At 39.6% G+C, this 57,029-nt stretch carries 59 protein-coding genes and 1 other RNA gene (1 of these 60 running past the window's edge); 21 read left to right on the top strand and 39 right to left on the bottom strand.

Features of this window, described 5'->3' with window-relative positions:
* A protein-coding gene (locus ACHFIY_RS07700; RefSeq protein ID WP_410845496.1) for a T9SS type A sorting domain-containing protein crosses the window boundary here: on the top strand, window positions 1-248 show its end. 1,384 nt of this gene lie to the left of the window's left edge; the window shows 248 of its 1,632 coding nt (coding positions 1,385-1,632); its start codon lies beyond the left edge, outside the window; the stop codon is at window positions 246-248.
* Window positions 249-388: 140 nt separating this feature from the next.
* On the opposite strand, the gene ACHFIY_RS07695 is transcribed toward ACHFIY_RS07700, so the two are convergent.
* From ACHFIY_RS07695 to ACHFIY_RS07660, 8 genes are all read right to left on the bottom strand, one after another.
* The gene (locus ACHFIY_RS07695; RefSeq protein WP_410845495.1) at window positions 389-1,678 is read right to left on the bottom strand and encodes a bifunctional folylpolyglutamate synthase/dihydrofolate synthase; all 1,290 of its coding nucleotides are present in this window, start codon (window positions 1,676-1,678) and stop codon (window positions 389-391) included.
* An 81-nt stretch (window positions 1,679-1,759) separates the two neighbouring features.
* A complete protein-coding gene (locus ACHFIY_RS07690; protein WP_410845494.1) occupies window positions 1,760-2,632 on the bottom strand; it encodes a hypothetical protein in 873 nt (290 codons plus the stop codon).
* Between the two features lie 143 nt (window positions 2,633-2,775).
* On the bottom strand, window positions 2,776-3,408 hold the full coding sequence (locus ACHFIY_RS07685) for an ATPase (RefSeq protein ID WP_410845493.1): 633 nt from the start codon (window positions 3,406-3,408) through the stop codon (window positions 2,776-2,778).
* Between the two features lie 7 nt (window positions 3,409-3,415).
* The gene (locus ACHFIY_RS07680) at window positions 3,416-3,670 is read right to left on the bottom strand and encodes a hypothetical protein (protein WP_410845492.1); all 255 of its coding nucleotides are present in this window, start codon (window positions 3,668-3,670) and stop codon (window positions 3,416-3,418) included.
* 31 nt (window positions 3,671-3,701) lie between these two features.
* Window positions 3,702-4,475: a sulfite exporter TauE/SafE family protein gene (locus ACHFIY_RS07675; RefSeq protein WP_410845491.1), complete on the bottom strand. Its 774-nt coding sequence runs from the start codon at window positions 4,473-4,475 to the stop codon at window positions 3,702-3,704.
* Between the two features lie 95 nt (window positions 4,476-4,570).
* Complete coding sequence (locus ACHFIY_RS07670; protein WP_410845490.1) at window positions 4,571-5,251, bottom strand: GNAT family N-acetyltransferase; 681 nt, start codon at window positions 5,249-5,251, stop codon at window positions 4,571-4,573.
* Window positions 5,252-5,309: 58 nt separating this feature from the next.
* On the bottom strand, window positions 5,310-5,789 hold the full coding sequence (locus tag ACHFIY_RS07665; protein WP_410845489.1) for a DoxX family protein: 480 nt from the start codon (window positions 5,787-5,789) through the stop codon (window positions 5,310-5,312).
* 193 nt (window positions 5,790-5,982) lie between these two features.
* Window positions 5,983-7,872, bottom strand: a complete 1,890-nt coding sequence (locus ACHFIY_RS07660) for a leucine-rich repeat domain-containing protein (protein ID WP_410845488.1) — start codon at window positions 7,870-7,872, stop codon at window positions 5,983-5,985.
* Window positions 7,873-8,072: 200 nt separating this feature from the next.
* On the opposite strand from ACHFIY_RS07660, the gene ACHFIY_RS07655 reads away from it, so the two are divergent.
* From ACHFIY_RS07655 to ACHFIY_RS07645, 3 genes are all read left to right on the top strand, one after another.
* Entirely contained in the window at window positions 8,073-9,116 is a 1,044-nt protein-coding gene (locus tag ACHFIY_RS07655) for a sensor histidine kinase (protein ID WP_410845487.1), read from the top strand.
* Window positions 9,113-9,838, top strand: coding sequence for a LytR/AlgR family response regulator transcription factor (locus ACHFIY_RS07650; RefSeq protein ID WP_410845486.1), 726 nt, complete (start codon window positions 9,113-9,115; stop codon window positions 9,836-9,838). Before ACHFIY_RS07655 ends, ACHFIY_RS07650 begins: the two co-directional genes overlap by 4 nt.
* 88 nt (window positions 9,839-9,926) lie before the next feature.
* Window positions 9,927-10,817 (top strand): Fic family protein, encoded by an 891-nt coding sequence (locus ACHFIY_RS07645; RefSeq protein WP_410845485.1) that lies wholly within the window; start codon window positions 9,927-9,929, stop codon window positions 10,815-10,817.
* Between the two features lie 515 nt (window positions 10,818-11,332).
* Here the strand turns inward: ACHFIY_RS07645 and ACHFIY_RS07640 are convergent.
* Complete coding sequence (locus tag ACHFIY_RS07640) at window positions 11,333-11,887, bottom strand: hypothetical protein (protein WP_410845484.1); 555 nt, start codon at window positions 11,885-11,887, stop codon at window positions 11,333-11,335.
* Window positions 11,888-11,970: 83 nt separating this feature from the next.
* On the opposite strand from ACHFIY_RS07640, the gene ACHFIY_RS07635 reads away from it, so the two are divergent.
* Entirely contained in the window at window positions 11,971-12,363 is a 393-nt protein-coding gene (locus tag ACHFIY_RS07635) for an SET domain-containing protein (RefSeq protein ID WP_410845483.1), read from the top strand.
* A gap of 105 nt (window positions 12,364-12,468) precedes the next feature.
* On the opposite strand, the gene ACHFIY_RS07630 is transcribed toward ACHFIY_RS07635, so the two are convergent.
* Window positions 12,469-13,737: an NRAMP family divalent metal transporter gene (locus ACHFIY_RS07630; protein ID WP_410845482.1), complete on the bottom strand. Its 1,269-nt coding sequence runs from the start codon at window positions 13,735-13,737 to the stop codon at window positions 12,469-12,471.
* Window positions 13,738-13,927: 190 nt separating this feature from the next.
* On the bottom strand, window positions 13,928-15,100 hold the full coding sequence (gene mqnE / locus ACHFIY_RS07625) for an aminofutalosine synthase MqnE (protein ID WP_410845481.1): 1,173 nt from the start codon (window positions 15,098-15,100) through the stop codon (window positions 13,928-13,930).
* Window positions 15,101-15,295: 195 nt separating this feature from the next.
* On the opposite strand from mqnE, the gene ACHFIY_RS07620 reads away from it, so the two are divergent.
* The 8 genes from ACHFIY_RS07620 (at window position 15,296) to ACHFIY_RS07585 (ending at window position 22,753) form a co-directional block, all read left to right on the top strand.
* Entirely contained in the window at window positions 15,296-16,279 is a 984-nt protein-coding gene (locus ACHFIY_RS07620) for a sensor histidine kinase (RefSeq protein WP_410845480.1), read from the top strand.
* A 6-nt stretch (window positions 16,280-16,285) separates the two neighbouring features.
* Window positions 16,286-17,050, top strand: a complete 765-nt coding sequence (locus ACHFIY_RS07615) for a LytR/AlgR family response regulator transcription factor (protein WP_410845479.1) — start codon at window positions 16,286-16,288, stop codon at window positions 17,048-17,050.
* Between the two features lie 331 nt (window positions 17,051-17,381).
* Window positions 17,382-17,624 carry a hypothetical protein gene (locus ACHFIY_RS07610; RefSeq protein ID WP_410845478.1) on the top strand — a complete coding sequence of 81 codons (243 nt, stop codon included), beginning with the start codon at window positions 17,382-17,384 and terminating at the stop codon, window positions 17,622-17,624.
* Window positions 17,621-18,004, top strand: a complete 384-nt coding sequence (locus ACHFIY_RS07605; protein ID WP_410845477.1) for a DUF2147 domain-containing protein — start codon at window positions 17,621-17,623, stop codon at window positions 18,002-18,004. Before ACHFIY_RS07610 ends, ACHFIY_RS07605 begins: the two co-directional genes overlap by 4 nt.
* A 4-nt stretch (window positions 18,005-18,008) precedes the next feature.
* Window positions 18,009-19,316 (top strand): TolC family protein, encoded by a 1,308-nt coding sequence (locus tag ACHFIY_RS07600; RefSeq protein WP_410845476.1) that lies wholly within the window; start codon window positions 18,009-18,011, stop codon window positions 19,314-19,316.
* Window positions 19,316-20,458 carry an efflux RND transporter periplasmic adaptor subunit gene (locus ACHFIY_RS07595; protein WP_410845475.1) on the top strand — a complete coding sequence of 381 codons (1,143 nt, stop codon included), beginning with the start codon at window positions 19,316-19,318 and terminating at the stop codon, window positions 20,456-20,458. The genes ACHFIY_RS07600 and ACHFIY_RS07595 overlap by 1 nt, the downstream gene beginning before the upstream one ends.
* Before the next feature lie 24 nt (window positions 20,459-20,482).
* Entirely contained in the window at window positions 20,483-21,718 is a 1,236-nt protein-coding gene (locus tag ACHFIY_RS07590; protein WP_410845474.1) for an ABC transporter permease, read from the top strand.
* Window positions 21,719-22,045: 327 nt separating this feature from the next.
* The gene (locus tag ACHFIY_RS07585) at window positions 22,046-22,753 is read left to right on the top strand and encodes an ABC transporter ATP-binding protein (protein WP_410845473.1); all 708 of its coding nucleotides are present in this window, start codon (window positions 22,046-22,048) and stop codon (window positions 22,751-22,753) included.
* 321 nt (window positions 22,754-23,074) lie between these two features.
* Here the strand turns inward: ACHFIY_RS07585 and ACHFIY_RS07580 are convergent, their stop codons facing one another.
* From ACHFIY_RS07580 to ACHFIY_RS07565, 4 genes are read right to left on the bottom strand one after another with little or no spacing between them, the layout of a single operon-like run.
* Complete coding sequence (locus ACHFIY_RS07580) at window positions 23,075-23,248, bottom strand: DUF4295 family protein (protein ID WP_410845472.1); 174 nt, start codon at window positions 23,246-23,248, stop codon at window positions 23,075-23,077.
* A gap of 2 nt (window positions 23,249-23,250) precedes the next feature.
* Window positions 23,251-23,433, bottom strand: a complete 183-nt coding sequence (rpmG, locus tag ACHFIY_RS07575) for a 50S ribosomal protein L33 (RefSeq protein WP_410845471.1) — start codon at window positions 23,431-23,433, stop codon at window positions 23,251-23,253.
* A gap of 30 nt (window positions 23,434-23,463) precedes the next feature.
* A complete protein-coding gene (rpmB, locus tag ACHFIY_RS07570) occupies window positions 23,464-23,700 on the bottom strand; it encodes a 50S ribosomal protein L28 (protein ID WP_410845470.1) in 237 nt (78 codons plus the stop codon).
* Window positions 23,693-23,899, bottom strand: coding sequence for a hypothetical protein (locus tag ACHFIY_RS07565; RefSeq protein WP_410845469.1), 207 nt, complete (start codon window positions 23,897-23,899; stop codon window positions 23,693-23,695). Before ACHFIY_RS07565 ends, rpmB begins: the two co-directional genes overlap by 8 nt.
* On the opposite strand from ACHFIY_RS07565, the gene ACHFIY_RS07560 reads away from it, so the two are divergent.
* A complete protein-coding gene (locus tag ACHFIY_RS07560; RefSeq protein ID WP_410845468.1) occupies window positions 23,891-24,682 on the top strand; it encodes a DUF2452 domain-containing protein in 792 nt (263 codons plus the stop codon). The genes ACHFIY_RS07565 and ACHFIY_RS07560 overlap by 9 nt on opposite strands.
* A 215-nt stretch (window positions 24,683-24,897) precedes the next feature.
* Here the strand turns inward: ACHFIY_RS07560 and ACHFIY_RS07555 are convergent, their stop codons facing one another.
* From ACHFIY_RS07555 to ACHFIY_RS07510, 10 genes are all read right to left on the bottom strand, one after another.
* Window positions 24,898-25,641 carry a lysophospholipid acyltransferase family protein gene (locus ACHFIY_RS07555; RefSeq protein WP_410845467.1) on the bottom strand — a complete coding sequence of 248 codons (744 nt, stop codon included), beginning with the start codon at window positions 25,639-25,641 and terminating at the stop codon, window positions 24,898-24,900.
* Between the two features lie 60 nt (window positions 25,642-25,701).
* Window positions 25,702-26,766: an ACR3 family arsenite efflux transporter gene (gene arsB / locus ACHFIY_RS07550; protein ID WP_410845466.1), complete on the bottom strand. Its 1,065-nt coding sequence runs from the start codon at window positions 26,764-26,766 to the stop codon at window positions 25,702-25,704.
* Between the two features lie 4 nt (window positions 26,767-26,770).
* Entirely contained in the window at window positions 26,771-27,151 is a 381-nt protein-coding gene (gcvH, locus tag ACHFIY_RS07545; protein ID WP_410845465.1) for a glycine cleavage system protein GcvH, read from the bottom strand.
* 23 nt (window positions 27,152-27,174) lie between these two features.
* Window positions 27,175-27,669, bottom strand: coding sequence for a GNAT family N-acetyltransferase (locus ACHFIY_RS07540; RefSeq protein ID WP_410845464.1), 495 nt, complete (start codon window positions 27,667-27,669; stop codon window positions 27,175-27,177).
* 2 nt (window positions 27,670-27,671) lie between these two features.
* Complete coding sequence (locus ACHFIY_RS07535; protein ID WP_410845463.1) at window positions 27,672-28,445, bottom strand: metallophosphoesterase family protein; 774 nt, start codon at window positions 28,443-28,445, stop codon at window positions 27,672-27,674.
* A 114-nt stretch (window positions 28,446-28,559) separates the two neighbouring features.
* Window positions 28,560-28,910 carry a four helix bundle protein gene (locus ACHFIY_RS07530; protein WP_410845462.1) on the bottom strand — a complete coding sequence of 117 codons (351 nt, stop codon included), beginning with the start codon at window positions 28,908-28,910 and terminating at the stop codon, window positions 28,560-28,562.
* A gap of 107 nt (window positions 28,911-29,017) precedes the next feature.
* On the bottom strand, window positions 29,018-29,491 hold the full coding sequence (locus ACHFIY_RS07525) for a DUF6428 family protein (protein WP_410845461.1): 474 nt from the start codon (window positions 29,489-29,491) through the stop codon (window positions 29,018-29,020).
* Window positions 29,492-29,601: 110 nt separating this feature from the next.
* The gene (locus tag ACHFIY_RS07520; RefSeq protein WP_410845460.1) at window positions 29,602-29,934 is read right to left on the bottom strand and encodes an ArsR/SmtB family transcription factor; all 333 of its coding nucleotides are present in this window, start codon (window positions 29,932-29,934) and stop codon (window positions 29,602-29,604) included.
* Window positions 29,935-30,753: 819 nt separating this feature from the next.
* Window positions 30,754-31,581 carry a 4-(cytidine 5'-diphospho)-2-C-methyl-D-erythritol kinase gene (ispE, locus tag ACHFIY_RS07515; protein ID WP_410845459.1) on the bottom strand — a complete coding sequence of 276 codons (828 nt, stop codon included), beginning with the start codon at window positions 31,579-31,581 and terminating at the stop codon, window positions 30,754-30,756.
* A 155-nt stretch (window positions 31,582-31,736) separates the two neighbouring features.
* Window positions 31,737-32,324 (bottom strand): bifunctional nuclease family protein, encoded by a 588-nt coding sequence (locus tag ACHFIY_RS07510; protein WP_410845458.1) that lies wholly within the window; start codon window positions 32,322-32,324, stop codon window positions 31,737-31,739.
* A gap of 209 nt (window positions 32,325-32,533) precedes the next feature.
* On the opposite strand from ACHFIY_RS07510, the gene ACHFIY_RS07505 reads away from it, so the two are divergent.
* Window positions 32,534-33,559, top strand: a complete 1,026-nt coding sequence (locus ACHFIY_RS07505; protein WP_410845457.1) for a Smr/MutS family protein — start codon at window positions 32,534-32,536, stop codon at window positions 33,557-33,559.
* Window positions 33,560-33,590: 31 nt separating this feature from the next.
* On the opposite strand, the gene rluF is transcribed toward ACHFIY_RS07505, so the two are convergent.
* The 4 genes from rluF to ACHFIY_RS07485 form a co-directional block, all read right to left on the bottom strand.
* A complete protein-coding gene (rluF, locus tag ACHFIY_RS07500) occupies window positions 33,591-34,352 on the bottom strand; it encodes a 23S rRNA pseudouridine(2604) synthase RluF (RefSeq protein WP_410845456.1) in 762 nt (253 codons plus the stop codon).
* Between the two features lie 153 nt (window positions 34,353-34,505).
* On the bottom strand, window positions 34,506-34,871 hold the full coding sequence (locus ACHFIY_RS07495) for a SnoaL-like domain-containing protein (protein ID WP_410845455.1): 366 nt from the start codon (window positions 34,869-34,871) through the stop codon (window positions 34,506-34,508).
* Between the two features lie 135 nt (window positions 34,872-35,006).
* Window positions 35,007-35,423, bottom strand: coding sequence for a HepT-like ribonuclease domain-containing protein (locus tag ACHFIY_RS07490; RefSeq protein ID WP_410845454.1), 417 nt, complete (start codon window positions 35,421-35,423; stop codon window positions 35,007-35,009).
* Window positions 35,416-35,706, bottom strand: coding sequence for a nucleotidyltransferase family protein (locus ACHFIY_RS07485; RefSeq protein ID WP_410845453.1), 291 nt, complete (start codon window positions 35,704-35,706; stop codon window positions 35,416-35,418). The genes ACHFIY_RS07490 and ACHFIY_RS07485 overlap by 8 nt, the downstream gene beginning before the upstream one ends.
* A 996-nt stretch (window positions 35,707-36,702) precedes the next feature.
* Here ACHFIY_RS07485 and rnpB point away from each other — a divergent pair.
* Window positions 36,703-37,053, top strand: an RNA gene (rnpB, locus tag ACHFIY_RS07480) — RNase P RNA component class A.
* An 11-nt stretch (window positions 37,054-37,064) separates the two neighbouring features.
* Here the strand turns inward: rnpB and ACHFIY_RS07475 are convergent.
* Window positions 37,065-37,406 carry a hypothetical protein gene (locus tag ACHFIY_RS07475; protein WP_410845452.1) on the bottom strand — a complete coding sequence of 114 codons (342 nt, stop codon included), beginning with the start codon at window positions 37,404-37,406 and terminating at the stop codon, window positions 37,065-37,067.
* A gap of 111 nt (window positions 37,407-37,517) precedes the next feature.
* On the opposite strand from ACHFIY_RS07475, the gene ACHFIY_RS07470 reads away from it, so the two are divergent.
* The gene (locus ACHFIY_RS07470; RefSeq protein WP_410845451.1) at window positions 37,518-38,231 is read left to right on the top strand and encodes a lysoplasmalogenase family protein; all 714 of its coding nucleotides are present in this window, start codon (window positions 37,518-37,520) and stop codon (window positions 38,229-38,231) included.
* Window positions 38,232-38,303: 72 nt separating this feature from the next.
* On the opposite strand, the gene mtaB is transcribed toward ACHFIY_RS07470, so the two are convergent.
* On the bottom strand, window positions 38,304-39,578 hold the full coding sequence (mtaB, locus tag ACHFIY_RS07465) for a tRNA (N(6)-L-threonylcarbamoyladenosine(37)-C(2))-methylthiotransferase MtaB (protein WP_410845450.1): 1,275 nt from the start codon (window positions 39,576-39,578) through the stop codon (window positions 38,304-38,306).
* A gap of 28 nt (window positions 39,579-39,606) precedes the next feature.
* Window positions 39,607-40,533, bottom strand: a complete 927-nt coding sequence (locus ACHFIY_RS07460) for an alpha/beta hydrolase (RefSeq protein ID WP_410845449.1) — start codon at window positions 40,531-40,533, stop codon at window positions 39,607-39,609.
* A gap of 146 nt (window positions 40,534-40,679) precedes the next feature.
* Here ACHFIY_RS07460 and ACHFIY_RS07455 point away from each other — a divergent pair, with 146 nt between their 5' ends.
* The 4 genes from ACHFIY_RS07455 to panB all read left to right on the top strand — a co-directional run bounded on the left by ACHFIY_RS07455 (window position 40,680) and on the right by panB (window position 45,710).
* Window positions 40,680-40,910 (top strand): DUF3820 family protein, encoded by a 231-nt coding sequence (locus ACHFIY_RS07455; protein WP_410845448.1) that lies wholly within the window; start codon window positions 40,680-40,682, stop codon window positions 40,908-40,910.
* Between the two features lie 813 nt (window positions 40,911-41,723).
* Window positions 41,724-42,632, top strand: coding sequence for an N-formylglutamate amidohydrolase (locus ACHFIY_RS07450; protein WP_410845447.1), 909 nt, complete (start codon window positions 41,724-41,726; stop codon window positions 42,630-42,632).
* Between the two features lie 16 nt (window positions 42,633-42,648).
* Window positions 42,649-44,832, top strand: coding sequence for a dockerin type I domain-containing protein (locus ACHFIY_RS07445; RefSeq protein ID WP_410845446.1), 2,184 nt, complete (start codon window positions 42,649-42,651; stop codon window positions 44,830-44,832).
* A gap of 74 nt (window positions 44,833-44,906) precedes the next feature.
* The gene (gene panB, locus ACHFIY_RS07440) at window positions 44,907-45,710 is read left to right on the top strand and encodes a 3-methyl-2-oxobutanoate hydroxymethyltransferase (RefSeq protein WP_410845445.1); all 804 of its coding nucleotides are present in this window, start codon (window positions 44,907-44,909) and stop codon (window positions 45,708-45,710) included.
* 144 nt (window positions 45,711-45,854) lie between these two features.
* On the opposite strand, the gene ACHFIY_RS07435 is transcribed toward panB, so the two are convergent.
* The 7 genes from ACHFIY_RS07435 to ACHFIY_RS07405 form a co-directional block, all read right to left on the bottom strand.
* Window positions 45,855-48,245, bottom strand: coding sequence for a TonB-dependent receptor (locus ACHFIY_RS07435; RefSeq protein ID WP_410845444.1), 2,391 nt, complete (start codon window positions 48,243-48,245; stop codon window positions 45,855-45,857).
* A gap of 67 nt (window positions 48,246-48,312) precedes the next feature.
* A complete protein-coding gene (locus ACHFIY_RS07430) occupies window positions 48,313-48,933 on the bottom strand; it encodes a TetR/AcrR family transcriptional regulator (RefSeq protein ID WP_410845443.1) in 621 nt (206 codons plus the stop codon).
* A 322-nt stretch (window positions 48,934-49,255) separates the two neighbouring features.
* Complete coding sequence (locus tag ACHFIY_RS07425) at window positions 49,256-49,468, bottom strand: hypothetical protein (protein ID WP_410845442.1); 213 nt, start codon at window positions 49,466-49,468, stop codon at window positions 49,256-49,258.
* A gap of 737 nt (window positions 49,469-50,205) precedes the next feature.
* Window positions 50,206-51,078: an IS3 family transposase gene (locus tag ACHFIY_RS07420; RefSeq protein ID WP_410845441.1), complete on the bottom strand. Its 873-nt coding sequence runs from the start codon at window positions 51,076-51,078 to the stop codon at window positions 50,206-50,208.
* Between the two features lie 23 nt (window positions 51,079-51,101).
* Window positions 51,102-51,464 carry a hypothetical protein gene (locus ACHFIY_RS07415; RefSeq protein ID WP_410845440.1) on the bottom strand — a complete coding sequence of 121 codons (363 nt, stop codon included), beginning with the start codon at window positions 51,462-51,464 and terminating at the stop codon, window positions 51,102-51,104.
* A 330-nt stretch (window positions 51,465-51,794) separates the two neighbouring features.
* Window positions 51,795-52,067 (bottom strand): hypothetical protein, encoded by a 273-nt coding sequence (locus tag ACHFIY_RS07410; RefSeq protein ID WP_410845439.1) that lies wholly within the window; start codon window positions 52,065-52,067, stop codon window positions 51,795-51,797.
* Entirely contained in the window at window positions 52,060-56,439 is a 4,380-nt protein-coding gene (locus ACHFIY_RS07405) for a T9SS type A sorting domain-containing protein (RefSeq protein WP_410845438.1), read from the bottom strand. Before ACHFIY_RS07405 ends, ACHFIY_RS07410 begins: the two co-directional genes overlap by 8 nt.
* Between the last annotated feature and the right edge of the window lie 590 nt (window positions 56,440-57,029).

Here is a 57,029-nt window from a genome sequence, read left to right as displayed (position 1 = left end):
TTTCTACTAAATTGGAGATATTCCCTAACCCTGCCACGAATAGGAGCAATATTACCTTGTCTTTCCCTAAAGCAAGTGCTGGTGCTCTTATAAAAATAACCAGCCTTAGCGGCAAAACAATGGCTATTTATTCAGTACAGGCAGGTGCTACACAAACGAGTGTTGACGTAAGCCGTTATGCAAAATCTAGCTACATCGTTTCTTTTGAGAACAATGGTACAAGGAGCGTAAGCCAGTTTATTAAATAAGTTTTTGGGTTTGTAGATTAATTGATAAGTGTTTAAGAGAGAAGAAGCCGCCTCCAATTATTTGGGGGTGGCTTTTTTAGTTATGAATGATGAGTTATTAAGTTATGTCCCATTCATAACTTATAATTCATAACTCATAATTAAATCCTCACTTCCCCCACCACAAACACACTTCCGCAAACCAATACCAAATCATCTTCATGGGCATGGTTAATGGCGGTTTGTACAGCTTCATTAACTGTTGGATATGAATGGCCATGCAATTTAAAAGCGGTTGCCCTTTCTTGCAATTCCTTTTCATTTAATGCACGGGGTATCTGTGCTTTGGTAAAATAATAAGTGGCATGTTGCGGCAATAAGGCTAATACATCATCTATCGCTTTGTCTTTTGCCATGCCTATAACTATATGCAGGTGCAGGTGATTGCTCCATTCCAGTTGGGCTACTAATTGCTTGATACCGTCATCATTATGCGCAACATCTACTATCACATTCGGCTTTTCATGTACTAGCTCCCACCTGCCGTGCAGGCCGGTAAGTTTTTTTACTTGCGGCAATGCTTTTTTTATAACCTCTGTAGTTGTATTAAAACCCTGTAAATGCAATTGATGTGCTGTTTCCAAAACAGTCAATAAATTCTTGGTTTGGTAAATACCCGGTAAATCTAAATGGTAAGTTTCGTGGGTGTCATGTTCTTTGTCCGCCACTTCTACAATCAATTCATGCAATTGCGGCGTAAAGCTAGCCACATATTTTTTTTCTTGGGCAAAGATGATTGGGGCGTTAACTGATGTTGCTTTACTAATAAACACTGGCCTTGTTTCTTCTATTGCTTCGCCAATCACCACAGGGATTGATGGTTTTATTATGCCAGCCTTTTCTGATGCAATAGCTTGCAAGGTGTTACCAAGCATATTGGTATGGTCTAAGCCGATATTGGTGATTACGCTTAGCAGGGGGGTAATGATATTGGTGCTATCCAACCTGCCACCTAGCCCTACTTCTATAACCGCTATATCTACTCTTTGCTGCGCAAAATAGTCAAATGCCATTGCTACCGTTATCTCAAAAAAAGAAGGGGAAATTTCTTCGATCAAGGGCTTTATCCGCTGCGTGAAATCAACCACAAAAGCTTCGTCGCACCATATCCCATCTACCTTTATCCTTTCCCTGAAGTCAACCAAGTGCGGCGAGGTATATAGGCCTGTTTTATAGCCACCTGTTTGCAAAATAGCAGCAAGCATGTGGCTACTGCTGCCTTTGCCATTGGTGCCTGCAATGTGTACCGCCTTAAATTTGTTTTGTGGGTTGCCCAATGCCTCGCATAAATGAATGGTATTGGTAAGGTCTTTTTTAAAAGCCGCCGCCCCAATATGGCTGAACATAGGGAGCTTATGGAAAAGGTAGTCAATCGTTTGCTGATAGGTCATAATAATTAGGAATTAGGAATTAGGAATTAAGAATCGGGTGGGATAATTCCTAATTCTCAATTCCTAATTCCTAATTATTTTTTATTCTCTTATTTTGAAATTGAAAACAATAGTGCCGTCTTGTACATCGTCTGTAGTGGCATTTAGTTTTAATTCTTTGGCTTTCCGCAAGGCAATGCCCCTGATATTGGGGTTGGTGGTAGTAGTGCCTTTAGGGTTAATAACTGCATTGGTTACATTGCCAGCCATATCCACCGTAATATCCACGGCTACTTTTGCAGGCTCGTTAAAATCATCCTCAAAACTTGGGTATTTGTTTATTTTCCTGCCTTTCAACCCGCTCCTAATACTAATACCGCCACGCCCATTTGCCGAATTGTAAATCTGGCTGTTTGGGTTGCCATTAGGGCTTCCTTGGTCGCCCTTTCCGCCAGTAATGCCTTGGTTTGTAATATGGTTGTTTACCTCAGCATTGTTCCCGCCTGGGCCATTGCCCCCACTAAATTTACCCATCGTTGCTTTTGCTACAGGTACTGGTGGCGTAGGCACAGATACAGTTTTTTTTATTGTTGATGGCTTGGTATTTGGGGCAGTATTACTAACAGTTGATGTAGTTGGCTTATTTACAGGCACATCATTTTCATCGGGTACTGCATCAGCAGGCTTTGTAGTACTTGCTTCTGGCTGAGAAGCGGATGGTGGTGTATTGCCACCTGCTTCTTTAGAAGGTTCGCCGGGGGTTTGTGGTGCTACATCGCCACTGCCTGTTTCGCTGTTGCCAAGGTTTACTTCAATGCCCGTAGCAGAAATAGGAGGGGGTGGTGTTTGCGGCATGGCCCAGTGCACAAAAAAGAACACAAGGAACAGCAGCAAGCAAAACAATAGAGTAATGGCGGCTGCCTTTATGTTTTTGTCCCTTTCAAAGTTTCCCTGCATCGCGTGGCTATTTGTCATACAAACAAATTTAGTTTACAATATTCAAAACTATTAAGATGTTGAAAAGTACATCTTTCATAAAAGAATTAAATAAAGAATTGTGAAAATAAATATTTATAAAGCAATAGGTGCTGCTTTTAACAGATTATTGGAGTGAAGTGCTATTGAGTAACCAAGCCTGTAATTGTAGGCAAGTATTGTTTAAACCATTTGGGTAGCTGTAATAAAGATAGAGAATAGTTCAATTTGCCAAAATGTAAAACAGCAAGCACTTCATGCTGCACCGAAGAGGTATCTATTATTTGCACGGTATCAAATAAAGGGAAATATTTATTGAGCTTTTCCAGGTTGCCATAAAAATTGTCTGCAACTGTTTGTGGATTCACATAATGCCCGCCCTTTTTTAACCTAGTAAGTACACGTTGCTCAGACAAATCGGTATCTGCAAGCCCTAAAAAAATTAAGTGGATATGGTAGCCTTCTGCTTTAAATCGTTTAGGAATATCCCAAGTAGCCTCGTTTGTAAAATGGCCTTCATATACAAAATCAATTTTATTGGCAAGCACATTTTCTACAAGGTTGTCAAATGTATTTTCTACAAAGGTAAAAGCTAGTTTTTTAATCTCTTTGTGCGCTCTCATTCCTTCCGACCACAATTCCCTTTGTTTTTGCATGAATAATTTATCACCGTCAAAAACGGTACAGGAAGATTGGATAGTTTCTGGTAAATACGATGTGCCTACTGTAGATTTTCCTGCACCATTGGAACCTGTAATAATAAATAGAGATGGCATAATAAGGCTAGGCTAACTGATATTGTAAACGGACATCATCGCTTTCTTGTGTAGACAGACGGCGGACAACTGTAAAATCCTGCGAAGCATTATTTAGTTTAACTAATTCGATAAAGCCTTCTGGGTATTCCAAATAACATTCCCTTTGTGGCAAATCTTTTGCATTAATCATAAAAGGATGACCACTTTGCAATTCACTCAAACGCAATTTTTTTACTGCATCGCTCCCTTTTTTTTCAATAATAGCTATTTCATTTTCCATAGATGCAATTTAGTAATTTTTTCAATACCCTTCACTTAGCAATAAACACATCATAGGCAAATCGCAGCAGCGTTGCCGTAACAATGCAAAGGAAAAATACCCTGATAAAGCCATTCCCTTTCTTAATAGCAAACCTAGCACCCAAAATACCCCCACAAGAATTGCTAAATGCCATGGGCAAAGCAATGCCCCAAATGATTTTCCCTTTCAGGATAAACAAAACGATAGATCCAAAATTGGTGGCTACGTTTACCATCTTGGCCTTGGCAGAAGCGTGCAAAAAATCGTACCCAAGCAGGCTTACCAATGCCAGTATTAAAAAACTACCCGTGCCTGGGCCTACAAATCCATCGTACAAACCAATAATAAGGCTAATACAAATGGCATAGATAATTTTAGTTTGAAAAGGAAAGCCCTTGTCGGTATGCTGTCCAAAGTCTTTTTTAAAATAAGTATAGACGGCTACGAAAATTAAGATTACTAAAAGCAAAGGCTTCATAAAGGCATTGCTAACCACCGTCAACAGTTGCGACCCAGCAAAAGCAGCCACCAAGGCAATCGCCATCATCGGTGCTAAAATTTTCCATTCGGCTTTTTGTTTTTGCATGTATTGGTAGGCCGCAAAACTGGTACCGCTAAAAGCGGGGATTTTTATGGTGCCAATAATGGTTGCTATGGGCAATTGCGGCAACAACAAAATACTGGCTGGCAATTGAATAAGTCCGCCGCCGCCCACAATAGCATCTATAAAACCCGCAGAAAAAGAAACGACACATAAAAAAAGGAGCGTCCAGGTAAAAATCATGTTGTGCAAATTAGTTGATGCCTATAAGTGATGGATGGGAAGAATATGTAATAGGATTATTTCCAAAAATCATCGGTTAAAAAATATCCTATCCATTATTTTCCACTAATAATATTCCAAAAACTAATTTTCCGCCTTGTTTCAAAACCTAGTTTCTTGTATAGGTTTATTGCTGCGGTATTGGTTTCGGCAACATGCAGGTAAGCCATTCTGTTTTCTGTAAAAATAGTGTTGACGGTATGCGCCACAAGTTCTTTCGCATATCCATTACCAATATGGTCTGGATGTGTTACCACTGCGCTTACCTCTGTATAGGCATTCATTTTCATGCGTTCGCCAGTAACGGCTACCAATTCATTGTTTTTATAAATGCCAAAATATTTGCCAAGATGGAACGTTTTCTGTTTAAAATAGCCCGGCTGAACAAGGTTTACCAATGAATATAATGTTTGGGCATCAGCCGGGCATAGTTGCACAATTTTTTCTTTGTATTCTGTAGTAATTGGGTTTAGGCAAGCCATTTGCAAGCATACTAATTCCTTTACCACCTGTAATGGTTGTGGCACAGATGGTCTTTCTCCTACTATAAAAAAGTTATTGGCTATTTTCGAATATTCGATAATGTTATGCTGCGTATTTTCTATTTTTTCAAAACCTCCAAAAGGGCAAAAATCGTGATAATAAAATTTTATATTTCCTTCATACATGGCAAATGCCTGATGCGTTTCTGATAGTGAATACCAAACTGGATTATCTAATTTAAATGCTTCGTTCATGCGTTACAAAAATATCTCGCAAAGCTAAATTAGAATATTCTTTCAAAACCTATTCACCCTATCTTTTCCCTTCCTGCCACCACCTGTCCAAAGATTTCCTCCCGGCACCTTCTATCAATAAAAACAAACAGGTAAGCAGTTGCGCATAATCTGACCGTATTTCGTGCAGCACTGCCCAAATGCCCATTTTAGGCGGGGCTGGTGGAAGTGGCAAAGGGCTAGTGCCTAAATACAAAGATATTTTTGTAGAAAGGATCGCCACAATCATTTCCACAATAAACCAAAATGCAGTAAAACGGGTGAACAACCCAAACAATATAAACAACCCGCCAATAATTTCTGTAGCCCCCACAAAATTGGCAGTTAACTCCGGCATGGGGAAGCCCAGTTTGGTAAACCTGCCAACCCCTTGGTTTACGTATACAAATTTCAAGATGCCCTCCCAAAAAAATACGCCTCCTGCCATCAGGCGTAAAATTAAAATACTTGTTTGCCCATGCACGGGCGGGTTGCTGAACCAGTTGATTGCTTTTTTCATTTTTTGTGTTTATATGGTTGAATACATTTTTGAAACACAAAAGAAGAAAACCCAAACCCCGCAAAACAATCATTTACATTAACCACAGGAAATACTTGATTAAGTTAGTTTTTTAACCGTAGAGGACGCAAATATTTTCAGCAAAGTGTACAGGTTTTTTTGCCATATAGGCCCTCATATCATAACGCCGCACTTAATTCCTTCTAGTAATCATAAATATATCACTATGAAGTGTAAGTTTTTTAGCAACTACGTTTGTAACTTCCACACGATAAGTCCCATCGCTAATAAAGGAAAAGGTACTATCCCCCACTTTTGTTGCAACAAGTACATTTTCTTTGTACCATTTATATGTATTGTTCGTAGGTGTCCCTCCCGCAGAAACAGATAACGTATTTTTCTTGTTATTCAAATGGATTGCGTACTGTGGTGAGTAATAAGGAGAGTTTGGTTCTACATATTTATTGGCACGAACCATGCGTGCTACCTCCTCCATTCCGTTAAAAGTAAATTCATTGTCATTTATTGCAAACTTGTAGCAATTCGTTAGTTTCTTTAATGAAGCAGGGATAGCCCCACTTAATTTATTGAAACTCAAATCAAAATTAGAAAGGTTGGCTATGTTTCCTAATGAAGGTGGTATGCTACCTGACAATTGATTATAACTGAGATTTAAAGTATTGAGTTTAGTCAAACTGCCTAATGAAGGCGGAATTGTACCAGTAAAATTATTGCCGCCAAGATCCAACTCTGTTAAATGAACTAGATTACCCAATGCCGAAGGAATAGTATCAGTTAATTGGTTATTGTAGAGATTTAAATTTGCTAGATTAACTAACTTACCTAAAGAATAAATATTGCCGCTAAGCTTATTATTATTAATCCACAAAAGGCTAAGCTTAGTTAACTTACTTAATTCAGTAGGGATTGGGCCACTCAATTGGTTATTAGAAAGTTCCAAATCCCCAAGATTGTTCAAATTACTAATTTCAGGAGGTATTGAACCACTGAGTTTATTATTCTTAAGCACCAAGGAAACAAGTTGAGTTAAGTTACCCAATTCAGCAGGAATAGCTCCACTGAGTTGATTATCATAAAGAAACAAGGCTCTTAATTTATGTAAGTTTCCTAATGCTTCGGGGATAGATCCACTTAATTGATTATACTCAAGTTCTAATTGTAATAGGTTTATTAATTTACCAAACGACTCTGGAATTATACCACTTAATTGATTAGTGCTAAGGTTTAACCATTTCAAATTGTGTAAGTCTCCTAAAGATGGAGGGATGATGCCAACTAATTTATTACCAATAAGAACCAACGTATCTAAATGTTCTAAGTTGCCCAATGATGAAGGAATGTTTCCCGTTAATTTATTCACACCAATAGCCAAATACTTAAGGTTACTGAGGTTTCCCAATGATTGCGGAATGGCTCCACTCAATTCATTATAACTAAAATCCAAATAAATTAAGTTGTGTAAATTCCCCATTGAGGAAGGCAGAAGTCCACTTAATTTATTAGAACCTAAATCGAAATAATTAAGGTTTGGAAGATTCCCCAACGTTGATGGGATATTTCCATTTAAAATGTTAGTACTCAGATTCAAATAAGAAAGATTCGAAAGATTGCCAAGTTCGGAAGGTAATGTACCACTAAACCTATTGCGTGATAGATTCAAATATTCAAGTCTCGATAATTTGCCCAATGTAGCAGGGATTAAACTGTTTAAATTATTTAAGCCTAAGTTTAAATATACCAAATCAGTTAGGTTGCCAATTGATACAGGAATATTACCTGTTAAATTATTACCACTTTCTCCATCTCCTTCATCAATATTCATATATAAGTTTATCGAATCTACTCTATTATTCTTGTTGACCCTAATCCCGTACCAACTACTTACAGGAGCTTTAGTCAACCAATGGTCATGTTTTACCCAATGAGAACCTTTTGTACTTTTATATAAATCAACTAGTGCAAGGCTATCTTGGATATTTACTTGGGCTTTTAAAATTTGGGGGAAGTATAGAAAGGAAACAAAAGTTATTAATAAAATTAATTTAGGGGTTAAATGTTTCATAACGCAGCTTGTTTTGAGAATATTTCGTTTACAATAATAATCACTATTTCTTTAAATCATTTTTACAAATCAAATCTACCTTTCTTCCTTAATACTTCGTGCTCCTTTGTGTTTTCGTGCCTTCGTGGCAAATAAAAATAGATAATCAAGATTTAGCAATAGATAATATAAAACCCATAGCCGTAGCAAAATGCTTTGCTATGTTTGTACAAGCAATGGCAATACAAACAACAAGGCAGCAAAAATGGCTACAGCTACTCTGGTGGGTAGGGCTATATATTTTCTGGGTAATGGTTTTCCAGAAAAGGGAATTTGCTTTTTCTAGAACCGCTACGATTGAGTTCTGCTATCTGATATTTATTGCAGCCAATTTTTATTTCAATGTTTTTTATACCATCCCCCATTTCCTCTACACCAAAAAATATTTCTCTTTTGCAGGGTTAATGCTCGCAGGCATAATTGTAGCGGCTTTACTGCGTGTTCCCTTGGCTACTTACCTTAACCAGCACCATTTCCTTATCGGCAAGCCTCAGCCGGGACCGGCAGATTTATTTGTCCGATCTCTATTAAATATTTTTATCTGGGTCGTATGCTTGGTCGCTGGGAAAATAGCGATTGACCGCTTCCGTTTCCAACAATACCTGGATGAAATGGCAAAGGAAAAAGAACAGGCGGAACTCGATTTTTTAAATGCACAATTCAACCCGCACTTTTTGTTCAATTCCATCAATTCTATTTATGGGCATATCGACAAGCACAATACCGTTGCCCGGAATATGCTGCTCACTTTTTCGGATATGCTGCGCTACCAATTGTACGATTGCAACAGCGCAACCATCGGCATAGAAAAAGAAATGAACTACATAAAAAATTATGTGGCTTTGCAAACCGCCCGCAAAGATGAAAGCCTTATAGTAGAACTTTCCATCGACGACAATGTAAAAGGCTTTTCCATTGCACCGCTGTTGTTTATTGCTTTTATAGAGAATAGTTTTAAATATGTGGGCAATAGTGAGGACTCGGAAAATAAGGTAAGTATCAATTTGTGCAGAAAAGAAGACACCTTACATTTTAAATGCTACAACACAAAAGATCCAGACTTTATTAGCCCAATAGAACACAAGGGCATCGGTATGGCCAATGCAAAACGGAGATTGGCTTTGCTATATCCCCAACAACACGAGCTGGATATTTTGGATGAAAAAGATTCTTACGAAGTGAATTTAAAAATCCTACTCGCATGAAATTAAACTGCATGATTGTGGACGATGAACCAATGGCAAGAATAGTATTGGAGGAATACATAGAGGACGTAGATTTTTTGCAATTGGCGGGCAAGGCCGAAAACCCCGTAAAAGCAAAACAATTGCTGGAAAACCAGCGGATAGATCTATTGTTCCTAGACATTAATATGCCCCGCATGAGTGGCATAGATTTTCTGCGCAGCGGGCAGGAATTGCCATTGACCATCCTTACCACAGCCTACACGCAATATGCAGTGGAAGGTTTTGAATTGGATGTGGTAGATTATTTGGTAAAACCTTTCTCTTTCGAGCGGTTTGTAAAAGCTTGCGAAAGGGCAAAGGAATATGCCGAGCTAAAAAACAAACCCGCAGAAATGCTGAGCCACAACCCGGCAGACAATTATTTCTTTGTAAAATGCGATGGCAAAATAGAAAAAATTTTGTACGATGATTTGATTTATGTAGAAGCCATGCTAAACTATATCGTACTGCACACAGCCACCAGAAAATTGGTCGTGTACCTCACCATCAAAAGCATAACGGAACAATTGCCCAGCAATTTTTTCCTGAAAATTCATAAATCAACCATCATCAACACTTCCAAAATAAAAAGCATCGAAGGCAACGAAATAGATATGGGCAAAGCCAAAGTAACCATCAGCCAAAACAGCTACGATAGCGTGATGAAAGAAATTTTGAAAGGGAGGATGATAAAAAGATAAAAATTTTTTGCCGCTATCGGCAAAAAATTAAATTAAAATTATTTTTATGGTGCATCTTTGCCGATAACGACATGTTGTAAAAAAACCAATGAAATATATTTCTGTAAGTGATTTCGCAAAAAAATGGAACTTATCCGAAAGGACGGTGCGCCATTACTGTGCAACAGGAAAAATAAAAGCCGCTTTCCTTACTGGAAAAACATGGAATATCCCGGAAGATGCTTCTTTGCCTGACAAAGGGAGCAAGAAAAAAATCAGTCAAAATATATTGCTCAACCAATTGAAAGAGCAAAAAGAAATGAAGTTAAAGGGCGGTATTTATCACCGCACCCAAATTGATTTAACCTACAACTCTAATAAAATAGAGGGCAGCCGCCTTACCCACGACCAAACCCGTTATATTTTTGAGACCAACACCATTGGCATTTCTAAAGAAAGCATCAATATAGACGACATTATAGAAACCACCAACCACTTTCGTTGCATAGATTTAATTATTGACAAGGCAACAGCAAAACTAAACGAGCCGTTGATAAAAGAATTACATTATTTATTGAAATCAGGCACTTCAGATGGCCGAAAAGATTGGTTCAACATAGGCGATTATAAAAAATTGCCCAATGAAGTTGGGGGAAATGAAACTTGCCGACCCAAAGAAGTGCCCACCCAAATGAAAGCATTATTGGCTGAATACCATGCCATTGGAAATAAAACCATCCATGATATTATCGCCTTTCACCACCAATTCGAAATCATCCATCCGTTCCAGGATGGTAATGGGCGTGTAGGTCGGTTGATCATGTTTAAAGAATGCCTCGCCAATAATATTGTTCCCTTTATCATTAGCAATGAACTAAAGTTGTTCTATTACCGTGGCTTGCAAGAATGGGAGAATATAAAAGAATATTTATTAGATACTTGCCTTATTGCCCAAGATAATTTTAAAGCCATTCTACAATATTTCGAGATAGATTTTTGATTTGGGTTGCTAAAAGATGCTTTGCTAATTAGAAGGAAATTTACTCAGCAATAATTGTAATAATTATTTTGCAATATTTTATTTTATTTCAAATATTTTATTACAATGTTGCAATAATTATTTTGTGATATTTTAAATTATTGCAAAAATTTTATTACATCTAGACTTGCTAATAAAAAGTGCTGGATATTTACAATGATTTTTTAAAACTTGTTGACTAAAGCAATGTCTTCTATTTCATCCTTAGCACCTTTGCCTTTTATTATCATCTTCCTGACGTCAGGAAAATGGTTCAAAGTTCTCCCATTTGCTGTAGCCCAATAGGTTTTGCAGTTCCCTGGCACTCTAGCTTTCTACGCCTTCCACTTCCGCAGCAGCTGCTTAAAAGCGTTCAAACAATTGTTTTATTTCTTCTGTTTTCACAAAACATTATTAATGATTATTCAAATATTGATTCCTTGTTCAAAAATGCAGCTTCCATTTTACAAAACCCTCATAAACATCGCCTAAACGCTTTAGTGCATACACCCCAAGTACAAATCCCTTTTTATAGCAGTAGCCATCGGGAATTTTGGCGCAAGTATTTTTACAACGCTGTCTGCTTCTTGCTTGTTGTTGAAGATGTTTGCAAACACCGTCATTTTTAACTTGTCATTACTATCTTTTTCATAAGCGTATGACATCTCGATGCTCACAAAATTTTGGTCGCCAAATGGCCTTCTAGGGTAATATGCGCCACAATACATATCGTCCCCGCAACTGTCTGGTAGTATGATCCCTTTTTTACGCCTATAAATCCTTTCTTCCATATTTACTTTAGAGCCAAGCAATGCCGCAGCATTTTTTGCAATACGCATCAATGAATCGAAATTATATCCTGTACCTACCAGTACCAAATAGTAGGCTCCCGTTTCTGCATCGGGGCTATCGGGTTTAATTTCCTTGGTTTTATAAACAGTATCTCCAATAAGCACTGTGTCTGCCTTTTTAACTACAGTAACTTTTGTTTCAGGTTTTTGAGTGCAAGCTGCTAGAAAGATTAGCGTGTAATAAATTGGCAATTGTTTCATTTCAATTAAGGGTTCTATATTTTGTTCAAAGTAAAGGTAAAACTGATAGGGAAATATGTTGCAGAAGCATTTATTTTTACCCCATGATTTTACCGGATTTAATACTGGCACCTTCACCCAAAGGCGGTGATGGAGGGCTGGGGGTTTTTACTACCCGTTCTTTTGCTGTAGGCACGGTAATAGAAATTTCCCCTGTGCTAGTGCTGAACAAGGAAGAAAGGAAACTGGTGGAAGCCACCAAGCTGTACAATTATATTTTTGCAAGGGTCGCAAGCGAGGAGGGAGCGGCCATTGGGCTTGGCTACATTTCCATGTACAACCATAGCTATACATCAAACTGCGAATATGAAATGGACTATGAAGCTGGCACAATGACCATTAAAACAGTAAAGCCCATTAAAAAAGGGGAGGAGCTGTTTATTAATTACAATGGCAATGCAGATGATGCAAGCCCGCTTTGGTTTGAGGCGATATAGTTGGTCAGTAGTCAGTGGTGAGTTACAAATACACCATTAAATCTTTATCGTTCTTATTACTTATCCCTTACTACTAATGATTAACAACGGACTACTGACCACTGACTACTGACTACTAAGCTGCATATACACCAATACCACGGCTGCTGCGGTCATCAATATCAATGCGGCAAAGCCAAAAATATTGGATAGTTTGCCATTGGTAAATTCGCCCATTACTTTTTTGTTGTTGGAGATGTGCAGGATGATGGCAATAAGTACAGGGGCTGTTAGCCCGTATAAAATAGCAGAATAAATCAATTCCTGTATTGGGCTAATGCCTAGGTAGGTTAATGAAAGCCCCACCAACAGCGAAATAATAATGATGATGTAAAATGCCTTTGCCTCGTGGAATTTTTTATCCAGCCCTTCTTCCCAGCCAAATGCTTCTGTAACAATATACGAAAGCGAACCGCTCAATACAGGGATGGCCAAAAGCCCGGTTCCTATTACGCCTAATGAAAAAAGGAAGTATGCCCAATTGCCAGCCAATGGTTTTAAAGCCTGTGCAGCTTGTTCCACGGTGTCAATGGTATGGATGCCGCCTTTAAACAATACTGAACCTGCCGTGAGGATGAGGAAATACATGATGATGTTGGAGAACAACATGCCAAAGTCAACATCTTGTTTCATGTTGCTCATTATTTTTTTATTTACCACAAGGTGTTTTTTATGTTTCATTTCTTCTACTTCCATGGTTGCCTGCCAAAAGAAAAGGTAGGGGGAAATGGTTGTGCCAAGTATTGCTACAAGGATGCTGATAAAGTCCTTATTGAAGTGGATAGTAGGTACAAATGTGGATTTAAGGATGGCTGGCAGATCTTGCTTGCATAAAAAAGGCACTACCAGATAAACCAGCAGCACAATGCACAAATATTTTAAAACCCCTGCAATTTTTTGATAGGGCAGGTAGATAATCAATACCAATAATAAAATAGTAAAAGCTACACTAAAATAAGTTGGATGGACAGTGGGGATGAGCAAATTGCCTACTGCGCCCATTGCTGCAATATCTGCGCCTATATTCATTATTATGGCAGGGAAACTAAACAATACCATAAGGTATAAAATAGGCTTAGGGTAGTTTGTCTTGAGTGTTCCAGTAAGCCCTTGTGAGGTAACAATGCCTATCCTTGCACACATTTCTTGGATAGATGCCATTAAGGGGAACGTAATCAAAGCCGTCCACAGCGTGGAAAGCCCATAAGCAGCCCCTGCTTGCGAATAAGTAGCAATGCCCGAGGGGTCGTCGTCGCTGGCCCCCGTGATAAGGCCAGGGCCAAGTGTTTTCCAGAAAAGAAATAGGGTACTGCTTTTTTTCTTCTTGTTTCCCATAATCCTATATGCTTTATTGGGATTTATAGTTGGCAAGATACATTATAAGTCGTAAGTCAAAAGTTATAAGTCAAGTAACAAAAAGTGCTGGTTCAATTGAACCAGCACTTTTTGTTTGTAGTTTTTATTATTAGCGGCAAATTAGGTTTCCTTCCTACTCCGACCAACTCCCGTTTATCCCCCGGAAATCTCAATTCAACGAAAGCTCCACCTCTGCTACATCATTATTTGTATAATCATGTATTTCATTGTACAACGTGTCCCTTTCTATAGGTTGCCTTTTTACTTGCTTTATCAGCGTTACCAGTTGGGCGGTATTCATGGTAGGGCTTTGTTCCTCGCTGCCGGCCATAGAGTATATCTTGGTGCTATCGTCAATAGTGCCGTCAATATCGTTCACGCCAAAATTCAAGGTCAGCTGGGCACTTTTTCGCCCAAGCATTGGCCAGTAGGCTTTTACATGGGGAAAATTGTCTAGGTACAGCCTGCCCACGGCATATACTTTCATGTCTTCTATGGTGCTGCTTTCAGCTATATGGCTCATGTCGTTGCCTTTGTTCCTGAATTTTAGTGGGATAAATGTATTAAAACCACCTGTTTCATCCTGTAGTTTGCGTAGCCTGTCCATGTGGTCTATACGGTGGGCGTAAGATTCAATATGGCCATAAAGCATGGTGGCATTGCTGTGCATACCCAAGTCATGCGCTGCTTTGTGTATATGCAGCCAGCCTTCAGCATTTACTTTGTCGTCGCAAATCTGCGAGCGAATATCTGGGTGGAAAATTTCTGCACCGCCCCCAGGCAATGAATCCAAGCCCGCTTCGTGGGTAAGCCTCATGCCTTCTTCCACGCTCACTTTCGCCTTGCGGAACATATAATCCAGTTCCACCGGCGTAAATCCTTTGATGTGCAAATCGGGGCGGTGTGCCTTGATGGCTTTCAGCAAGTCGATAAAAAATGCAAGGTTCATTTTAGGGTGCACGCCACCCACAATATGCACTTCGGTTACGGGCTTGCCGTCATAGCTTTTCACGATGTCCAGCATTTGGTCAATGCTCAATTCCCATCCTTCTTCCTTATGTGCATATAAGCGGGAGTAGGAGCAAAATTTGCAGCTAAACACGCAAACATTGGTAGGTTCTATATGGAAATTGCGGTTGAAATAGGTTTTGTCGCCATGCTTTTGCTCACGCACATGGTTGGCCAATGCACCTAGGTAGGCAAGGGAGCCTTTCTCAAAAAGTATTACCCCATCGTTAAAGCTGATGCGCTGCTGGTTTAGTATTTTATGGCCTATACGTTTTAAATCCTCGTCTTTTGTACTTGCCACAATGGCTTCGGTACTATTGATTAATGCTGTCATAACTGCTATAGATAAAATGCAAATTTACTTTGTTTATAACAAGGAGGGGAAGAAAAAGTTGGGGGTAGGGTAAAGGCGGAGGTAATGGCGTTAAGAAATTAATAACTAACACCAAATAGATTTTTTTGGTTGCATTATAACTTGCCCGCCATTTCATGGCAAACTACTTAGCTTTGGATATAAAAAAATGAAGATTTGAAAAAACGGTTATATACAATTGCACTGATTACCTCGCCTATTATTGCAGTGTATGGCGTGAGCCCGATTTTTATATTTGATAAGGTAAACCAGCAGTATTTCCTTGAGTTTGCTGGTGTTTTGACCTTCCATATCTTCTTGTTTTGGGTAATGAACATTTACCTTATATCAAAGGATCACAAGTTGAAACATTGGCAGCTTTATCTAATAAGTTATCCTTTTTCATTCATCATACAGCTTATTGGCCCAGTTTTATTACGCAATACGCCTATCCCTCATCGTTTTGAGGTAGGAAATTTTCTGCTCTATCCTTTCATTACTACCATTGCTATTAATTCTATCGTTATTATTTTGTGCAGCTCCATTCAGTTGCAGTTTAAAAAACGGGATGCAGACATAGAAATAGAGCAACTGAAAGTAAAAAACTTAGAGGCACAAAAACAGGCTTTGATGCAGCAACTGCAGCCGCATTTCTTGTTCAATTCGTTGAGTGTACTAAAATCATTGATTAAGGAAAACCCAGAAGATGCGGAAGATTATACGGTGAAGCTGTCGGACTTTTTGCGGTATTCGGTCGAGTCGCACAAAAACCAAATAGTTACCCTGCAAGCGGAACTACAATTTACCAACGACTATATACTGCTTCAAAAAGTGCGTTTCGGTCATTCTTTTAGTTGTTTTATTGATATTCCAGAGCAGATTCTTTCGGATAAAATACCTGTTTATGCCTTGCAGACATTGGTAGAAAACGCCTTTAAACACAATTATTTTACTGAAAAAAAACCATTGGCTATCCGCATTTCTTATGAAAATGAATTGATAAAAATTTGGAACAATAAAGTGTCCATCCGTTTAACCGAAAGAAGTGCTACTGGACTGAACAACTTGAACATGCGGTATGAACTAATCAGTGGTAAAGGCATAGAAATAATAGAAACAGAGGATGATTTCTGTGTGATGATTCATCTAATAAAAGATTGACAAAGTATGAAAATAGTAATTATAGAAGATGAAAAACTTACCGCAAGGGACTTGCAAAACACTATTGTTTCCATTGAACCTGCCGTGCAAATATTGGCCATTTTGCCATCGGTTGAAGATGCCATCGCTTATTTGGAAAGGAACAAGGATATAGATTTGATTTTTTCAGACATACAATTGGGCGATGGGTTAAGCTTCGAGATATTTGAAAAGATAAATAACCATATCCCTATAATATTTTGCACCGCCTATAATGAATATGCCTTGGATGCTTTTAAAACACTGGGGATAGATTATTTATTGAAACCATTTACCAAAGAAACCGTTGGAAAGGCATTGGGCAAATACCATCAGCTACAAGAAAAATTGACACTGCTACAAACGGATTTTACGAGCCTGTTGAACCTCTTAAAAACGCAATTGGCACCCACTAAAACCCCTTCAGTCATCATTCAGCAGGGCGACAAAATAATACCCATGGATGGCAGCAACATTGCCTTCTTTTTTGTAGAGGACGATTATGTGTTTGCATACACTTTCGAACATAAGAAGCAGCTACTATCCCATAAATTGGATTATTTAGAAAAAACTTTTGCCCCTTACTTCTTTCGTGCCAACAGGCAATTTCTTGTTAACCGAAAAGCCGTTAAAGATGCTGCCTATTTTTTCAACCGAAAAATGGTTGCCAACCTTACCGTACCTTTTTCTGAAAAGATTATTGTGGGCAAACTAAAAACAACTGCTTTTATTGATTGGCTGGCTGCATATTAAGTGCTGATACTAACACGTTATTTTTGCCACGAAGACACAAAGGCTCAAAGTGGCACGTAGGAAAGAAGGTCGAAAAACAGTAAAAGGCCACTACTCAGGTTTTAGTTTCATCATTTAATAAGAAAGTAAGGTTTATTGTTTTACTATGTGGCGAGTAGTAACACTTCTTTTTCTTTGTGCTGCTTCGTGTTTTCGTGCCTTTGTGGCAAAAAAAATCTCTTCAAATCCTCACTTCGCTTTCTGTCCATTTCACACTCAATTTGTCCATTTCGGATGAAAAGTCCTTGCTATTGCATTTAGCTATGTCCAATTTTATGTCGTAAAGAAGGCAATGGACAATGTTTCAAGCAAGAAGGAATTAATTAAGGAAAGATTATCGACCATAGATAATGCTTCATTGATTGGCTACACCATTGGGCTTGCTATTGGAAACAGAAAAGAGGAAGACCAATTTGAATTGGTGATAAGGCATTTAAAAGATTATCTAAAAGACAACCCAGCAGTAATGCAACTGATTTTGGGAGAAGAATTGGTAGCCATGATTCATCAATATAAAACAACAGATAGTATATGAAAAAGTGGGTATTGATATGCTTTGGCTTGGCGATAAGCTTCAACAGTTATTCCCAGCAAATAAATGGTGCGAACAGCATTATTGGCAAATGGAAAAATGATGGTGGCGATAAGGAAATACAAATGCAGATATATGCTATGAAGGACAACAGCTACTATGGCAGCATCATAAACGACAAAAGCACCCCAACCAAAAATGGGACGATATTGTTGAAAGCCTTGAAATATGATGCTTTTACAAGAATGTATAAAGGCACAATGCAACCACCCGACGCCAAACTAGAGCTAACCGTTACGGTGGCTTTTGAAGCTGATAACAGGCTTAAACTAGTTGCCAAAAAGTTTTTTATGATAAAAACCTTGTACCTAACCAAACAATAATCAAATGAAGGATAGTATCGTTTTTTTAGTAAGCACAATGATTGGTATTGCTGCTTCTGCGCAACACACATTTAATAGTTTGGATACCTTTTTTAATTATGCTGCTCAAAAAAGCATCACGCTACAATCCAATGACATTAAATTGATGCAGGCAAAAAAGGCAAAACTGGCAGCAAAACTTAGCGTGATAGACCCCACGGAAAATGCTTCTTTGGCTTTTACGGACAATACCAAGCTTCCAGTTACACTTTTTCCATCAGATGCTTTTGGGGGTGCTCCTGGAACGTATAAAGAGATAAAAAGCGGCATACAATACAACACTTCCTTTAGCCAAAATGCAGATATAAAGTTGTTTAACCTAGGTGGGTGGGAGAATTTGAGACTAGCCAAATTGAATATAGACCTAACCAATGCTAGCAGTAAAGTGAGTGTAAAAAACTTGTATGACGATGTTGCAAGTAGCTATTATAACATCGTAACCTTACAGGAACAATTGAAAAGCACCCTACAAAACCTTGCAGTAGCTGATACACTGCATAAAATTGCTGAAAACAAATATGCGCTTGGGTTAGTGAAGCAACAGGACGTAAACGACACAAAAGCGAGCTATTTAAACACGAAGGAATCGTTGCACCAAATAGAATTTAGTATTCGGCAATATTATATCAGCCTAAAAATACTGTGCGATATACCAGAGAGCGAAGTGATTATGATTGATGTTAATAACCTGCAATCTAATTTACTTGATAAAAGCGCAATTGATTTGAACCTATTGAACCAAAACTATAGCTTATTGAAACAGAAATATGCCGAAAGCAATTACTTACAAATAAAAAAAGCAACCTTTTTGCCAACCCTTTCATTTACGGCTTCTAATGCTTACACGTTGTATAACCAAAGTTTCAAGGTATTTGATGGAAAGTGGTATAACAGCCAAAGCATAGGTCTTAAATTGGCGTTGCCTTTGCCGAATGCGAGTAGCCTTTCCAATGCCGTAAAAGCAAAATATGATTATCAATTGGCGAAAAAAACAGCAGAGCAAAGTACAATTACTGCCGAGTTGGACAGGCAACAATTAGGGAATGAGTATGACAAGGCATTATCGCAATACCAAACCAACATGGAAATATTTCAGTTAAGGAAAGACAGTTACCAAAGAAACAAAAACCTTTATACAGAGGGGTTATTTGGCATGGACCAAACGTTGAATAGCTTCAACGCAATGGTAAATGCACGCTATAGCCTTATTTCCTCACAAATAGCGGTGCTCTTGGCACAAGCAAAAATTGACATCAACAATAAAATTAAATAATGATGAAAGTAAACGTTTTTTTAGTAATAACAACCTTGGCAGCACTTATTTCCTGTGGAAAAAAGACACAAGAAACAAAACCCATACGAAAAGATGTAACAGAAATGGTGTTTGCTTCTGGCATTTTGGAGGCTAGAGGGAAATATAGCCTCACTGCACAAGCAGATGGGTATTTGGAAAACATAAGTTTTCTAGAAGGGGATATTATTAAAAAAGGGCAAGTGGTGGCAATAGTTGACAACAAGGAAAGTGGTTTCAACACCGTAAGTGCAGATGCTTTGTACAACATTGCAGCATACAATGCAATGCCTAATGCGCCATCGTTGATCAGTGCGAAAAGTGCCGAGGAAATAGCCCAACAAAAAATGGAACAAGATAACCTGCAAGTGCAACGTTATAAACGGCTTTGGGAAAGTAACAGTGTGGCAAAAAATGACTATGAGAATGCCGTGCTTACTTACGAGACATCGAAAAGTAATTATGAAACAGCGGTGGAAAACTACAAAAAGTTACAGACTGATGCCGAGCAACAACTGATTACTAACAAGGCAACCAAAGAGATTAACAAGGTATTGATGGCGAAAAATCAAATTTATGCGCCTGTGTCTGGCAAAGTGTATAAAAAATACAAAGAGCAAGGGGACTATGTGAAAAAGGGCGATGTGATTGCAGACATTGGCGATGCCAACTTTATATATGCCAAGGTAAATGCCGATGAGAGCAATATTGCAAAAGTAAAAGTGGGGCAGGGGGCGAGTATTCGGTTGAACACCATGTTGAACAAAATATATAACGGAACGGTTGCAGAAATATATCCCTTGTTTGACGATGCCACACAATCCTTCTTCGTAAAAATATTATTTAACGATACCCTTGATTTTAAATTGATCAATACGCAATTGCAAGCCAACATTATAGTTGGGGTACAGAAAAATGCACTGCTTATTCCCCGCAACTTTTTGGATTTAGGGGGCAACGTAACCATCAAGGGGCAAAAAGAACCAACAAAAGTGGTTACCAACTTTGTAAGCAGCGATTGGGTACAAGTGCTTGCTGGAATAGACGACAATAGCATTTTGGTTACGGATAACATTGCCGTCAATAAAACAAAGACCTCCGATTTGGGAAGTCAATTGAGATAGCGTTTCGTTACTTAAAAAAATAAAATGAAAACAAGTGTAAACTTAGAAATTGCGTTTACCCACATCTTTACCCGGCGTAAGCAAACGATGGTAGCGGCATTGGGCGTTACAGTGGGGGTGGCTATCTATTTATTTATGAATTCGCTAAGTGGGGGCTTTAGCCAATATTCCCGGAATGAAATGTTTAAAAGCAGTGCGCATATCAAGATTTATAAAAGCGACGAAATCAGCAAACCCCTTGGCAATAGCAGCGATACGAATACAGTAAACGTTATTGTAAACCCACAAATAACCACTTTGTCCAAAACCATCATCAACCCCAATGCCTTATTGGGTCTTGTAAAACAAGAACCATACATCACCAACGCAATTGCCCAAGTAGATTTTGCTGCGTTTTACAATCGTGGCCAGGCACAGGTGAAAGGAACAGGCAATGGCGTTGATATGGTTGCCTACAATGCCATGTTCAACACCCAAAAATATATGGTGGCAGGAAACATAAAAGCACTGCAAGGAAATGTAAACGGTATCATCATTGGTAAGGGCATTGCTGAAAAGCTATCCTTGGGCTTGAATGACAACATCAGTGTTTCTTCTTCTAAAGGCGTAAGTAAGGTGTTGCGGATAGTAGGCATTTTTAATACGGGCAGCAGTATCACAGACGATTCAAAGTCGTATGTAAATATCAGTACGGCACAACAATTCTTGAAAGAAGGCACTGCGTATTTGACTACCATTTATGCAAACACCCTAGATGCAGACAACAGTGAAACCTACGTAAGTCAGTTACAAACGCTAACCCCATACACCATTGAGGGTTGGAAAACCACTTATGCGGATGTATTGGCCGGCGATAAAGTTCGGGGAACGATGATGGGTGCCATCTCTTTATCCATTTTGCTGGTAGCAGGCTTTGGCATTTACAACATACTGAATATGACGGTTTCTCAAAAAATTGGGGACATAGCCATCTTAAAAGCGACAGGGTTTTTGGGTAGTGACGTGATAAAGATTTTTGTTTCGGAAGCCATCATGATGGGATTGTTGGGCACCACTATTGGCTTGTGTTTCGGGGCAATACTCATCAATATTATGGCACACATTTATGTTGGCGGCCCAGTCGGGTATTTCCCCATACATTTCCAATTGGACCTGTTCCTGCAAAGCTTTTTTCTTGGTTTGTTCATAACCATTTGCTCAGGTTATTTCCCAGCCCGAAAAGCATCCAAGGTGGACCCCGTGGCTATTTTAAGAAGGTAGTAGCTACGATTGTATATAATGGTTTCGAAATAACTTTCCCCGTTTAGACCTATAACGTAGGTTGATCAGAATAAGCATGAGATACCTCATACAGTTTTAAGCTATTCATTCGCTTTCTGCCATCCCGTCATTTCGAAGAAGGAGAAATCTCATCGAAAATAAGCCGCTTAGTTTTTAATAAGATTACGCTCTAATGAAACATAACCTGCTAACCATTAGTTAGATTTCTCCTGCGTCGAAATGACGGGGATGGGGGGAAGTTATTTTGACAACGTTGCTAAGTATTGTGTCAATAAAGAATTTTAAAAATCAGTTAAGCATAATTATATGATAGCAAAACAAGAAATAGTATTAAGCACCTATCGGATAGGAAAATATTTTTACGACCCGATAAAATTCAAGGTATTGGAAAACGTGAATATCGAAGCGTACAAAGGCGAGTTTCTTACGTTGGTAGGCAAAAGTGGTTCTGGAAAATCAACCTTACTATACTGCCTAAGCACGATGGACACGGATTACGAGGGCGAACTACATATATTAGGGGAAAAAATAACCGGAAAAAAAACGGATGCCTTGGCTGCCATAAGAAACAGCAGCATCGGGTTTGTTTTTCAATTCCATTTTCTATTGCCAGAGTTTTCTTGCCTGAAAAATGTAATGATTCCCGCATTGCGGTTGGGAAAGTATAGCTACAACGAAGTGGAAGCAAGGGCTTACGAAAAATTGGACAGGCTGGGCTTAAAGGACCAGGCACTAAAGCCCGCATCTAAATTAAGTGGCGGGCAGCAGCAGCGTGTGGCTATTGCAAGGGCATTGATAAACGACCCCCAACTAATTATGTGCGACGAGCCAACTGGCAACCTTGACAGTAAAAACACACAAATTGTTTTTGACATATTCAAACAGTTGACACACGATTATCACCAAACCATTATTGCAGTTACACATGATAACGATTTTGCTGCCGCCAGCGACCGCACCATAGAAATGGCAGACGGTAAAATTGTTAACCATTATATAAATACGAGTGGGTAAAGAAGCTTTACTTAGGTTTATTAAATTAAATACAGGGTAGCTTTATTGTTTGTTTTGGTAAACCAATTCGGTTAATTAATTAATTTTAAAAAGGATGTTGCCACTTACCATATACTAACAAAGTAAGGCTTGCTATTTCCAATCAATATAACTAAGGCAAACGGCACTTTAGTTATATAATAGGCATATAGCTAAATAAAGAAATGTAAAGAAAAGGTGCAGCTATTGATTTTAAGGTATTTAAACAGCAATAGTACAAGCGCAAAAAAGCTACCCCACAAAATAAGGTAGCTTTTTCTTAAAAGAAATTAGTAGCGAGATTTATTTGTCTGCTAAAAAGTCTTTAATCTTGTCTTTGTGTATGATGGCTTCTTTAAAAGTATAAGCACCAGTTTTTGGGCTACGCACAGCTTTTATAACTTTTGTGTAGTTTTTTGCTTCTGCTGCTGCTTTCTGGTCTTTTGTCTTAATCGCCGTTTTCGCTGCTTTTGCCATGATTATTTAATTTCTTTATGAACAGTTACTTTATTCAAAATTGGGTTAAACTTTTTCAACTCCATACGTTCTGGGTTGTTTTTCTTGTTCTTGGTGGTGATATAGCGGCTTGTGCCAGCTTTACCACTTGTTTTGTGTTCAGTGCATTCTAAAATTACCTGAACCCTACTTCCTTTCTTTGCCATTGCTATTACTAATTTGCAGTGTTTATGTAATTAAATTTTATCGCCCTTGTCCCTTAAACCTTTTACGATAGAGGCTAAACCATTTTTATTGATGGTACGGATGGCTTCAGAAGAAACCTTTAGGGTTATCCAACGATCTTCTTCGACAAAGAAGAAACGCTTGGTTTGTAAATTAGGCAAAAACCTGCGCTTGGTTTTAATGTTTGAGTGAGAAACACTATTTCCTGTTATAGGCCGTTTACCGGTTACCTGACATACTCTAGACATTTTCAAAAATTTTTCGGACTGCAAAAGTAAGGGATGATTTTAAATAAGCAATGGCTTTTTTTCTTTTTTCTGATATTTTCTTTTTTTGAATATTTTTAGGCTCTTTACAACCAAATAATTCTTTGGTTGTTTCATTACTATTGGTAAACAGTAAAGGGCTGTTCTTAATTCCTAATTTATAATTAAAGCAGTGGTTCAAGCGTATAATTTTTTAGCATCGTGGCAGTTATTCCCAGAAAAATGCGATTTCCAGTTTGGCACTGTGCCCAAAAGCGGCAATTACAAAATTGAAAGCATTAAAAATGGGCATCAACTAAGCGTAAGCATCAACTGGGTATCGCTTACCAACGATGCTTTTTACACGCAATACAATGTGAAGCCAGATGGGGCCTTGCACCCTTTCGATAATCAGGAACTAGCAGACACCATCACGGCAAACATTGCGAATGCCTCTACCATTGTTACATCTTTTATAAAAGAGGAGCAAACCATTTTAGAAGTAACAAATGAAATATTGGCCAACGGCTATATGAAAGTTACCCATAAGGGCCTAAATGACAACAAAGAACCCTTTGTAAATACAGAAGTCTATCACAAGCAAATGAGCGTGTTGCCTTATGCTTCCAGTGTGTCGGGCGTGGCTATTAGGCCTACAAAAGAGGGCATGATAAAGCACAAAGCCCTTACGGCAATGGAAGAACAAACCAATATGCAGCTAGACCAAATAAAACAACAAATAGAACTACTGGCAAGACAGGCGCAGGACATAAGCAAAAGAAAAGAGCTGAGCCTGATGATATACGAGGCATCGCTGCGCTTTAAGCCGCAGATCGGGCAAACCTATCATTTGTACGAGCAAAGGGATGGTGCCCATATGCTTTCGTTGGTGTCGCCAAAAGAGTGGGGTGGCAGTGGGCCTTTTAAGCAATTTGTGGCTTCTGTAAGGCTATTGGCAGACCATACATGGGTAGAAGTGGGCTGATCATAATGCTGCCATAAGGCGCAAAACACAAACAACCTTGTTATTGCTCGCATACAAGTTTGGTTAATCCGTCACGAAGGCTCGAAAACACAAAGAGGTACAAAGTTTTAAACAAGAAGAAAAGAATAAAGAAGAGAAATTATGTTATCAATACCTTTTAACCTTTTTTCTCCTTCGTGCTGCTTTGTGTTTTTGAGTCTTCGTGGCTATTAATCTTATCTGTATTTCCGAAGCCCATCTTCCATCATCCCATATACATTTTCTTTTAGTTCCTTTACTTGCTGCAGCGTGTATTGGCTAGTGTCTATCTCAGGCAAGTAAACTACCCTACTTAGCCCGGGCGAAAGACTTAGCACGCTGCTATAATGCAGCCTATTGACGGTGTCGATAAACAAAAGGGGCTTGATGGGTGTCTTGGTTTGGATGGCTAGCCTAAAAGCCCCGTCATAAAAGGGTTTCAGGGGCTGTCCTGTTTCGTTGAATGTGCCTTCGGGGAATATAAAAATAGAAATACCTTTATTCAGTGCTGCTTGCATTGCACGTATGCTTTTAGACCGCCCTGCCATGCTTTCCCTGTCCACCAGAATAACGGCTGCCTTGTATATCCACCCAAAAACAGGGTATTTCACCATTTCGGCTTTGCCAAGCACCCGGTATGGCTGGTTCATGGCTATTACCGTTGCTGGGATGTCGGTATAAGAAATATGGTTGGCCACAAAAATATATTGCTTATTAAGATTTGGTGCTTCTTCTACTATAGTCCGGTGTCTGATTCCTGCCAGCAAATACCAACACCTTGCCCATGCCTTGCACACTTTATAAATAAGGTTACCGCCTTTTATTTTGCCAAAAGGCAGGCAAAGGAAAACGAAAGGAAGGGCTATGAGCATAAGCATCACGAAAATCAACAGCCCATAAATGCTATATATAGTTTGTAGTATGCGAAGCAGTTGTTTCATAATTATTTTGCAACTGCAAGATACCGATAGATGTGTTACAGGTTAAAGCGGTTTAGTCATTTATTTGCCCGCATACCACTTTTTCTTAAACCAAAAAGCCACATTAACCAACAAAATTAAAGCAGGCACTTCTACTAACGGGCCTATTACGCCTGCAAAAGCTTGCCCGCTGTTGATGCCAAAAATGCCAATGGCTACAGCAATGGCCAATTCAAAATTATTGCCCGTAGCGGTAAATGCTATGGCTGTGTTTTGAGAATAATCTGCACCCATTTTTTTGCCAATAAAAAAACTAACCAAAAACATGATGGCGAAATAAATAACCAATGGAAGCGCAATCTTCAAAACATCGAAGGGTATCTGCACAATTAGCTTTCCCTTTAAACTGAACATTAAAACAATTGTAAACAGTAATGCAACCAATGTTACGGGCGAGATGGCAGGGATATATTTATTATTGAACCAATCTAAACCTTTCCATTTTATAAGCAGGTAGCGGCTTGCAATGCCTGCAAAAAATGGGATACCCAAATAGATGGCAACGCTTTGTGCAATCTGCCCGATAGTGATATTTACTGCTGTGCTTTTAACACCAAAATAGGGCGGCAAAACGGTAATGAACAACCATGCGTACACACTATAAAAAAGTATCTGGAAAATACTGTTGAGGGCAACCAAGCCTGCTGCATACTCCCGGTTGCCTTCGGCTAATTCGTTCCATACAATTACCATAGCTATGCAACGGGCAATGCCTATTAGTATTAGCCCCATCATGTATTGTGGCTGGCCATGAAAAAACAGGATGGCTAAGAAAAACATTAACGTAGGGCCGATAACCCAGTTTAGCAACAACGAAACGCTTAATATCTTGGTGTTTTTAAATACCTCGCCCATTTTTTCGTAGTGCACTTTTGCTAGTGGCGGGTACATCATCAATATTAAGCCGATGGCCAAGGGGATGTTTGTGGTGCCGCTGGAAAATGAATTGATAAATTGTGAGGAGTTTGGGAAAAAATATCCAATGCCAACGCCTAAAAACATTGCAAGGAAAATCCACAGCGTTAAGAACCGGTCAAGGAAACTTAACTTTTTCCTTTGTACTGGATTACAATTGATGGCACTCATTATTTTATTGGTTGATATTAAGTTTATACTGCTCGGCCGATAATAAATTTTCTATTTCTGCTGGGTTGGTTATTTCAATCTTTATCATCCATCCTTCCCCATAAGGGTCGTCGTTTATAAAGGTTGGTGTTTGCAAAAGCTTTTTATTTGTTTCTACTACTTTGCCTGAAACGGGCATAAGCAAATCGCTGACTGTTTTAATAGCTTCAACAGAACCAAATACCTTGCCTTGCCCAAAACTGTAACCAACATTGGGCAAGTCGGCATAAACAATTTCGCCTAGTTCGCTTTGGGCAAATGCGGTGATGCCTACGGTACCGATGTTATCGCCAATGTGCAACCATGTATGCTCTTTCGAATATTTTAAATCTTCAGGGAAAATCATGATTGTATCTTTTTTAATTTTTATTAATCAATACCAATAATGCTGCTTCTTCTTTCCATTGATATATTATCCCGCCAAATAGTACCCATTTTTCCAATTTTTTCTCGGTAGCCGATAATCCTGAAACCTTTTTTTTTGTGCATGGAAATACTGGCTTTGTTTTCGGGAAAAATGCCCGATTGCAAGGTCCATATCCCATTTTGCTCGCTTTGGTTTATCAATTCTTGCAACATAATCGTACCAATACGCTTGCCCCTTGCTTTTGCAGCAACATACACGCTCACTTCCGCCACGCCAGCATACACGCACCTGCTGGAGACGGGCGTAAGGGCAGCCCAGCCCAAAATTTCGCTGTTTTCTATTGCAACAATCCGGCAGTTTTTTACATGGGAATCGTTCCACTCTTGCCAGCTTTGGGCAGTGGTTTGAAAAGTAGCATTGCCCGTGGCAATGCCCTCTTCATAAATTGTTTTTACGGCTTCCCAATGTTGTGGGAGCAGGGGGATAAGTGTTATCATTATTAAGCTCCTTTTCTTAGCATATCTGCAAATTCATTGGGCAAAGGGCTTTCTTCAACCGCTTTGGCAGCAGCCTCAAAGTCGTAATCAAAACGGATAAAATCCACTTTAATACTCTCTTTATCGAGTATAGAACTATTGTCATTTATCGTAAGCATTACATAGCCGCCTTGTGGGTTGCTGTCTTTCGGCTTGCCAACTGAGCCAATATTTACTGCATGGCGAAAATGATTTTGCCCATCAATGCCCGAATTTAAAACACGGTGATAAGGCTTGTGCGTATGCCCAAAACACATAATGTCTGCATCTGCTTGTTCCATGATGCGGAGCATACTTTTTTCTTCTCTGTCTTCAAAAAGGTATTCGTTTATTTTTCGTGGGCTCCCATGCACCAATAGCAAATTCAATTTGTCTTCGTTCAGTTGAAACTCCACTTTTATGTGTGCTGGAAGCGTGCGCAAGTATTTTCTTTCTTCGTCTTTCATAATGGAGTTGGTGAAAGCGATAGAGATTTTCCCATTGTCTTTTTCGTGGTCTGTTTTGTAGGCACAGCCACATTCGTTGCTCATGCGGCCAATACCAAAATCGTAGTTGCCTGCAATGGTGGGTATTTTGCGGTTTTTTATTTCGTTCACTACTTCGTTTGCCCAAATATTGTAGCCTACCAAATCGCCTAAGCAATAGATGGCATCAGGGTTACGGCTATCAACGTCTTTAAAAAATTCCTGTAACGCTGGAAGGTTTGCATGGATGTCGCTGAATAATGCAATGGTCATAATAGTTGTTTTTTAGTTGTCAGAGAACAGTGGTCAGTAAACAGTAGTCAGTAGTCAGTAGGCAATTGTTTACTCATTATTTTCTACTCACAACTGTCCTCTGACAACTGATTACTATATTGTTATTGATTTAATTAATCCTAATATAATTTTTGAAATTTCAATAATAACAGCAATTAATTCCTGTGATTTTTCTTTTGATAAATAGCTGAGCCTTTCTGCCAAGTATAGCATGGATTTTACTTCGCTACATGAACCTAGCGACATAAATAGAAATCTTCTAAAATCTGCCTTGGAGCTTCTGTCAAAACCCTCGGCTATATTATTTGAAATAGATACAGCTGCCCTACAAATTTGATTGCGGAAATCCCAGTCCTTATTATCTTTAAAACAACTGTAAACCTCAACAGTAAAGTCCTGTGCTTTCTGCCAAGCAATAATATCTTCAAATCGCAAGATTTTCATTTCTTTAAATTTTATTTTGGTTAGTAATCACTTGATTTTTTGCATTATTTACTCATAATTGTCCCGCTCTATACTGATTACTGACCACTGATAACTGACCACTTTCTTTAACAACAGCCGCCGCCGGGAACACAGCAACTTTCTTTTTGGGTTTGCAATTCTTGCAATTTTATTTTTTGCTTAGCAGGAGGTATGCCGCAGGCATCGCTTGCCAAACAAGCCGTTTGTTTAGGGATAAGCAAAAAATCTATCCCGTCAAAGTCCAAACCGTATTTGCCAATGGTTTCAGATTGGTATTCCACTTCAATTTCCAAGTTGCCAATGCCTAGTTTGGTTTCCGATAAGGCAATAATTTTAGATAACTTTTGTGGTTTTAGCCGATGTTCAAAATCGTTAGCATCCCAAAGCTGGAAGTTTACCACTTTTTCCAAGCGTTCTGTGCCGCCACAGTCAATAAAATGCCGAGTAACCAAGCCTACTTCCGTAACGTGGAAATGCTCGGGAACATAAGCCCCGTTTGGCAGTTTAAAGTTCACGGCCTCGGCTGCTGCAAGGTGTTTTTTTATTTGTTCTAAGTTCATATTATTTAAGTTTTAAAGTGTATAGCCAGTTGTTTGTGGGCATTTTCTAGTGTTTATTACCTTATCACCCTAAATACTGACCACTCACCACTCACCACTGACGACTACCTTTAGCAACAATTGCTCTTCTTACTTTCCAATTTGGTAGTTATTTTCCCGAAATAGGCTTGCAGTTTGCCCACTGCTTTTTCATTGATGCAGTAGCAAATGGTGTTGCCTTCAATATCGCCTTTAATCAGCCCTGCATTTTTCAGCTCTTTTAAATGTTGCGACACGGTGGGCTGTGCCAAAGGCAGTTCATTTACAATGTCGCCACAAATACAAGCATCTACTGTTAGCAGATAGTCTAGTATGGCCACCCTTGCCGGATGCCCTATTGCTTTTGCCATTGTGGCCAATTCATTTTGTTCGTCTGAAAAATGTTCTGTTTTTGTAGCCCCCATATTTTATTTTAATATTGCAATATTACGATAAATATTGAATAAATAAAATTTATTGCATGCGTTTCAAAATTTCGTTTTTTGGGATTTATATTTGGCATTAACAGGGTGTATTTGATTTATTTTGCATAAGAAAATACTTTGGTGTTTACAGTTCAATAAGTATCCTATATGGGGGAAAATTTGGATGCTCATGGGGGCATATTTCCCCCATATAGGATTTTTATTTTGGGCTATATACATATCCATGCGATTTTTACATTAACGGAGGAACTATTGGCATCTTGGTCTTGCCTCCCGCATCGGATATTAGTTGGCTTGGTAAAATGATAATCCACCATCAAAATCTTATCAGTTTCTTATCAATAAATTATTATTCTATTATTATAAAACTATCATTCCATTATCAATACATTATCATAAAATTTACTTAAATTATCATAAAAAATGAGGCTAAAAAAACAGAAAATAGTTGAATAACAATGAGTTACAGGCAAAAAGATAGACTCTAAAAAAAATAAATCACAAAAAAAAGAAGAGAAAAAGCCATTTTAAATGTTCACATAGTTATTCTTATTCCATCGTTTGTGCTTGCTCAGTCTTTCTTGTTCTTCCCGCCTCTCCCTTTGGAGAGGTCGGGCTGAGGTGAGGTTGAAGGGTTTGTGCGGGTATTGCCATCAATTATGTATGTTACTGATAAATAAAAACCGAAGATTTGAAATGTATCCAATTTCTTTAGGGTTTAAGGCAAGAAAAAATACAAAGCACTTAATATTTTCTGCTTTCTTTTTACTTATTATTACTTCGAGGCTTTGTGGCAATTTAACCCCGATACACAAAATAATGCTTAGGAAAAAAAAGTTCTGTTGTTTGCCCTTTTTCAAAAATGCCAAACACCGTGCTGCCACTGCCAGTCATGCTGCTGTAAATGGCTCCTTGCTGGTAGAGGGTTGCTTTTATTTCGCCAATTTCTGGGTATTGCGCAATGGCTGGTGCTTCAAAATCATTGATTAAAGCATCTGTCCAAGTATGTATAGGCTGCTGGATGATTTCTTTTACGCATCGTTTTGGTATTGCTGGTGTGATATGGCTAAAAGCCCACCCTGTGCCAATATGTATTTGGGGGTTTACAATTAAAAACTGGTAGGCCGATAAATCCAAATCAATAACATCCATTACTTCCCCCCTGCCTGTAGCAAAGCATGGTTTATTGAGTATAAAAAAAGGGCAATCGCTACCCAATTGCAATGAATAGGCTATTAATTGTTCAGCAGACAAGCCTAAATGAAACTGGTTGTTCAAAAGCTTCAAGGCAAAAGCCCCATCGGCACTGCCGCCGCCCAAGCCAGCACCCATGGGTATTACTTTGTGCAGGTGCATTTGTATAGCAGGCAAAGCAGGGAAGTCTTTTTTTAATAAATGGTAGGCTTTCACGCACAGGTTGTTGTCTTGGTTGCCATCAATGGGTAAGCCAGAAGTCGTAAGCCTTAAGTCATTAGGCAAAATTCCTAATTCCGTGTCTCTAATTATTTCCAGTGCGTCTGTAAGTGGTATTGGGTAGAATACGGTTTCCAAATCGTGATAGCAATCTTTCCTTTTGCGTAGGATATTAAGGCCGAGGTTTATTTTACAATTGGGGAAAACTACCATTCAGGGAAAGTTATTTTAAAAGCAATATTTAGTGCAATTAGAATTAGTAAACTTCAAAAAACCAAGTACTTGCCTATTGTCGAAGCCTGGCTCCCTCTCCAAAAGGAGACGGTAGGGGGTGAGGTCTAACAAAAAGTGTATTATATTCAAGTTCCTTACTTCCGCTTGTTTATCTCGTCCCTTATGGCGATAGCCCTTATATAATCTTCGTTTTCAAGTACTTCGTTTAGCAGGTTTTCTAGTTCGTCCAAGCTTAATCCAGATAGCTCGTCCCTTGTGCCGCCTGTTTCTTCTATGCCCACTGCTTCGCCTTTTTTCTTCTTGGGGCTGGTATCTTCCATTAGTATGCCAGCACTATCCAATATATGCTCGTAAGTAAATATTGGGCAGGCAAAACGCACGGCCAACGCTATCGCATCACTGGTACGGCTGTCTATTTCCACGGTGTCGTGTTCGGTAAAGCAAACCAGCTTTGAGTAAAAAATACCTTCCTGCAAATCATTTATCACAATTTCCTGTAACTCCACATTAAAGGCATTCATGAAATTTTTCATCAAATCGTGGGTTAGCGGGCGGCTGGGCTGCATCCTTTCCAGCGCCACGGCAATGGCCTGTGCCTCAAAACCGCCAATCACAATAGGCAAACGGCGAAGGCCATTTACCTCCCCCAGCACCACTGCATACGAATGGGTCTGGGTAATACTATGGGACAAAGCAACAATTTCTAATTCAATCTTCTTCATAAACACCCTTGCATTTTAACGTGGTAGAACGACAAAATTAAGGGCTAAAGGCATTGCTAAAGCAAGTAGCTTACATTGGGTGCATAAAAGTTTTCCGCTTTGCCCCGCGCCTTTGGAGAGGGGTTGGGGTGAGGTTTAACTAAAAAATGCGAAAAACTTTAATGCACAAGCTACATTTGCGTTTTATTATAGCAAAATAAGGGACGAATATGAAATATGAGGTGGGGGACGAAATCATTGTTTTGATTAGCAACGAGGAGGGCAGGGTGGTAGAAATAATGAGCGATAAAATGGTGATGATAGAGGTGCGCGGCGTGAAGTTCCCTGCATATATGGATCAGATAGATTTCCCTTATTTTCAACGGTTTAGCAAAAAGCCAGTGGTGGTAGAGGCCAAAAGGCCAACCGTTTTCTTAGACAATATACCTAGGGAAAAGCCCAAAAAAAGCGAAATAAAAGTAGCGGATGGCGTTTGGCTTGTAATGATACCCAAGTTTTCATTGGACGATTTTAACGATGAAATAGTAGAAAACTTAAAAATTTATCTGGTAAACAAAACAGAATGCAGCTACGAATTTGTATATAAACAACTTTTTTTAAGCGGTACCAACTTCGAGATACACAACCAAGTGGCGGGCTTCCAAGACTTTTACCTGCACGACATTGCTTTTGAAAGCGTGAACGATAGCCCCTCTTTCCATGTGGATTTTTCGCTGGCTACCCCTGAAAAAAAGAAGGCGGAACATTTTGAAACTTCCTTGAAGCTGAAACCCAAACAGGTTTTCCAACGGATAGAGCAAATGAAGGAAAAAAATGAGCCTACGCTTTCGTACAAACTATTTGACACCTACCCCGACCGCCCTTTTGAAGATAAATTTGAGCTTACGGGCTTAGCGGCCAAAGGCTTTAAAATTTACAAGGCAAACGAAGCAAGGCAGCACCTAGACCCGGCAAGGGAGATAATAGACCTGCACATAGAAAAACTGGTGGACGACTGGCAAGGCCTAAGCAATTTTGAGATACTGAATATCCAGCTAAAAGAATTTGAAAAATGGTACGACTTGGCCATTGCCCACCGCCAGCGTACCCTGATACTGATTCACGGCATTGGCAAAGGCAAGCTAAAAGACGAGCTGCACGAGCTATTAAAAACCAAAAGGGAAGTAAAAAGTTTTGTAAACCAATACGACCCACGCTTTGGGTATGGGGCTACGGAGGTATTTTTGGGGTATTAGGGATGTTTCCATGCCTTCATGGCAAAAAAAATCATGTTTTACTTGAACCGCTCACCATTTCCAAAATTTGCCCAATTTCCACTTCGCTTAGGTGTCGCCATTTGCCAGCGGTGAGGCCTTCCAACTTAATGTTCATGATGCGGGTCCGCTGCAGGCTGGTAACCGCAAAGCCAAAATGCTCGCACATGCGGCGTATTTGCCTGTTGAGGCCTTGGGTTAGTATAATCTTAAAGGTATGGGTACTTAGCTTAATTACTTTGCAGGGCTTGGTCATGCCATCTTTTATGCGCACGCCCCTTGCCATGCCTTGGGTAAAATGTGGGTCAACAGGCTTGTTTACCCGCACAATGTATTCCTTCTCATGATTGTTGCCAGCCCGTAATATTTTGTTTACAATATCGCCATCATTGGTTAAAAATATAAGCCCCTCGGAATCTTTGTCCAGCCGCCCAATAGGGAAAATACGCTTTGGGTATTTAATATAGGAAATAATATTGCCTTGTATGTTTTCGTCAGTAGTAGTGGTAATGCCAACAGGTTTATAAAAAGCCAAGTAAATTAATTTCTCTTTTTTCTTAGTTGCCGTAGCGGTGGTTATCAGGCTGCCATCTACTTCCACGGTATCGCCGGGTTGGTAGCGGTTGCCAAGCTGGGCTGGCTGGTCATTCAGCAAAACCCTGCCTTTGGCAATCATGTTGTCTGCTTCCCTGCGGGAACAGTAACCTGTATCGCTGATAAATTTGTTGAGGCTGATGGAATTGTCTTGCAAAATGCTTTTTATTAATCCGGGCAAAAATAAGCAAGTTTTGGGTTGTACTTTTTAAGTTGTACGTTTAGTAGGGTAAATAAGAAAAGGCAATAACCAAAAGTGAAGGTTTGAACTCCTTGCCCCTTTGCCTATTGCCTTTTTGCCTAAACCTTATTGCCTCCCTGGCTTTTATAGCCTCTAAAAGAAAAACTCCTCTTTCACTATTTTGCCATCTTTTACTTCAAATACGCAAATTTCATCCATTTTCATTCGACCTGCGCCCTTCATGGTTACATCCATGCCCATGGCCACGCTGAAAAAGTTGCCGCCTACTATTGGTTCGGTGCAATACCCCCCGTGCATTTCTTCCACACCCTCGTTAAATGCTTTGCCTTTTGCCTTCACGGCATCAATGCCTTTTACTGTTTTTGCCATGCCCATGGCAGCGGCGCTGTCTGGCTCGATAGATACAATGTCATCGCTATACAATTCTTCTTGTATCAAATCCCACCTGCCTTGTTTTTCCAGCTCTATATAGCGGTTGGCTACTTCTTGTGTTGTCATTTTTTGTGGTTTTATTAGTGAATTAAGGATATAAATGTAAGGAATAGATAAGCACAAAAGCATAAACCAAACCTTATGTTTTTTATCTTAATAAATACATGGCTTTACTTTCATTAGTGAAGCATTGAATTTTCATTAAAAAATAATTTTATATAAATGCTTGTAGTATTCGTTTTCCAATGCTTCTTCTATTTCGGTTTTAGGAAACAAGCGTAAAAACGCAATGAAAGCATCACTCAATTTTGGCAGTTCTACTTTTACCACTTTAAACACAATTTCTAAATCAACACCTCTGTAATCGTGGGCTAAAAAATTTCTCATATCTTTTAAGTCTTGCCATTGAATATTTGACTGAGTTTGCAGTAATTGTTTATCTATTTTTTTTACTTCTTCGCCTATTGCCATAAGCAGCGTTAGTGTGGCATTAAAGTGTACTTGTTCATCTGCATTAAAAAACTCGTTTGGCTTATTGAATTTTTTTGCATAATACATAGCTTTTTGGCTGGCTGCAAGGGCAGAAATTATATAAAGTACCTGATTGTTGTTAGACATATATTACATCGTTTTTCGCTTTTAACCAAACTACTGGGTTGATATACTTTTTGTTTACTAAATCCACTTTTAGCTGTGTAATTGCTGTTAGGTCTCGCTGCAAACCTAAATAATCGTGCAGGTCTAAAAAAGTATCGGGGAGTGCTTCGTACAGTACATCTAAATCGCTATTAGGTGTTTGGTCTCCGCGACTGTAAGAGCCAAACACAGCAAGGCTATGCAATGGATATTTTGCTTTGAGCATTGGTAAGTTCTCGTGAAGTGTTTGTATGATTGGGTTCATTGTAGCTTAAATTAATATTGCGAAGTTATATAAGTAAAGTAATTAGATACATAAACAACTAATTGTACATAATATTTTTCTCATCAAACAGTTTCGATATTCAAAGGGTGCATTTCAAATCTTCGCTTTTTATTCCCCTTTTTTATTTATCAGCAAGATAGATAATTGATGGTGATAGGCGTACCCTAATTCCCGATCTCACCCTAACCCTCTCCAAAGGGAGAGGGAGCATGAACAAGGAGAGGGAGCAAGAGCAAACGAGGGAATAAGAAGAACTAAGCGAAGATTTGGAATAGCTTATTTTCTGCTTTTAAGTGATTTATTTTTTTGCTTTTTCTCCTTTTTGCCTATAACTCATTGATATTCAGTTGTTTGTGTTTTTTAAGCCTCATTTTTTATTATAATTTAAATGAATTTTACGATAATGTATTGATAATGGAATAATAGTTTTACTATAGTAGAATGATAATTTATTGATAAGAAACTGATAAGATTTTGGTAGTGGATTATCATTTTCCTAAACCAACTAACATCAGATGCGAGAGGCAAGGCCAAGATGCCCGTAGTTCCTCCTTTAATGTAAAATTGGCATGAATAGGTATATAGTCCAAAATAAAAATCCTATATGGGGGAAATATTCACCCATGAGTATCCAAAATTTCCCCCATATAGGATACTTTTTAAACCTAGATTTTGCAGTTGAAATCTATTGAAAACAACAAAAAACGAAATTTTGAAATGCACCTTATTCAACCCGGATTTTGCGGTTGAAATCTATTGCAAGACTCAACTACTTCAAACACAAGCATTTGCTTGATTTTTTGGCCTTGCCATAGTACACTATGTTTTCGACCAAAAATTCGGCTCAAATTCTTGTATTTATTGTATTTGAGCCTTTCATAACGAAGTCAACTGCATAATCCGGGTTCAAATATAATTACCTAAAACAATTTACACAAAACAAAACCAAATCAAAACAACCTACTTTTACCGCCGCTACAAACCCGAACTATCGCCTTGGTTGCAAAACCGGGGAGGAAAGTCTGGACAGTATAGGGCAACCCACCGGTGAAGAGCCGGCTCCTGCCCAGCAGGAAGAGACAGTGCCACAGAAAATAACTGCCACGGCTTACCGTGGCGAGGGTGAAAATGTAGGGTAAAAGCCTACGGCAAGGTATAGTAATAGGCCATGCGGGTAAACCTTGGGTACTGTAATGCCACGTATAGGAACGCTTGAGGGCGGCTCGCCCGATGTTCCAGGGTAGGCAGCAACAGGTATGCAGTAATGTATATCGTAGATAAATGATAGTTTAGAAACAGAATCCGGCTTACGAGGTTTGTAGCTTTTTTTTAATTTTTCACGAAGGGGGATCAATATCCAGTGCCGTGTCTTGGTTTTTCTTTTTGGCAATTAATTCCAAGTATTGTTGTTCTTTCATTTCCCATTGGTAGTTTTGGTATATCCATGCCATGAAAATTGCTATGCTTATCAATGCAATTGCCAGTACCACAGCACTCAGTTTGCTATTGGCCACCATGTTGGCACGTTGGTACCACCCAGAAACAAGGACTGCAAGAATAGCTGCCCCAATAGCTAGCCCAGACGAAAGGCCTTTCACAAACTGTTTCAGGCTTTTTCGTTGTGTTTTGCCCGATGTTTCCCAATAGGCAATGAATTTTATTTCCTGTTCTGTAAGCATCTTGCAAAACTATTCATTATTAGAACCTGTATGTAGCTTTTTAATATGCACTTTTTTTAAGTTATTGATTAAATATTATCTATATATTCGCTAACGAATAAATTTTACTAGATGACGCTTGTCAAAAGTCTTTTTTTTGGGTTGTATTGGGTACTGCTCTTAGTGGGGTGTTATTTTGTTTTTGATGAAGATTTAAAAGTAGGCAATATTTTCAGCTCTGCATTGATGCCCGTCTTGATAGTTTATTTGTATTTGCACCTGAAAGAAACCCATTCCAAAACGCTAAAAATATATTTTTTCACTGCATTAGTGCTTAGCTGGGTTGGAGATTTTTTTAAAACTATTTCTATAGATACTTCTAAAACTAACGATATAAATAATGTTAAGTACACTATTTATGGCATTGTTGCTTGTGTAATTGCCAACCTCTGTTATGCTTTTGCATTCAAAAAAATACGCCCTATCAAAATTTCCAAGGCAGTTTTGCCATCGCTTGTAACCATCGCTTGTATGTTGACCATCTTTGCGGTATTTCATGTTTTGCCTCATAAAACATCGGGTATCTTGTACAATCCATTGATGGTTTATTTGGTTAGCCTAAGCCTGCCAGCTGTATTTGCCAGCAATATTTTGGACAGCAACGCAAGAAAAAAGCTTGCATTGAATTATTTTCTCCCCGCAGCGGTATTGTCTATTTTATCAGGTTCTTTATTTATTTTAAACAAGTTTAAAATTTTTGAACCCAAGATAGATGCCGTGGTTTTATTGTTGTATGGCTATGCGCAGATGATATATGTAAATGGGTTTAGGAAAACAGCGAAATAATTTTTTGCTAGTTCTAAGGTTACAAATTCCTAGTTACATGTATCTATTAACCAGAAACTTTTAACGGCTAGTTTAAACTGCCCATTCGACTATTTCATTAGCCCATTCTTTTCTGTAAGGTGTTGTTATTCTTATATAATTATCGGTATATCCTTCCATCATGCCGTTTTTTTCAAATATCTCGAATAATACTTTTCTTTTTTTGCCTTGGTGCTGCTGTGTGAAATATTGCAGCTTCATAAAGCTAAGGTTCCTGAGAATTTTGTTCCTTTCGTTCCTAATGTTTTGCGGCACTATTGGGGTTATATCCAATGATGCGGTATTTGCCCTTTCTGAATAAGTAAATACATGCAAGTAAGACACGTCAAGGCTATGCAGAAAATCGAATGTTTCTGTAAAAAGTTCTTCCGTCTCTCCTGGGAAACCCACAATTACATCTACACCAATGCTACAATGTGGCATAAATTGCTTTATCAAAGCCACTCTCTCTGCATATAGTTCCCTTTTGTACCGCCTTTTCATCAAGCCAAGTATCGTGTTGCTGCCACTTTGCAATGGTATATGGAAATGAGGCATTATCTTTTTGCTGTTGGCAACAAATTCTATTGTTTCGTTGGTAAGCAGGTTGGGCTCAATGGAAGAAATGCGGTAACGCTCTATGCCTTCAATAGCATCTAATTGGCGGAGTAAATCCAAAAAAGTTTCATTGTTTTTTTTGTTACCATCGGGGCCTTTGCCAAAGTCGCCAAGGTTTACCCCAGTAAGTACAATTTCCTTTGTGCCTGTTTTTGCTAGTTCTTCCACATTTTTTACCACGTTGGCAATGGTGTCGCTACGGCTTTTACCCCTTGCCATGGGTATAGTGCAGAAAGAGCACGTATAGTCGCATCCATCCTGCACTTTGAGGAAAGTGCGGGTGCGGTCGTTGGCAGAGTAAGAAGCATTAAAGCCTGTTACTTCCGCTATATCGCAACTGCATATTTTAGCACTATCGCCTTTAGCAAGCTCGGCAATATGCTGCACAATATTGAATTTTTCGGCAGCCCCCAATACTAAGTCAACGCCGGGTATAGCAGCAATTTCCTTTGGTTTCAGCTGGGCGTAGCATCCGGTTATCACCACTAGGCTTTCGGGTGCTTTCCGTTGTATCCGCCTTACCAGGTGCCTGCACTCTTTGTCCGCATTGTCCGTAACAGAGCAGGTATTGATAACATATACATCAGCAGTTTCGGCAAAGTCTTTTTTTACAAAGCCTTCCTGCTCCAATAGCCTTGATAGGGTAGAGGTCTCGGAGAAATTAAGTTTACAGCCCAGCGTGTGAAAAGCCACGGAACGTTGTGTTTGCATGTGGCAAAGATAAGGAGTAAGCTGTGTTTTATTCCCCTACATTCCCCTTCATCAACTTATTGGTTTTTAGCCAGGCATACACAAGGCTAAGCCAGTCGTTAGGCTCGGCTTTGTTTTGGAGCCCAAAGCCATGCCCGCCTTTTTGGTAAATGTGCATTTCGGCAGGTACTTTGTTTTGCTGCAAAGCCATAAAAAAGTGCAGGCTGTTTTCTACTATTACAGCGTGGTCGTCTGCTGCATGAAGCAGGAAGGTAGGAGGTGTTTGGGGGGTTACTTGCAACTCGTTGCTATACAATTTTATTTTTTCTGCCGATGGTTTAGGACCCAGCATATTGTCCCTCGAGCCTTTATGTGCTAGGCTATCTGAAAAACTGATAACAGGGTAGGCCAGCACTAGGAAATCGGGGCGCAGGTTTATGGGCTTGTTGCTAGGTAGCAGGCTATTGGTAAAATGTGTACCTATCGTGGAAGCCAAATGCCCCCCTGCAGAGAAACCTAGCAGGCCAATAGCATCTGGGTTGATGTTGAAGCCAGCAGCTTTGCCCCTCACAATTGTAATGGCCTGCTGGGCATCCATTTGGGCTACTGTTTCCGGGTTTTCTATGCAGGCAATGTCGTGTGGTTGCCTGTATTTTAGCACAAAAGCTGCAATGCCTCTTTTGTTCAATGCCTCCGCTACCTGAAAACCCTCGTGGTCTATAGCCAAGCGGGTATAGCCGCCCCCTGGGAATATAATAACACAGGTTTTGTTGCTGTCTCTTTTCTGTGGCAGGTAAGCATACAACACGGGGGTTATTATAGTAGATACCCTTCCGTTGCCCATATCTGTTTCTTTTATTTCGCAAGGCCTAGAATTGGGAATTGTACCTTCGTACAGAGGGATAATGGTCTGGGCTTGGGTAATGGCATTAAACATGGGCAGTATTGAAAATAAAAGTGATTTTTTAAAATTCATGATAGCAATTTTCTCAATTGTAAAGTAAAGGATTGTTAGCAGGACTGCAAAAATAATAGTTAATATCAGGTATTATTTGCCTTCGTGGCAAATTGCTTAAAATTGCACCTGCGTAGCAACTAATCATTTAACCAACTTATAAATAAATGCAAGAAGCCCCACAGCCTAATGGCGAATTATTGCTGCAATTGGTAACCATGCCCATGCCTTTTGGCAAATACAAAGGCACGCTGCTGTACCAATTGCCTGTTTTTTACTTGGAATGGTTCAAGCGGAAAGGCTTCCCAAAAGGAAAGCTAGGTACACTCATGGAAACCTTGTACGAAATAAAACTAAACGGGCTGGAAGGCTTGCTGCTGCCATTGGTAAAAAAATAATTGTTGGGTAGGTTTGGGCTAATTCTTTTTTTGATGTGCTGGTGGGTTTACAATTGTTATTGCAATTCAGGTTTCCCCCATCATGGGGGCATTTTTGGATACTTATGGGGGCATATTTCCCCCATATAGGATTGTACTTTTGCTCGGAGCCAAAATCAATACCAACTTTGTAGTATATGGCTCCTTGTTTTCATTAGCACAATCTCTGTGGTTAGACTAGCATAAGTTAGTTTCCCCGTCGGGGTTATTTTTAATAACCAAAAAAAAAACATCATGACAGTTTACATCCATGCTCAAAAAACACCAAAAAAATCACTCACAAATCACTCACAAATCACTCACAAATCACTCACAAATCACTCACAAATCACTCACAAATCACTCACGAATCACTCACGAATCACTCACTCGTGAAAACCATAAAGTACTGTATTTCAATGAGTTATAGTTTTAAAAGGCCTAAAAACTCAATTTTAGTTTTCAAAAGCCAGCCAAACCAAGTGGGCAATGCTCTTTAAAATGGGCTATAAGTTTTTGATTTGCACCTATCAAGTTTGCATGAAATGATAGGTTGCCGTTCATCAGAACCTAAAAAAAGAATTAGCCGCTTTTGCACCTTTTTGGCAATATAAAGCCATTGCCTATAAAACCTTCATCAATAATATTACAAAGTCGTAATCGGAAGCACTATGCTTTAAACAAGCCAAGATTGGTTTGAAAGGCTTACTAAAAAATTGGTTTTGAAACCCATCTAAGAAAAGCTGTTTTAGCTAGCGGGTAAATCACGCGGATCATTTAATCAGTGGTATAAAAATGAAAAAAATATTTTGCTTATTGTTGTTGGTTGCTGTTGTAAAACTAAATGCCCAGGGCTTCAAAGCAGGGTATAGCTATTTTGACGACAACAAATGGACAGAATTTAGTGTGGGAAACATGCCATTGGTAATAAGTGTGCCGCATGGTGGTTTACTTATGCCCCCAGACATAGATGATAGAAGCTGCCCAGACATTGTAACTGCACACGATTCAAGGACTATTGAACTGGCAAAAGCGATTGATTCTGTGTTCCGCAGAGATTATGGCTTCTATCCATCTTTAATTATATGCAATTTAAAGAGGACTAAAATAGACCAGAACCGGGAGATAGAAATAGCCACTTGTGGCAATGAGGCAATGAAAGTGCCATGGAATTACTGGCACAACATGGTGGACACGGCCATAGCTATGGCAACCAAGAAATATGGCCAAACGGTTTACATAGACCTCCATGCACAAGGCCACCCTCACCAAAGGCTGGAACTAGGCTATTTGTTGAAAACAGCGCAATTGAAAGAACTAAGCACGGGGAACAATGATACGCTTTACACAGCTAAATCATCCTTGCACAACTTGATTTATGGCAGCAAAGGCAAATTGAACCTGAAACAAATGCTTACAGGTTCAAATGCTTTTGGCACATGGATGACAGAATCAAATTTCCCCTCTGTGCCTAGCCAACAGGATCCATTTGCCTTAGAAGATGAAAAGTATTTTGATGGGGGGTACAATACGGCTAGGTACACCAAATACCCCAATGTGTTTGGCTGGCAGATAGAAACCAATTACAAAGGGGTAAGGGATACCCCATCTGCTTATTTTACATTTGCTGAGGCTTTTGTTAAAAATATCATGCGCTATATTGCTACTTACACTGATATTGACGTTAAGAAAATTGGGAAATAATTAATTGATTTATGCTATGAGAAAACTAACTGCGTTAAGGATATTTACATATATACTTTTGTTTTTCCTGAAAGCTAAGGGACAAGTATATACGCCAGGCAACCACTACTATGGATCCAACAATTATATAGAATACATAGCGGGCAATATGCCTGTTATTATTAGTGCGCCACATGGTGGCACGTTTATCCCTGCAAGCATTGCAGACAGGACGGCATCCTCTTGTTTCAACGATCCCAACTACACAACTGCCTACGATGGCAACACGCAGGAAATAGCAAGGGCATTGGACACTGCATTGCGCAACTATATAGGCTGCCGGCCGCATACTATTATCTGCAAGCTTAGCAGGACAAAAGTAGATTGCAACAGGGATATTAATTACGGTGCATGTGGCGACAGCATTGCCCAAAAAGCATGGAACGATTTTCATAAATACATCAATATAGCCCGCAGTTCGGTAATGGCCAATGGCACAAGGGGGCTGTATATCGATTTTCATGCCCAAGGGCACACGGTGCAGCGGTTAGAACTAGGGTATGGCCCTTCTGCCGCCGATTTAAGGCAGCAGGACACATATCTTAATAGAAACTCCATAAAAAACAATAGCTCTATCCGCAATTTGGCTGCTAACAACTTCAATGGGCAAACCCATGCCCAGCTGCTTCGTGGCCCCTATTCTTTTGGCACCATGATGGCAAATGCAGGTTACCCTTCAGTGCCTAGCACGCAGGATAGCTTCCCATTAACCAGCGATTTATATTTTGACGGAGGCTACAACATCAGGAGGTATGGCACGGCCGACAGTGGCTACATCGATGCCATACAAATAGAATCTAACTACACCAATGTCCGCGATAGCAAAGCGCACATAATAAAGTTTGCCGATAGCCTTGCAAGGGTGATAGTGCGTTATTTACAAACAAATTCTATTCCTTTAGCTCAAATAAACCAATGCTTATATGTGGGCATAAGCGGTAATGTATATAATGCAAAGGGTGGCACTATACCCAATGTTAGCATGAAACTTACAGGTGATAATGGGGATGCCGCCACCTGCGATGCAAATGGGAAATATAGTTTCAGGGAATTGAAAGCTGGCAACTATACAGTAAGGCCATTGAAAAATAATGACATAAACAAAAAGAACGGCGTTACCGTTGTAGATGCCCTGTTGGTACAGAGCCACCTGCTAGGCAATGCGCTTTTAAATTCGCCCTATAAACTAATTGCAGCAGACGTAAACAACGATGGTGCATTGTCTGCACTAGACTTTGCACTTGTAAAACGCTTTGCCTTAGGGCTTGACAGTAGTTTTCCCGGCAAACGGCTTTGGGCATTTATAGACAGCAGCTATACATTTCCCGACCCAACCAACCCTTTCCCCTACAAAGACAGTATTGCTTATAAAGCGATTGTATCTAACAAAACAAAACAAAGTTTTGTAGGCGTGAAGCTAGGCGATGTAAATGATGATTGGTCTGCTGCTGTTTTGAGTACAAATATAACCACAGCAAAACCAATTGAATTATACTACGATAACACCAATGTACATAATGCCGCTACTATTATTTTGCCTATACGAGTGAAAAACTTTAGGGGTATCAAGGGTATGCAGTTCACCTTGCATTACAACCCAGCATTGTTAGAAATAGCTGGGGTACGAAGAAAAGCATTGGAGATTGATTTTGCAACCAACCATATTACCGAAGGGAGTATCCCTTTTTTGTGGATAGATAACAAGGGGGAAGCCATTAGCTTGGCCGACAGCACAATAGTGATGGAATTGGTATTTACAAAAAAAGGATGGGTACAAGACGAAGACATACAGGTAACCAATTCCATTATACCCACAGAAGCCTGGGACAATAACTTCAATAAAGTAGAAGTTGTAAAAAGCACTGGTAAAATGAACGACCTAGTAAATGCTGTTGATAATAATGAAGGCTGGGAAATACTGCCTGCTGCGGGCAACCACATACAAATAAAATGGCAGCTTGGAAGCAGCAAAACCTTGCATTTGCAGTTGTTTACGGCATCAGGGGCAACCATATCAATAGAAACGCCACGTTCTATTTCAAAAGGTGTAAGCTACCAAACCATTAACTTGACCAGTAACCACCATCTTGCGCCAGGCATTTATTACTTAAAAGCAAACGGATTGGAAGGAAACAATGTAAGGCAGGTGGTGATAAGGTAACTATAATTCTTAATTCCTAATTCTTAATTCCTAATTATGAAAAGCCTTTTCTTTGCCAAAAATATACTAGTAAGATGGCTGCCAAGAAGATTACCACCAATGCTTTGCTGAAAATGAAAGCCAATGGCGAGAAAATAGCAATGCTCACCGCTTACGATTTTTCCTTTGCCCGCTTGTTTGATGCTGCTGGCATAGACATTTTGCTAGTGGGCGATAGTGCCAGCAATGTGATGGCCGGCAACGAAACTACCTTACCTATCACGCTGGACCAAATGATTTACCATGCCCAATGCGTGATAAAAGGGGTTAACAGGAGTTTTGTGGTGGTGGACATGCCCTTTGGCAGTTATCAATCTAATTCGGAAATAGCATTGGCTTCTGCCATTAAAATAATGAAGGAAACAGGCGCACACGCCGTGAAACTGGAAGGCGGAGAGGAAGTTTCAGAAAGCATCAAGCGCATTGTAAGCGCAGGCATACCCGTAATGGGGCATCTTGGACTCACCCCGCAAAGCATCAACAAATTTGGCACTTATACCGTGCGTGCAAAAGAAGATGTAGAAGCAGACAGGCTTAAAAAAGACAGCCAAATATTGGAAGAAGCTGGCTGCTTTGGCATTGTGCTGGAAAAAATACCTGCCATTTTGGCTAAGGAAGTTTCAGAAAACATAGCTATACCCACTATTGGCATTGGCGCAGGCAAATATTGCGATGGCCAAGTGCTGGTAATGCACGACATGCTGGGCATTAATACTGAGTTTAAGCCGCGTTTCCTGAGGCAATACTTAAACCTGCAGGAATTAATCAATAATGCTGTGCAGTTATATATTAGCGATATAAAACAAAGCACTTTCCCTAGCGACCAGGAGTCGTATTGACATTTAGGCAATGCCGCTATTCTATAAAATCTGGATAATCTTTGGTATGCTTGCTAAAAGCAACAGCACAAGCCTAGCTGCTTTAAAGCATCGTAGGCTTATGCTGTTTATATAAAAAAGTTGCTTTGTATATATACAACCTCCCTAAAACTGTACCCTATACAAAATATCTGGGAAAAAACCAATTTGATAAACATCGCCCACCGTACCCCTTAATGGGTTGAATCTGCGTAGGAATATATTTTTCTCATTGGTAATATTTTGTAAATCAAGGTAGAAGGTTTGGCTTATTTTTTTGTGTTTCCCATTTATCCTGAAACCAAATTTGGTATCCATCCTAAAATAGCCTTTCAAATGCAAGGAGTTATAGCTGCTTTGGTCCAGTTCCTCTATGCCATTGGCAATAGAAGCGGTAATATCCACGGGTGTGGCATACCGCCCGCCGATGGTTGTCATTTTTATATCGGCAGTAAAGGCATTTGTTTTTTTCTTGCCAACTGTCCATTCCTTGCCAGCCAATAGATTGGCTGCATACTTATAGTTGTAAGTAGTATTTCTTTCTATGCCATCGCTGCCCTTGTACTTGCTATCAAATACAGAGCCCGTGGCAAGTAGGTAAAAGCCCTTGCTTAAAAAACGTTCCAAGGTCAGTTCTACACCAACATTGTGGCCGGTTCCTTTGTTTAATAAATTTGGCTTTGCAGGGAAAGAGAAATCATTGCCTGCATTAATCATCGAAAAGCCAGAAGTAAAGGGTTCTACAGGTATGCTGAACAAGCCTTGGTAATAGCCTTCTGCTTTAAGCCGCCAGTTGGAGGCAAACCTGTTTTCATAACCCAATACAAAATGGTTGGCTTTTGTAAAGCCCAAATTCCTGTTGCCATTCTTGTAAGTACTGCCCGGTGTTGTGTCTGTATAAAAATATACAGGCAAAGCCTGCATTTGTGCTTGTAGGCCATAGCTGAACGAAAGGGTTGTTTTATTGTTGGGCTGGTAGGTAATAGCCATCCTTGGGTTAATGCTTTGGCTTTTATTTAGGTCGAAATACATATAGTTGATGCCCGCAGAAAGGCTCCAAGCATCAGAAAACTTCCATTTTGCTTGGGCAAACAACTGCCCAAGCATAAAGCCATCGTCAACATTCCTTGCTGTGTCAAAAGGGGTACTAGCTGGTTTGCCTTCTTTTACAAAACTTGTTGAATTTAAGTGGAATCGTTCTAGCACAAAACCTGCCCTTGAAGAAAGGCGTGTATTGTGCTTTGTATTGATAAAAGAGGCAATACGGAACACATGTTGTTTGTCGTTTACATTGGTACTTGGCCATTTGGTGGTATAAGGGGGCAATGGTAAAGCATACTGGTAAGCATGGTACTCCGTGCTGCTAAGGCTATATGAAGCTACGGTTTTTATGTAGGATTTCCGACTGAGGTCAATGATATGCTTGCCGCCAAACATCAATGTGTAGATACGGGTGTAAGAGTCTTGGTCTTTTCGGCTGTAAAAATCACTGCTGTCCAACTCTTTTCCTATAAAATCTATATTGCTGATACCCCCAATACCAAAAAGGGAGAACTTACCTGCCTTCGTTTTTTTAAACTGAATATTATACACCCAGTCTTGGTATTTTGGTATTGCTTTCGTGCCTACATTCAGGCCTAGGGATTGGCCTATTTGAGCAAAAGAATATCTGTAACCTATTAGGTAAGATGCGCCATCTCTTTTTTTGCCCAAAGGACCTTCCAACATGGCTTCCAACCCGCTAAAAAGGTTTAGTTGCAGTGTCGTTTCGTGTTTTTCCGTATTCCCTGCACGCAAGGAAATATCAAATACTGCAGCAGTAGCATTGCCATATTCTGCGGGGAAGGCACCGCTATAAAAGTCAGATGTTTTCAGGGCATTGGTATTGAGCATGGACACAGGTCCTCCCGTAGCCCCAAGTGTAGAATAATGATTAGGGTTGGGCGATGGCAAACCCTCAATCCTCCACAAAACCCCGGCAGGGGAGTTGCCACGTACCACTATATCATTTCGGCTATCGTTATTGCTGATAACCCCTGCAAAATTGCTCACCAATTTGCTAGGATCGTTCCTGCCCCCTGCATACCTTGTAATTTCATCCACGCTAAAACTCCTGCCACTGCTCCCAGCAAATTCATTGCTTACATTCCCTTTCTTTATTTTTGAGCCAATAACCGTTACCTCATTCAGGTTGGCTATCTTCTGCTCCAGTCCTATTTCGAGTACCACTTCTTTCCCAGCTGTTACTAATAATTCTGGTATAGTAACAGGCTGGTAACCTACACAGTTAATGGCTACCTTCTGCCTGCCTAGTGGCACATTCCCAATACTAAATTCGCCCTTTTCATTGGCAACCGCCCTCAATTTTAGGCCTTCAATTAAAATGTTAGCACCTGCAATGGGCCTTTCACTAATCTTGTCTATAACCGTACCCCTTACTGTTTGGGTAACGCTTTGTGCATTCCCATGGGGTAGCACGAGTAAAAGCAGGAGCAGCGTGGTAAAATACTGTTTCATTTTTGTGGTGTTTTAAGTTTACAATTAAAATTAAATTAACGTTGTTAAGTAAAGTGCAAAAAAAATCCTATTTATTATTTACATCTAAAGTGTTAATAATCCAATTAAGCGATTCCTGAAGCATCAAGTGCATATCTTTTTCGTCCTCAATCATCTTTTTTAGCCTGTCTTTTATTGCCAGCGAAGCCAAGCCATGTACCATGCCCCAAATACCATAAGCTGCAGCATCTATGTTGCTTTTTATAATTAACCCTGTATCAAAACATTCTTGTATTAGGCTTCTTAGGGAATCGAAAGCCAGATTGCCATTTTCCCAATCCCCCTCACAAATATTTTGCATTGGGGCAGTTTGCAGGAACATAATATCGTAAAATGCTGGGTTTTCCAATGCAAAACGCAAATAATTCTCCCCCATTTTATGCAAGCGCAACAAAGGGTTAGCTATACCTGCCAAATTAACATTATACTCCAACAGTTTGCCAAAACCCATTTCATGTATGTTGAAAAGGATTTCATTCTTATCCTTGAAATAAAGGTATATGGTGGTGGGGCTGTATTCTATCAGGTCGGCAATTTTCCTTATGGTTACATTCTCAAAGCCAGTATCAATAAAAAGTTGCAACGAAGCGTCGAGTATCTGGCGTCTCAAATCTTCTTTTTGTTTATGTTTTCGCTCTACTATTCCCATACACACTGCAAATATAATTAACACTGTTAATTTACCAAAAAAATATAGTATTCATTATTTGTTTAATACACAGGTGCAATTTTGGTTAATCTGCCACTAAGCCACAAAAACAAAAAGAGGCACAAAGTTTAAAGGGATGAAAAGAGAACAAGACAAAATATTATGTTATCAATAGTGCTTTTAAACTTCTTTTTATTCGTGTTTTTACGAGCTTCTGTGTCTTTGTGGCAAAAAAGCATATTAACAGATTAGATATTAGCATAAAAAAAAGAGGCCACTTTGTGAAACCTCTTTTAATCTTTTTGCTTTGAGAAATAATCAATTATTTCTTTACGCTTGCTGTTGTAGCACTTTTAAATAATGGGGCAAGTATAACGGCTATGCCCAATGTGGTAAAGCCTACTGCGCTTGCAGTGCTAAGGCTTGTTGTTTCTGTGTTAGTTGTACTTGCTGCAAATGCCCCTATTTGTGATGCAATAATGATAGATAATGTAGCAATTGCTTTGAACCCAGATGTTTTAACTAAACTTTTCATGACTAAACTTTTTAAATATTGTTGTAAATAATTACGATAGTAGTAATCCAATTGGCACGCCAAGTTTCAAAAATCTTAAAATGCTATTAAAAAAAGCTTCAGCATCTTTGCATTACATATATCAAAACACCTTTTTTCATCTGGTTCAATTGTTTTTTCGCTATTTTATTGCAAATTTTCTAATAAAAGGGGCTTTTGCCTTGCACATGGTATTTTTTAAGTATTATCAGCATATATACTGTTGGTTAAAAACAGCCTGCCAAATTGATATGTTGCTTTCCATTCTGGTGAACCTCAGTTGCCAAACACTTTAAGCATCTGCTATTGATGTATTGATGGTTTTTAGCAACAGGCTTGCCTAAAGGCATCGCAAAGCCGTAATAACGGACAGTAGCAATGTTATCTTTAATGTGCAGTCTCGCACAACAGAGATTATACAAGATTCTTCTACTTTCAAGCAGAATTTGCTCAATATAAATGTTGGTTTTAAAGTAGAGTATCATTTTTAGTATATTTTCTTTTTCACTAAATGGGTGTAATAATTTTATTGCAATAATTTTATTTATTGCAATTTTTTTATTACAACCTGTCTCGTCCTAAAAAAAGTTGACACTTTTAAGAAATAATCCTGTTATTGGTTTACAGGAAATCGTTGATACTAAAATGACTTTACAGTAAGTGCAAAAATATAGCACACCTTTTTTTTATCCTTTTTTTCTTGTATTGCCTGAATACTTTTACGTCCCGTCCATCGTTACCTCCTTTTTTTTGTAGTAGTTTTTCCAATGTTTTTTGAGTGCGCCAGTTTCTTCGTGTGCCAGTTGCGGGGTAAGCATGTCACAACTACTGTGTGGCCTGAGTGCATTATAAACCAGTACTGCTTTTGCTACCCCTTTTTCTGCTGATACAAGGCAAGGGTAAGGCTGCTGCAGCAACTCTTGCTTCAGTATGCCATTTACCCTTTCTGCTACTGCATTTTCCAATGGGTCTCCTTTTTCGGTCATGCTTACCTTGATGGAATGTTTCGTCAGCAAGGCAATATATTCATTGCAGCAGTACTGGATGCCCCGGTCTGAATGATGGATAAGCCCACCTGTATCTTTACAATGCCCCAATGCCATCTGCAATGCCTTTACCGTCCCATCAGCCTGTAGGCTCTTGGACAGGTGGTAGCCTACAATCTTCTTGCTGTACGCATCGGTAATCAAGCTCAAGTAAGCAAAGGCACCTGCAACTTCCAGGTAGGTAATGTCACTGACCCACAAACAGTTGGCTGCCAGCGGCACATAGTCCCTGATTAAATTTCTATACCGTTTGAAGCGGTGCTTTGAGAACGTGGTCTGTACCCTTGTTTTCCGCCTCCTGACCAGCAGCCCGTTTTCCCTTAACAATCCAAAGAGGGCATCCCTGCCCAAGGAAATATGGTGTTTTCCCATGAAGTCCTGTAAAAGCACCATTAACTTACGGGTGCCGATACGGGGTTGCAAGCTGCGGTGCAACAGCACCTGTTGTACAACCAGTTCTTCTTCAAGCATGGCGGTACTGTGGTGCTGGACATAACCATAAAATGCCTGTCTGCTGTAACCAAGCAGTGAACATAGCTGCGACAAGCCTGCCACTTTTTCGCTATGCCTTATTTTCTGGACTGCCTGGTGCCATACTTTTTTCTTATCGGTATTTTCAACTCTTCCTCTGCCACATCTATCATGGCAGTAAGCAGCTTGTTGTGCAGCCGTTCCTGAGCCAGTTGTTTTTGAAGTTCCTTAATCTGTACTGCAGGGCTGCTTACTTCATCAAGCCCTGACTTTTCCAATGCTTCGCCCATTGGTTGCAAGGTAGCACTTTGAGCTTCTTCCAATTGCTCCTGATGATGAAGCTTGACCCAATGAGAGATGACCCAATGGCTTAAACCATACTTTTTGCCTAATTGGCGATAACTCGAACCGCCTAATAAATACTCATTAACTATTGTCTTTTTTAAGCCTAAATCTATCATCCTTTTTACAGATTTTACTGTCAACCTATTTTAGGACAAGACAACCTCATAATATTTCATTTGCAATATTTTATTTTATTACAAAAATTTTATTACAAATAAAATTGTGTTTCTCTAGAAAGAGTTTGAAAGGCAATCTTTCAAGGATGGTTCTTGGGAAATGCTTGATTTTTAGTCAACCTATTTTAGGATGCGACACTGTGTTTAAGCGCAGTTTTTTTTGATTAATTGGGTGGACTTGACTATGTTAGTTTCATTTTGGTAAACAAGGATAATACACTTTCGCATACTAATTTTGACCTAGTATAGCTAAGCGGATTTATAAATTTACTACCCAGTTTTCTTTTTTCTTATCATATAAACGCCTCTTCCAATGGCCGCGCAAACCAATACAGGCAAGCCATCATCAAAAGGCACTTCATTGTCTGGGGCTTGGCTGCCGCCGCCACTACCGCCATCAACAGGAAAACCTGGGTCGTCGGATGATTGTTGACCTCCATTCATATCATCTTTTCGCCAAATACTACTGCTGTTGCCTGCATTTGCTTGCTGTGCAGAAAGTGTAAGTAGTAAAAAAATGATTAGGTACACTATCTTATTCAACTATAAAACTTTTTTGAATACTGAAATCATTTTTACTAATCGTTATATAATAAACACCTGCTGCTAAGCCGGATAGTTTTAAAGGGTATTTTGAGGAGCTGTCGTTTTTAAGGAAATTTGCCTCCTGCTCTTCTTTTCCCGCACTATTGGAAATGCTTACATGGTACTGCCCTTGTGGAAAGCTATTGGAGCAAACGTTTATCACTCTGTTCTTTTGGGCAGGTATTGGGTATATGGAACATTTATCAGTTCTTAAATTACCATTGGTTAGCTGTACTAAATTGCTAATTACTTGCTGCTCATCCGACAATATTGCGGTTACCTTATAATAATTGATATAGAAAACTGGGTGGCTGTTTTGCCAGCTATAGCTTTTGCCATGTACAACAATGGTATCAATAACTGAAAAATGATTGCCATCATTTGAATAGGACACTTGATAAGATTTTGCTTTGTCAAGGCTTTGCCAGCTAATCACATTGCTATTATCCAATGATACTTTGCCCGTTATTATAAATGGGTTGTAGGGTAATATGATAGGCGAAAAAAGAACAGAGAACCGATTGGCAAATGAATTGGTATTATTCGTAGTTGTAAAGGGGTATATGTTTTTTGTTGCTGTGGTTAATGGTATTTGTTTTTGAAGCAAACTATCTATTAATATGGGTTGCAGCCCTAGACTGTTGAAGGAAGCTAAGTCTATCAATAATCGATAGCTGGCATTGTTTACTAATTGGCCAAGCCTCAATTGTACCGTGTCGCCCATTGCAGGGCTTGCCCTGCCTTCAATGCTTAGTGTATTGTTGTTTGAAAATATAGATAGGTTTTCTGCGGCGTTCATCATTTTGGTAGCATCTTCTTTGCCAAGGGCATTCGTAAAACTATTTTTATAACATAATACGGCACCGTCTAAATTCACAAACTGACTGTCTATTTGCTTGTCAATCGAAAAAACAATATTGGAGTTTTCGCCTTCGCCAAAAACAGATGTGTTGGTGCTGCTTGCAGCTTTGTCTGCTTCCCTTATTTGCAAAATAGGAGCGGTGCTTGTATTTTTAATAAAGAATGCTTGCCCGGGTTGTATGTATTGGTTTAATGCCGATCCGGATGGGTTGCTAGATACGCCTGCAATACCATTGTAAGTAACATAAGCCCCCACTGTGCCCACATTCGGGTCAAAATGCCAATAGGTGTTTTCTATGTTTTGGTTGGCTGCATTGGCTATGATGCTGTTCCAATTAATGGCACAAGCATATGGGTTGCCCAGCATGGTAAAGCCAGTGGCCGAGCCGCTGTTTAGCCTGATATTATTGTTGGTAACGCCATTTGCTGTTACGCCGCTCGTGGTATAGTTGATACTGCCTGTAACCAATTTGCCACGGGAGCGCAGCGTTACTGGGGCATTCATCAGCGTATTATCTACCGTAAGGTTATAAGCCCTGTTGCCCCTTATGGTAAGCAGGTAGCCTTTATAAGCCGAAATGGTATCGTTGCTTCCCTTGGTGCTGGTGTATGTTACCCAGCCAGCATTGCCTGTGGTGTTGTCAACCGAATAGGTGAACAAAGACTTGGTGCCTTTCTGTGTTTTATCAAACCCTGTTGTGTTGTCTATGCCCAATGCCCCTGCAAGGCCGGTGATGTGCGTGCCATAGCCGTTGCTGTTGGTGCCGCCTTCCTGCCAGTTGTCAAAAATGGTGCTGCTGCCACTGTTTACCCCAGTTGCTATTACCCTGTATGCCCTTTTGCTTGCAGGAATATACCTTTCTACTTGGAAAGCAGCTCCTGTTCCATATTGAATGTTTGCACTGCTTCCTACTGCATCTACCTGAGTAGTTTGCAGGAGGCCAGTTGATTTAAGGATAAATGTATAATTGGCAGGGAGTATTAATGTTCCGGCCGTTAGTTTTAATTTACCCCTCAGGGACATATTCTGGTTGTTTAGGGTAAGAGCATTGTCTCTATTAATGGTCAGCGTGTTAAAATCAGGGGTAGCCACAAATGTATTGTCAGGAATGATGAATGCGTTGCCACCAGTATTTCCAGTTAATCCAAAGCTAATGTTAGAGCTGGTAGTTACATTAATGCTGCCCGCTGTCCTTGTAATGGGGGTATTGCCGCTGTGGAACACTAATGTGTTACTGCCTACGTTCAATGCACCATTGGTAAGGGCAAGGTTACCTATTATAGTAAGATTGTCATTTATTGTTACGCCATTGCTGTTGTTGATGGTGCAATTGTTTATTGCCCCAGTATATGTATTGACAGGTATGCTTTGCAACCCTATGCCTGTAAAGCCAATGGTTGCGCCATTGCTAGCATCTATCGTGCCAGTAGCTCGGCTGATACTGCCAGCAATATTCAGCGTGTTTGCACCAATGGCAAGGCTTCCTGCGGTAAGCGTTAGCGTGCCAGCAATGTTTGTATTTCCACTTACAATAGTGCCATTGTTATTGAGCGTAAGGTTTTGGTATGTTGCAATTGCTGAAGGCAATGTTTGTGTGCCAGACCCTAAAAATGCAACCGTGCTGCCCGATAACAAAGTGCAAACGGTTGGGGCAATAGTGGTGCCAGCATAACTGGAATAGATGCCCCCGCTATTGACAACTAAGGCCGTAGTATTGGTGCTTCCTTGGTACCAGTAATTGACATTGGACAGGCTGTTTTTAAAAACGCCGCCATTTTTCACGGTGATAGTGCCACAATTTAACACAGCCGCTGCAGTGGATCTGCTGGTAGCTATTTCTACAAGCCCGCCATTTTCTATATCTATGCCACCAAAGTTTAGCCTTTGCGTAGCATTAGAAGAGCCTATGTATGCAGTGCCATACACGGTTAATTTACCAATTTTTGACGATTCATCACCCGTGAAAGTCCCCCTCCTTATATGTGAGTTACCGCCCAGTAGGTTAAATATGCCTCCAGATTGCACTGTGATAGTGCCAGTTGTGCCGTTGTAGCTTAGGTCTTTAAATTCAATATCATCTGCGGAACTTAGTTCAAAACTGCCATTGACTATTTCCAAACTTGTGCCAATGCAAAAGCGCATACCTGCACCCGATGTGTTTACCCGGCCAATGGCTTTGTCTATTTTCATCTCCATGAAAACAGTGGAGTTGCCACTTGTGTTCCAGCCGGTTAATGTTTGGGTAGCTGCATTGCCTTTGAACCAAATTTTTGCCCCCGATACCCAAGATGAAAATACATTGTGTGTAGTAGAAAAAATAGTAAAATCGCCATACACGCTTAGCGCACTTGTGGATGCGCCCATAGCAAGCCTGGCCGTATTGCTGCCAAAGCTGATGCTGGCACAAGTGGCGGTTGCATTGTCTATGGTTACAGTGGCATTGTTGGCAATAACAACATTGGTGATAAGGGTTGGTACTACGCCACCCACCCATGTGCTGGTAGCACTCCAGTTGCCGCCAGTAGATGTGGAAGTGATATTGGTGGTAATAAAATGCGTGTTGGTATAATCGTTAATGCAAAGTGCAACCGCTTTTGCAAAACTTTGCCTTGTAGAAGTGGTAAACCGTACCGTTTGGTTCATTTCCATCTGAAAGCCATCTACATTGCCAGCACTGTCGGAGCCATGCCTTGAGGTATTGTAGCCACCATCAAAATAGGCATCCCCAGTTTGGGCGTAGGGTATAGCTGTGCTGGGAACTGCAGGGTAGCCTCGGTTTGCCAGCATGGTGCCAAAGCTGTAAGTGCCTCGCAAAAGGTCGGCGTGGGTAAGGTTCAGTTTGTTGTGGTTAATAAGGTACCTAATGCCGCTTTCGTTTACATAGGTATTGGTGTTGATGATGCTATCCGATTGCTGTGTTTGTGATTGTGATAACAAATAGCCCAATTCTACCCTTTGAATCGCATGGCCATGGCCATGAAGGTCAATGTAAATACCTTTTTGCCCATTGGCTACAATTTGCTGCTCGGCAGTGTCTATAAAACTTTGAAAGGCATACCACGAAGCCTCAGCCGTGGCATTTCCTTGTGCCGCTTCTACTATTTCCCGGTTGGCATCTAGTTTAGCACGGTGCAATAAATTAATAACTAGGTGTGGGTAGCCACCATAGAGCCTGTAGATAGAATCTTTAAGCTCCCTCGCAAATTCCTGTGTATAAGCATCTTGTGTTGTATCGCAAACGGAGCAGGTCCTGCTAGGTATGCCAGCTGGCTTTAGGTAGCCGCCATGTGGGGCAGACAATACTATTGGCAAATTGCCCGCTATGTATTCTATATAGCCATTGCTGCTAAAGTATGAAGTGCCGGGCGTAAACTGCGCATAGGAAAATGAAATATGAAGGGCAATAAATATGAGTAAAAAGAGGCTGTTTTTTTTAGGGATTATAAAATAAGGCGTGTATTTCATCATATTTTGCAGTAGATACTTATTACACTTTAACAGTGTACTTTCCTGCTGCTTTGTAATGTGTGCTGTTTATTTTGAAGAACAGTAGGTAGATAATACGGAAGCAGTTGATTAATTTAAGTTTTGTAGGGATATCTTGTCGTTAAAAGCAAGAGTTTAGACTTATAAGGTAAAGCTGCAAGTCTCTTAAAACAGAGACCAAAAGCTTTGTTAGCAAGAAATATTGCCAAAAAATCTCACAAGCAAATTAAAGTTGAAACAAAAACTCCTTTATTCAAACTTCTAAAATCTGCCGCCGCCAACTTACTTACGCCCACTTCCTGCAACGTTACGCAGTAGATAACATCTATAACAACAGTTCTTCAACTGGGGCGCAATTGCAAAATATTTTTTTAAATATTTAGTTTGAAAATATTGCTCCTATTCCAATCAAACTCCTATATTTGCACCCCGATCAAAAAAACAGGGTGTTCTTTTAAAGGCTTACAACATTGATTAAGAAATTTTTTATATCATTAAGTTGTTTTAAGTTGGATAAATTATTAATTGAAATAAGATTTCAAAAATAAATTTGTTTGATTTGTAAAGAAGCC

It is taken from the genome of Parasediminibacterium schistidii (assembly GCF_046546515.1).
In the GTDB taxonomy this organism is placed as follows: domain Bacteria; phylum Bacteroidota; class Bacteroidia; order Chitinophagales; family Chitinophagaceae; genus Parasediminibacterium.
This window is presented reverse-complemented; position numbering and strand designations above follow the sequence as displayed.

What these genes read in the sequence shown, in the direction of transcription:
- ACHFIY_RS07595 (WP_410845475.1), top strand. Translation starts at nt 19,316, where the DNA reads ATGATGAAAGTAAACGTTTTTTTAGTAATAACAACCTTGGCAGCACTT.
- panB (WP_410845445.1), top strand. Translation starts at nt 44,907, where the DNA reads ATGGCTGCCAAGAAGATTACCACCAATGCTTTGCTGAAAATGAAAGCC.
- ACHFIY_RS07605 (WP_410845477.1), top strand. Translation starts at nt 17,621, where the DNA reads ATGAAAAAGTGGGTATTGATATGCTTTGGCTTGGCGATAAGCTTCAAC.
- ACHFIY_RS07645 (WP_410845485.1), top strand. Translation starts at nt 9,927, where the DNA reads ATGAAATATATTTCTGTAAGTGATTTCGCAAAAAAATGGAACTTATCC.
- ACHFIY_RS07640 (WP_410845484.1), bottom strand. Translation starts at nt 11,887, where the DNA reads ATGAAACAATTGCCAATTTATTACACGCTAATCTTTCTAGCAGCTTGC.
- ACHFIY_RS07660 (WP_410845488.1), bottom strand. Translation starts at nt 7,872, where the DNA reads ATGAAACATTTAACCCCTAAATTAATTTTATTAATAACTTTTGTTTCC.
- ACHFIY_RS07415 (WP_410845440.1), bottom strand. Translation starts at nt 51,464, where the DNA reads ATGATAGATTTAGGCTTAAAAAAGACAATAGTTAATGAGTATTTATTA.
- ACHFIY_RS07425 (WP_410845442.1), bottom strand. Translation starts at nt 49,468, where the DNA reads ATGAAAAGTTTAGTTAAAACATCTGGGTTCAAAGCAATTGCTACATTA.
- rpmB (WP_410845470.1), bottom strand. Translation starts at nt 23,700, where the DNA reads ATGTCTAGAGTATGTCAGGTAACCGGTAAACGGCCTATAACAGGAAAT.
- ACHFIY_RS07490 (WP_410845454.1), bottom strand. Translation starts at nt 35,423, where the DNA reads ATGTCTAACAACAATCAGGTACTTTATATAATTTCTGCCCTTGCAGCC.
- ACHFIY_RS07635 (WP_410845483.1), top strand. Translation starts at nt 11,971, where the DNA reads ATGATTTTACCGGATTTAATACTGGCACCTTCACCCAAAGGCGGTGAT.
- ACHFIY_RS07540 (WP_410845464.1), bottom strand. Translation starts at nt 27,669, where the DNA reads ATGATAACACTTATCCCCCTGCTCCCACAACATTGGGAAGCCGTAAAA.
- arsB (WP_410845466.1), bottom strand. Translation starts at nt 26,766, where the DNA reads ATGAGTGCCATCAATTGTAATCCAGTACAAAGGAAAAAGTTAAGTTTC.
- ACHFIY_RS07445 (WP_410845446.1), top strand. Translation starts at nt 42,649, where the DNA reads ATGAGAAAACTAACTGCGTTAAGGATATTTACATATATACTTTTGTTT.
- ACHFIY_RS07695 (WP_410845495.1), bottom strand. Translation starts at nt 1,678, where the DNA reads ATGACCTATCAGCAAACGATTGACTACCTTTTCCATAAGCTCCCTATG.
- ACHFIY_RS07455 (WP_410845448.1), top strand. Translation starts at nt 40,680, where the DNA reads ATGCAAGAAGCCCCACAGCCTAATGGCGAATTATTGCTGCAATTGGTA.
- ACHFIY_RS07535 (WP_410845463.1), bottom strand. Translation starts at nt 28,445, where the DNA reads ATGACCATTGCATTATTCAGCGACATCCATGCAAACCTTCCAGCGTTA.
- ACHFIY_RS07520 (WP_410845460.1), bottom strand. Translation starts at nt 29,934, where the DNA reads ATGGGGGCTACAAAAACAGAACATTTTTCAGACGAACAAAATGAATTG.
- ACHFIY_RS07460 (WP_410845449.1), bottom strand. Translation starts at nt 40,533, where the DNA reads ATGAATTTTAAAAAATCACTTTTATTTTCAATACTGCCCATGTTTAAT.
- ACHFIY_RS07680 (WP_410845492.1), bottom strand. Translation starts at nt 3,670, where the DNA reads ATGGAAAATGAAATAGCTATTATTGAAAAAAAAGGGAGCGATGCAGTA.
- ACHFIY_RS07510 (WP_410845458.1), bottom strand. Translation starts at nt 32,324, where the DNA reads ATGAAGAAGATTGAATTAGAAATTGTTGCTTTGTCCCATAGTATTACC.
- ACHFIY_RS07405 (WP_410845438.1), bottom strand. Translation starts at nt 56,439, where the DNA reads ATGATGAAATACACGCCTTATTTTATAATCCCTAAAAAAAACAGCCTC.
- ACHFIY_RS07475 (WP_410845452.1), bottom strand. Translation starts at nt 37,406, where the DNA reads ATGCTTACAGAACAGGAAATAAAATTCATTGCCTATTGGGAAACATCG.
- ispE (WP_410845459.1), bottom strand. Translation starts at nt 31,581, where the DNA reads ATGGTAGTTTTCCCCAATTGTAAAATAAACCTCGGCCTTAATATCCTA.
- ACHFIY_RS07615 (WP_410845479.1), top strand. Translation starts at nt 16,286, where the DNA reads ATGAAAATAGTAATTATAGAAGATGAAAAACTTACCGCAAGGGACTTG.
- ACHFIY_RS07470 (WP_410845451.1), top strand. Translation starts at nt 37,518, where the DNA reads ATGACGCTTGTCAAAAGTCTTTTTTTTGGGTTGTATTGGGTACTGCTC.
- mqnE (WP_410845481.1), bottom strand. Translation starts at nt 15,100, where the DNA reads ATGACAGCATTAATCAATAGTACCGAAGCCATTGTGGCAAGTACAAAA.
- ACHFIY_RS07525 (WP_410845461.1), bottom strand. Translation starts at nt 29,491, where the DNA reads ATGAACTTAGAACAAATAAAAAAACACCTTGCAGCAGCCGAGGCCGTG.
- rpmG (WP_410845471.1), bottom strand. Translation starts at nt 23,433, where the DNA reads ATGGCAAAGAAAGGAAGTAGGGTTCAGGTAATTTTAGAATGCACTGAA.
- ACHFIY_RS07690 (WP_410845494.1), bottom strand. Translation starts at nt 2,632, where the DNA reads ATGACAAATAGCCACGCGATGCAGGGAAACTTTGAAAGGGACAAAAAC.
- ACHFIY_RS07530 (WP_410845462.1), bottom strand. Translation starts at nt 28,910, where the DNA reads ATGAAAATCTTGCGATTTGAAGATATTATTGCTTGGCAGAAAGCACAG.
- ACHFIY_RS07435 (WP_410845444.1), bottom strand. Translation starts at nt 48,245, where the DNA reads ATGAAACAGTATTTTACCACGCTGCTCCTGCTTTTACTCGTGCTACCC.
- ACHFIY_RS07450 (WP_410845447.1), top strand. Translation starts at nt 41,724, where the DNA reads ATGAAAAAAATATTTTGCTTATTGTTGTTGGTTGCTGTTGTAAAACTA.
- ACHFIY_RS07665 (WP_410845489.1), bottom strand. Translation starts at nt 5,789, where the DNA reads ATGAAAAAAGCAATCAACTGGTTCAGCAACCCGCCCGTGCATGGGCAA.
- ACHFIY_RS07495 (WP_410845455.1), bottom strand. Translation starts at nt 34,871, where the DNA reads ATGACAACACAAGAAGTAGCCAACCGCTATATAGAGCTGGAAAAACAA.
- ACHFIY_RS07430 (WP_410845443.1), bottom strand. Translation starts at nt 48,933, where the DNA reads ATGGGAATAGTAGAGCGAAAACATAAACAAAAAGAAGATTTGAGACGC.
- mtaB (WP_410845450.1), bottom strand. Translation starts at nt 39,578, where the DNA reads ATGCAAACACAACGTTCCGTGGCTTTTCACACGCTGGGCTGTAAACTT.
- ACHFIY_RS07630 (WP_410845482.1), bottom strand. Translation starts at nt 13,737, where the DNA reads ATGGGAAACAAGAAGAAAAAAAGCAGTACCCTATTTCTTTTCTGGAAA.
- ACHFIY_RS07505 (WP_410845457.1), top strand. Translation starts at nt 32,534, where the DNA reads ATGAAATATGAGGTGGGGGACGAAATCATTGTTTTGATTAGCAACGAG.
- ACHFIY_RS07610 (WP_410845478.1), top strand. Translation starts at nt 17,382, where the DNA reads ATGGACAATGTTTCAAGCAAGAAGGAATTAATTAAGGAAAGATTATCG.
- ACHFIY_RS07670 (WP_410845490.1), bottom strand. Translation starts at nt 5,251, where the DNA reads ATGAACGAAGCATTTAAATTAGATAATCCAGTTTGGTATTCACTATCA.
- ACHFIY_RS07590 (WP_410845474.1), top strand. Translation starts at nt 20,483, where the DNA reads ATGAAAACAAGTGTAAACTTAGAAATTGCGTTTACCCACATCTTTACC.
- ACHFIY_RS07655 (WP_410845487.1), top strand. Translation starts at nt 8,073, where the DNA reads ATGTTTGTACAAGCAATGGCAATACAAACAACAAGGCAGCAAAAATGG.
- ACHFIY_RS07600 (WP_410845476.1), top strand. Translation starts at nt 18,009, where the DNA reads ATGAAGGATAGTATCGTTTTTTTAGTAAGCACAATGATTGGTATTGCT.
- ACHFIY_RS07580 (WP_410845472.1), bottom strand. Translation starts at nt 23,248, where the DNA reads ATGGCAAAAGCAGCGAAAACGGCGATTAAGACAAAAGACCAGAAAGCA.
- ACHFIY_RS07555 (WP_410845467.1), bottom strand. Translation starts at nt 25,641, where the DNA reads ATGAAACAACTGCTTCGCATACTACAAACTATATATAGCATTTATGGG.
- gcvH (WP_410845465.1), bottom strand. Translation starts at nt 27,151, where the DNA reads ATGATTTTCCCTGAAGATTTAAAATATTCGAAAGAGCATACATGGTTG.
- ACHFIY_RS07585 (WP_410845473.1), top strand. Translation starts at nt 22,046, where the DNA reads ATGATAGCAAAACAAGAAATAGTATTAAGCACCTATCGGATAGGAAAA.
- ACHFIY_RS07685 (WP_410845493.1), bottom strand. Translation starts at nt 3,408, where the DNA reads ATGCCATCTCTATTTATTATTACAGGTTCCAATGGTGCAGGAAAATCT.
- ACHFIY_RS07485 (WP_410845453.1), bottom strand. Translation starts at nt 35,706, where the DNA reads ATGAACCCAATCATACAAACACTTCACGAGAACTTACCAATGCTCAAA.
- ACHFIY_RS07675 (WP_410845491.1), bottom strand. Translation starts at nt 4,475, where the DNA reads ATGATTTTTACCTGGACGCTCCTTTTTTTATGTGTCGTTTCTTTTTCT.
- ACHFIY_RS07650 (WP_410845486.1), top strand. Translation starts at nt 9,113, where the DNA reads ATGAAATTAAACTGCATGATTGTGGACGATGAACCAATGGCAAGAATA.